General features: G+C 69.6%; 49 protein-coding genes, 1 tRNA gene and 3 pseudogenes (1 of these 53 running past the window's edge). 32 read left to right on the top strand and 21 right to left on the bottom strand.

Translation table 11 applies throughout. The features are described 5' to 3' along the window. The 3 genes from ABT288_RS26860 to ABT288_RS26870 all read left to right on the top strand — a co-directional run. On the top strand, positions 1–294 hold a 294-nt coding region (locus tag ABT288_RS26860; RefSeq protein ID WP_351612637.1), incomplete at its 5' end, for a hypothetical protein. A gap of 134 nt (positions 295–428) precedes the next feature. Next, positions 429–860, top strand: a complete 432-nt coding sequence (locus ABT288_RS26865; protein WP_351612639.1) for a hypothetical protein — start codon at positions 429–431, stop codon at positions 858–860. A gap of 14 nt (positions 861–874) precedes the next feature. Beyond that, the gene (locus ABT288_RS26870) at positions 875–1,387 is read left to right on the top strand and encodes a hypothetical protein (protein ID WP_351612641.1); all 513 of its coding nucleotides are present in this window, start codon (positions 875–877) and stop codon (positions 1,385–1,387) included. Between the two features lies 1 nt (position 1,388). On the opposite strand, the gene ABT288_RS26875 is transcribed toward ABT288_RS26870, so the two are convergent. Further along, positions 1,389–3,764 carry an ATP-binding SpoIIE family protein phosphatase gene (locus tag ABT288_RS26875; RefSeq protein WP_351612643.1) on the bottom strand — a complete coding sequence of 792 codons (2,376 nt, stop codon included), beginning with the start codon at positions 3,762–3,764 and terminating at the stop codon, positions 1,389–1,391. 303 nt (positions 3,765–4,067) lie between these two features. Next, positions 4,068–4,910 carry a lysozyme gene (locus ABT288_RS26880; protein WP_351612646.1) on the bottom strand — a complete coding sequence of 281 codons (843 nt, stop codon included), beginning with the start codon at positions 4,908–4,910 and terminating at the stop codon, positions 4,068–4,070. Between the two features lie 237 nt (positions 4,911–5,147). Here ABT288_RS26880 and ABT288_RS26885 point away from each other — a divergent pair, with 237 nt between their 5' ends. Beyond that, positions 5,148–5,639, top strand: a complete 492-nt coding sequence (locus ABT288_RS26885; protein WP_450860174.1) for a MarR family winged helix-turn-helix transcriptional regulator — start codon at positions 5,148–5,150, stop codon at positions 5,637–5,639. 95 nt (positions 5,640–5,734) lie between these two features. Here ABT288_RS26885 and ABT288_RS26890 read toward each other — a convergent pair whose 3' ends face one another. Further along, the gene (locus ABT288_RS26890) at positions 5,735–6,523 is read right to left on the bottom strand and encodes a protein phosphatase 2C domain-containing protein (protein WP_351612648.1); all 789 of its coding nucleotides are present in this window, start codon (positions 6,521–6,523) and stop codon (positions 5,735–5,737) included. A gap of 371 nt (positions 6,524–6,894) precedes the next feature. On the opposite strand from ABT288_RS26890, the gene ABT288_RS26895 reads away from it, so the two are divergent. Genes ABT288_RS26895 through ABT288_RS26915 form a run of 5 tightly spaced genes read left to right on the top strand, consistent with a single transcriptional unit; the run spans position 6,895 to position 13,207 of the window. Next, positions 6,895–10,362: a sensor histidine kinase gene (locus tag ABT288_RS26895; protein ID WP_502972828.1), complete on the top strand. Its 3,468-nt coding sequence runs from the start codon at positions 6,895–6,897 to the stop codon at positions 10,360–10,362. Continuing rightward, positions 10,359–10,871 carry a roadblock/LC7 domain-containing protein gene (locus tag ABT288_RS26900; RefSeq protein WP_351612651.1) on the top strand — a complete coding sequence of 171 codons (513 nt, stop codon included), beginning with the start codon at positions 10,359–10,361 and terminating at the stop codon, positions 10,869–10,871. Before ABT288_RS26895 ends, ABT288_RS26900 begins: the two co-directional genes overlap by 4 nt. After that, positions 10,868–11,278, top strand: a complete 411-nt coding sequence (locus tag ABT288_RS26905; protein WP_351612653.1) for a DUF742 domain-containing protein — start codon at positions 10,868–10,870, stop codon at positions 11,276–11,278. Before ABT288_RS26900 ends, ABT288_RS26905 begins: the two co-directional genes overlap by 4 nt. Further along, positions 11,259–11,918, top strand: coding sequence for a GTP-binding protein (locus ABT288_RS26910; RefSeq protein WP_351612655.1), 660 nt, complete (start codon positions 11,259–11,261; stop codon positions 11,916–11,918). The genes ABT288_RS26905 and ABT288_RS26910 overlap by 20 nt, the downstream gene beginning before the upstream one ends. Before the next feature lie 35 nt (positions 11,919–11,953). Continuing rightward, positions 11,954–13,207 carry a styrene monooxygenase/indole monooxygenase family protein gene (locus ABT288_RS26915; protein WP_351612658.1) on the top strand — a complete coding sequence of 418 codons (1,254 nt, stop codon included), beginning with the start codon at positions 11,954–11,956 and terminating at the stop codon, positions 13,205–13,207. Here ABT288_RS26915 and ABT288_RS26920 read toward each other — a convergent pair. The 4 genes from ABT288_RS26920 to ABT288_RS26935 all read right to left on the bottom strand — a co-directional run bounded on the left by ABT288_RS26920 (position 13,180) and on the right by ABT288_RS26935 (position 16,406). After that, a complete protein-coding gene (locus tag ABT288_RS26920; RefSeq protein ID WP_351612661.1) occupies positions 13,180–14,253 on the bottom strand; it encodes a C40 family peptidase in 1,074 nt (357 codons plus the stop codon). The two genes, ABT288_RS26915 and ABT288_RS26920, sit on opposite strands and share 28 nt — an antisense overlap. 123 nt (positions 14,254–14,376) lie before the next feature. Then, positions 14,377–14,679 carry a DUF8847 domain-containing protein gene (locus tag ABT288_RS26925; protein WP_351612663.1) on the bottom strand — a complete coding sequence of 101 codons (303 nt, stop codon included), beginning with the start codon at positions 14,677–14,679 and terminating at the stop codon, positions 14,377–14,379. Between the two features lie 4 nt (positions 14,680–14,683). Then, positions 14,684–15,340: a TetR/AcrR family transcriptional regulator gene (locus ABT288_RS26930; protein ID WP_351612666.1), complete on the bottom strand. Its 657-nt coding sequence runs from the start codon at positions 15,338–15,340 to the stop codon at positions 14,684–14,686. A gap of 127 nt (positions 15,341–15,467) precedes the next feature. Then, positions 15,468–16,406 (bottom strand): AurF N-oxygenase family protein, encoded by a 939-nt coding sequence (locus ABT288_RS26935; protein WP_351612669.1) that lies wholly within the window; start codon positions 16,404–16,406, stop codon positions 15,468–15,470. Positions 16,407–16,529: 123 nt separating this feature from the next. Here ABT288_RS26935 and ABT288_RS26940 point away from each other — a divergent pair, with 123 nt between their 5' ends. After that, positions 16,530–17,639, top strand: coding sequence for a ferritin-like domain-containing protein (locus ABT288_RS26940; RefSeq protein ID WP_351612672.1), 1,110 nt, complete (start codon positions 16,530–16,532; stop codon positions 17,637–17,639). 558 nt (positions 17,640–18,197) lie between these two features. Further along, the gene (locus tag ABT288_RS26945; protein ID WP_351612757.1) at positions 18,198–19,070 is read left to right on the top strand and encodes a hypothetical protein; all 873 of its coding nucleotides are present in this window, start codon (positions 18,198–18,200) and stop codon (positions 19,068–19,070) included. Positions 19,071–19,107: 37 nt separating this feature from the next. Here ABT288_RS26945 and ABT288_RS26950 read toward each other — a convergent pair whose 3' ends face one another. The 5 genes from ABT288_RS26950 to ABT288_RS26970 form a co-directional block, all read right to left on the bottom strand. Then, the gene (locus tag ABT288_RS26950; protein ID WP_351612761.1) at positions 19,108–20,565 is read right to left on the bottom strand and encodes a penicillin-binding transpeptidase domain-containing protein; all 1,458 of its coding nucleotides are present in this window, start codon (positions 20,563–20,565) and stop codon (positions 19,108–19,110) included. A gap of 81 nt (positions 20,566–20,646) precedes the next feature. Then, positions 20,647–22,026: an FtsW/RodA/SpoVE family cell cycle protein gene (locus ABT288_RS26955; RefSeq protein WP_351612675.1), complete on the bottom strand. Its 1,380-nt coding sequence runs from the start codon at positions 22,024–22,026 to the stop codon at positions 20,647–20,649. A 108-nt stretch (positions 22,027–22,134) separates the two neighbouring features. After that, a complete protein-coding gene (locus tag ABT288_RS26960) occupies positions 22,135–23,385 on the bottom strand; it encodes an ATP-binding protein (RefSeq protein WP_351612678.1) in 1,251 nt (416 codons plus the stop codon). Continuing rightward, positions 23,382–24,146 (bottom strand): hypothetical protein, encoded by a 765-nt coding sequence (locus ABT288_RS26965; RefSeq protein WP_351612680.1) that lies wholly within the window; start codon positions 24,144–24,146, stop codon positions 23,382–23,384. The genes ABT288_RS26960 and ABT288_RS26965 overlap by 4 nt, the downstream gene beginning before the upstream one ends. Positions 24,147–24,337: 191 nt before the next feature. Then, complete coding sequence (locus ABT288_RS26970; RefSeq protein WP_351612682.1) at positions 24,338–24,847, bottom strand: protein-tyrosine phosphatase family protein; 510 nt, start codon at positions 24,845–24,847, stop codon at positions 24,338–24,340. A gap of 100 nt (positions 24,848–24,947) precedes the next feature. Here ABT288_RS26970 and ABT288_RS26975 point away from each other — a divergent pair, with 100 nt between their 5' ends. Further along, positions 24,948–25,751: a nuclease-related domain-containing protein gene (locus tag ABT288_RS26975; RefSeq protein WP_351612685.1), complete on the top strand. Its 804-nt coding sequence runs from the start codon at positions 24,948–24,950 to the stop codon at positions 25,749–25,751. 111 nt (positions 25,752–25,862) lie between these two features. Here the strand turns inward: ABT288_RS26975 and ligD are convergent, their stop codons facing one another. After that, a complete protein-coding gene (ligD, locus tag ABT288_RS26980) occupies positions 25,863–26,750 on the bottom strand; it encodes a non-homologous end-joining DNA ligase (protein ID WP_351612688.1) in 888 nt (295 codons plus the stop codon). Positions 26,751–26,848: 98 nt separating this feature from the next. Here ligD and ku point away from each other — a divergent pair, with 98 nt between their 5' ends. Continuing rightward, positions 26,849–27,889: a non-homologous end joining protein Ku gene (gene ku / locus ABT288_RS26985; protein WP_351612690.1), complete on the top strand. Its 1,041-nt coding sequence runs from the start codon at positions 26,849–26,851 to the stop codon at positions 27,887–27,889. Positions 27,890–27,940: 51 nt separating this feature from the next. Here the strand turns inward: ku and ABT288_RS26990 are convergent, their stop codons facing one another. The 4 genes from ABT288_RS26990 to ABT288_RS27005 all read right to left on the bottom strand — a co-directional run bounded on the left by ABT288_RS26990 (position 27,941) and on the right by ABT288_RS27005 (position 31,858). Beyond that, positions 27,941–28,699: a phytanoyl-CoA dioxygenase family protein gene (locus tag ABT288_RS26990; protein WP_351612693.1), complete on the bottom strand. Its 759-nt coding sequence runs from the start codon at positions 28,697–28,699 to the stop codon at positions 27,941–27,943. A 246-nt stretch (positions 28,700–28,945) separates the two neighbouring features. Beyond that, positions 28,946–29,476, bottom strand: coding sequence for a hypothetical protein (locus tag ABT288_RS26995; protein WP_351612696.1), 531 nt, complete (start codon positions 29,474–29,476; stop codon positions 28,946–28,948). Between the two features lie 84 nt (positions 29,477–29,560). After that, a complete protein-coding gene (locus ABT288_RS27000; RefSeq protein ID WP_351612698.1) occupies positions 29,561–31,408 on the bottom strand; it encodes an alpha/beta hydrolase in 1,848 nt (615 codons plus the stop codon). 9 nt (positions 31,409–31,417) lie between these two features. Beyond that, positions 31,418–31,858 (bottom strand): hypothetical protein, encoded by a 441-nt coding sequence (locus ABT288_RS27005; protein ID WP_351612701.1) that lies wholly within the window; start codon positions 31,856–31,858, stop codon positions 31,418–31,420. A gap of 275 nt (positions 31,859–32,133) precedes the next feature. Here ABT288_RS27005 and ABT288_RS27010 point away from each other — a divergent pair. After that, positions 32,134–32,257: pseudogene (locus tag ABT288_RS27010) on the top strand (IS5/IS1182 family transposase); the annotation flags it as partial. A gap of 486 nt (positions 32,258–32,743) precedes the next feature. Next, a pseudogene (locus tag ABT288_RS27015) lies at positions 32,744–33,153 on the top strand (site-specific integrase); the annotation flags it as partial. A gap of 138 nt (positions 33,154–33,291) precedes the next feature. Here the strand turns inward: ABT288_RS27015 and ABT288_RS27020 are convergent. Beyond that, positions 33,292–34,476: a S53 family peptidase gene (locus ABT288_RS27020; protein ID WP_351612704.1), complete on the bottom strand. Its 1,185-nt coding sequence runs from the start codon at positions 34,474–34,476 to the stop codon at positions 33,292–33,294. A 1,080-nt stretch (positions 34,477–35,556) separates the two neighbouring features. Between ABT288_RS27020 and ABT288_RS27025 the strand changes: the two genes are divergently transcribed. Both ABT288_RS27025 and ABT288_RS27030 read left to right on the top strand, forming a co-directional pair. Beyond that, positions 35,557–36,489 carry an exonuclease domain-containing protein gene (locus ABT288_RS27025; RefSeq protein ID WP_351612707.1) on the top strand — a complete coding sequence of 311 codons (933 nt, stop codon included), beginning with the start codon at positions 35,557–35,559 and terminating at the stop codon, positions 36,487–36,489. A gap of 213 nt (positions 36,490–36,702) precedes the next feature. Beyond that, positions 36,703–38,319, top strand: coding sequence for a serine/threonine-protein kinase (locus ABT288_RS27030; RefSeq protein ID WP_351612710.1), 1,617 nt, complete (start codon positions 36,703–36,705; stop codon positions 38,317–38,319). A gap of 338 nt (positions 38,320–38,657) precedes the next feature. Here the strand turns inward: ABT288_RS27030 and ABT288_RS27035 are convergent, their stop codons facing one another. Then, complete coding sequence (locus ABT288_RS27035; RefSeq protein ID WP_351612713.1) at positions 38,658–39,149, bottom strand: HNH endonuclease; 492 nt, start codon at positions 39,147–39,149, stop codon at positions 38,658–38,660. A 12-nt stretch (positions 39,150–39,161) separates the two neighbouring features. Next, a complete protein-coding gene (locus tag ABT288_RS27040; protein WP_502972830.1) occupies positions 39,162–39,533 on the bottom strand; it encodes a GIY-YIG nuclease family protein in 372 nt (123 codons plus the stop codon). 611 nt (positions 39,534–40,144) lie between these two features. Here ABT288_RS27040 and ABT288_RS27045 point away from each other — a divergent pair. From ABT288_RS27045 to ABT288_RS27065, 5 genes are all read left to right on the top strand, one after another. Further along, positions 40,145–40,642 (top strand): DUF4236 domain-containing protein, encoded by a 498-nt coding sequence (locus tag ABT288_RS27045; protein ID WP_351612718.1) that lies wholly within the window; start codon positions 40,145–40,147, stop codon positions 40,640–40,642. A 412-nt stretch (positions 40,643–41,054) separates the two neighbouring features. Beyond that, positions 41,055–42,137 carry a GmrSD restriction endonuclease domain-containing protein gene (locus ABT288_RS27050; RefSeq protein ID WP_351612721.1) on the top strand — a complete coding sequence of 361 codons (1,083 nt, stop codon included), beginning with the start codon at positions 41,055–41,057 and terminating at the stop codon, positions 42,135–42,137. Continuing rightward, the gene (locus ABT288_RS27055) at positions 42,134–43,066 is read left to right on the top strand and encodes a HEPN domain-containing protein (RefSeq protein WP_351612724.1); all 933 of its coding nucleotides are present in this window, start codon (positions 42,134–42,136) and stop codon (positions 43,064–43,066) included. The genes ABT288_RS27050 and ABT288_RS27055 overlap by 4 nt, the downstream gene beginning before the upstream one ends. Positions 43,067–43,597: 531 nt before the next feature. Then, a complete protein-coding gene (locus tag ABT288_RS27060; protein ID WP_351612727.1) occupies positions 43,598–44,899 on the top strand; it encodes a tyrosine-type recombinase/integrase in 1,302 nt (433 codons plus the stop codon). Between the two features lie 122 nt (positions 44,900–45,021). Then, positions 45,022–45,357 (top strand): hypothetical protein, encoded by a 336-nt coding sequence (locus tag ABT288_RS27065; protein WP_351612730.1) that lies wholly within the window; start codon positions 45,022–45,024, stop codon positions 45,355–45,357. Between the two features lie 273 nt (positions 45,358–45,630). On the opposite strand, the gene ABT288_RS27070 is transcribed toward ABT288_RS27065, so the two are convergent. Then, positions 45,631–45,702: transfer RNA gene (locus ABT288_RS27070), tRNA-Arg, on the bottom strand. Positions 45,703–45,878: 176 nt separating this feature from the next. Here ABT288_RS27070 and ABT288_RS27075 point away from each other — a divergent pair. From ABT288_RS27075 to ABT288_RS27120, 10 genes and pseudogenes are all read left to right on the top strand, one after another. Further along, positions 45,879–46,463 (top strand): response regulator, encoded by a 585-nt coding sequence (locus tag ABT288_RS27075; RefSeq protein WP_351612733.1) that lies wholly within the window; start codon positions 45,879–45,881, stop codon positions 46,461–46,463. 120 nt (positions 46,464–46,583) lie between these two features. Then, positions 46,584–47,645, top strand: coding sequence for an ArgS-related anticodon-binding protein NrtL (gene nrtL / locus ABT288_RS27080; protein WP_351612736.1), 1,062 nt, complete (start codon positions 46,584–46,586; stop codon positions 47,643–47,645). Positions 47,646–47,698: 53 nt separating this feature from the next. Next, positions 47,699–49,090 carry a diaminopimelate decarboxylase gene (gene lysA / locus ABT288_RS27085; protein WP_351612738.1) on the top strand — a complete coding sequence of 464 codons (1,392 nt, stop codon included), beginning with the start codon at positions 47,699–47,701 and terminating at the stop codon, positions 49,088–49,090. Between the two features lie 143 nt (positions 49,091–49,233). Next, the gene (locus ABT288_RS27090) at positions 49,234–50,526 is read left to right on the top strand and encodes a homoserine dehydrogenase (RefSeq protein ID WP_351612741.1); all 1,293 of its coding nucleotides are present in this window, start codon (positions 49,234–49,236) and stop codon (positions 50,524–50,526) included. A 6-nt stretch (positions 50,527–50,532) separates the two neighbouring features. Then, positions 50,533–51,591: a threonine synthase gene (thrC, locus tag ABT288_RS27095; RefSeq protein ID WP_351612744.1), complete on the top strand. Its 1,059-nt coding sequence runs from the start codon at positions 50,533–50,535 to the stop codon at positions 51,589–51,591. A gap of 239 nt (positions 51,592–51,830) precedes the next feature. Beyond that, positions 51,831–52,748 (top strand): homoserine kinase, encoded by a 918-nt coding sequence (thrB, locus tag ABT288_RS27100; RefSeq protein WP_351612746.1) that lies wholly within the window; start codon positions 51,831–51,833, stop codon positions 52,746–52,748. Between the two features lie 530 nt (positions 52,749–53,278). After that, the gene (locus ABT288_RS27105) at positions 53,279–53,671 is read left to right on the top strand and encodes a Rho termination factor N-terminal domain-containing protein (RefSeq protein WP_502972831.1); all 393 of its coding nucleotides are present in this window, start codon (positions 53,279–53,281) and stop codon (positions 53,669–53,671) included. Beyond that, a pseudogene (locus ABT288_RS27110) lies at positions 53,587–54,588 on the top strand (serine/threonine kinase C-terminal domain-containing protein); the annotation flags it as partial. The gene ABT288_RS27105 and the pseudogene ABT288_RS27110, both read left to right, overlap by 85 nt. A gap of 149 nt (positions 54,589–54,737) precedes the next feature. Further along, positions 54,738–56,519: a serine/threonine-protein kinase gene (locus ABT288_RS27115; RefSeq protein WP_351612748.1), complete on the top strand. Its 1,782-nt coding sequence runs from the start codon at positions 54,738–54,740 to the stop codon at positions 56,517–56,519. 124 nt (positions 56,520–56,643) lie between these two features. Further along, the coding region annotated (locus ABT288_RS27120) for a serine/threonine-protein kinase (protein ID WP_351612750.1) crosses the window boundary (this coding region is incomplete at its 3' end): on the top strand, positions 56,644–57,671 show 1,028 of its 1,116 nt. 88 nt of the annotated region lie beyond the right edge of the window.

Raw genomic sequence — 57,671 nt, forward strand, 5'->3', positions numbered from 1 at the left:
GTCCTGGCCGGCGGTGGCGGCGGTGGCGGCGGTGGCGGTGGCGAAGGCGTCATCGGCGGTAAGGGCGGCGACGGCGGCAACGGCGGCTTCGGCATCCTCTCCGGCGGTGGCGGCGGCAGCGGCGGTGGCGGGGGCGACGGCACCCTTGTCGGCGGCCAGGGCGGCAACGGCGGCAAGGGCGGCAACAGCATCTTCAACGGCGGCAACGGCGGGAAGGGCGGCAAGGGCGGCTTCGGCGGTCTCCTCGGCGGCGCCGGTGGGTCCGGCGGGGCCGGTGGCGCCAGCTTCTTCTGACCGTCTCCCCTGACCGTCGACGGGGTGGAGGCCGTCAAGGCCTCCACCCCCTCTCCGAAACCCTCACACCACTTTCTTCGAACTGAATTTCTTTGAGCTGAATCGAACCGAATCGAACCGGAACGGAGATCCCGATGTTCATCAACCCCTCCCGGCGTCCCATCCTCCTCGCGGCGGCCTCCGTGGCGCTCGTCACCGTCACCGCGTGCGGCGCCCAGGCAGCCACCCACACGGCCCCGGCCCCCACCGGCTACACGGCCCTGGCCCACCGGTCCGGGCACTGCGGCGAGGGGGGTGAAGGCGGCAAGGGCGGCGCGCCCGGCCAGCCGGGTCAGCCGGGCGAACCCGGCAAGCCAGGCTGCTTCTCGCTCCACGACCTGCCTGACAAGCCGAAGTCGGAACTCTCCCTGGCGGACCGCGCACGGATCGCGCTGACCGTGCTGACCGGCCGGGCGACCAAGGCCGAAGTGGCCAAGAAGTACAAGATCTCGGAGAAGGAGGTCGACACATGGGAGCGTCAGGTTCTGAACGGCGACTGGCTCGGACTTCTGAACGGCGTCACGTGAGAAAGGGAAATCTCATGCGCAGGAATTCCTGGAAATTCGGTATCGGCCTCGCGGTCTCGACCGTGGTGATCGCCGGGGGTGCGACGGCCCCGGCCGCGATGGCCGACACCGGCCCCGTCGGCAGCGGATCGGGCAGCGGCCCGCCCAGCCTGAGCAGCGTCCATGTGGGCAACGGCAGCGTCCGCATCGGCGACTCGATCTGCGCGGGCAACTGCAACGGCACCGTCAACGGCGCCAAGGGCGCGGACGGCGGCATCTGCGCCGGGCTCTGCAACGGTAGCGCCAACGGCGGCGACGGCACCGCCGGCGCACCGGGCCGGGCCGGCGGCAGGGGCGGCAACGGCGGGATCTGCGTCGGCGTCTGCTCGGGCAGTGTCAACGGCGGCAACGGCGGGAACGGCGGCGACGCGGTGGGCACGGGCGACGGCGGGAACGGCGGGCGGGGCGGCAACGGCGGGATCTGCCTCGGCGTCGGCTGCGAGACCAGCGGCAACGGCGGCCGCGGGGGCAACGGTGGCAACGGCTGACTCAGCCGGCGGCCTGGGCCAGCGACTGCTCCGCCCACACCGTCTTGCCGACCCGGTCGTGCCGGGTGCCCCAGCGTTCGGCGAGCTGGGCGACGAGCAGCAGGCCCCGGCCGCCCTCGTCGAAGATGCGGGCGCGCCGCATGTGCGGGGTGGTGCCGCTGGAGTCGTACACCTCGCAGATCAGCGTCGAGTCCTGGTGGATCAGCCGGAGCTGGATGGGCGGGCGGCCGTAGCGCATGGCGTTGGTGACCAGCTCGCTGACCATCAGCTCGGTGGTGAACGCGGCCTCGTCCAGCCCCCACGCGGACAGCTGGTCGCAGGTCAGCCGGCGGGCCCGGGAGACGTCCGTCCAGTCGCTCCGCAGCTCCCAGGCGGCGACCCGGTCCTCGTGCAGGACCCGGGTGCGGGCGACGAGCAGGGCGATGTCGTCGTCGGGGCGGTGGGTCAGCAGCTCGGTGAGCACATGGTCGCAGACCGCGTCCAGCGAGGGCGCCGGCCGGACCAGCGCGGCGAACATCTTGTCCAGCGCCTCGTCGATGTCGTGGTCGCGGGCCTCGAACAGCCCGTCGGTGTACAGGGCGAGCATGCTGCCCTCGGGCAGTTCGGCCTCGATGGCCTCGAACGGCAGCCCGCCGAGCCCCAGCGGCGGCCCCGCGGGTACGTCGAGGAAGCGCACGGCACCGTCCGGAGTGACCACGGCGGGCGGCGGGTGGCCGGCCCGGGCCAGGGTGCACCGGCGGGAGACCGGGTCGTAGACCGCGTACAGACAGGTGGTGCCGATGCCGCCGGCGGTCTCGGCGGCCGGGTCCGTGCTGCCCTCGTCGGCGGCGAGCCGCAGCACCAGGTCGTCGAGGTGGGTGAGGAGTTCGTCGGCCGGCAGATCGACGTCGGCCAGGGTGCGCACGGCGGTGCGCAGCCGGCCCATCGTGGCCGAGGCGCGGATGCCGTGGCCCACCACGTCGCCCACCACGAGCGCCACCCTGGCCCCGGACAGCGGGATCACGTCGAACCAGTCGCCGCCCACCCCGGCCCGGGTCGCGGCGGGCAGATAGCGTGTGGCGATCTCCAGGGCCGCCTGGTCGGGCAGCGTGTGCGGCAGCAGGCTCTGCTGCAGGGCCATGGTGGTGGTGCGGGCCCGTGTGTAGGTGCGGGCCTGCCGGATGCCGGCGGCCGCCTTGGACGTGAACTCCTGGGCCAGCCGCAGGTCCTCCGGGCCGAACGGCTCCCGGCCGGGGCGCCGGCCGAACAGCGCCACCCCGAGCGTGCTGCCCTGGGCGAGCAGCGGCACCGCCAGCAGTGAGCGCGCGCCGGACGCGCGCAGCCATGCCGCGCCCGGGTCCACCGCCGCCCACTCGGCGACGAGCGGGTCCGCCGTGTCGTACAGCAGTGGCCGGCCCGCCGTCAGACACCGGACCGGAGGCGAGTCCGGCGGGCAGACGACCGCCTCGCCGACACCGCTGCCGTAGGCCGGTCCGACGCCGTCGGGCATGGCGCGCAGCGCGGCGCGGCGCAGGACGACCGGGCCGGGCTGCGGGGCGGGTTCCTCGCCCGCGTCGCAGGGGGCGTCGAGCAGGTCGACCGCCATGACGTCGGCGAGCCGGGGGACGGTGACCTCGCCGAGCTCCTGCGCGGCGCGGGCCTGCTCGGAGGCCGTGCCGACGCGCGAGCCGCTCTCGCCCGAGGGGCGCTGCCGGGCGGCGGTGTCCTGCGCGGGCGGCTGCGTGGACAGACAGACGGCACGCACCCGGCCGTCGGCGTCCTTCAGCGGGGTGAGCGCGGCGGCGCGGCCCAGTTCCGCGCCGAGCCGGGCCCGGGCCTCCTGCGGCCGGCCGGTCTCCAGCGCGAGCCGCATCGACCGGTCGGCCTCCTCGCTCGCGCCGCCGGGCATGATGTGCGGCAGCCGCAGTCCGCGCATCGCGGCCTCCGGCAGGGCGAGGGCGTGCTCCATCCGCCGGTTGGCGCGCACGAGCCGCAGCTCGGCGTCGAAGATGGCCAGCGGGAAGGGGGACTGGAGGAAGGTCCACTCCTCCAGGGGCTCGCCCCGGGGCGGCTGCGCGCGTGCCGTCACGGCGCTCACCACGAGCCAGTCCGTGACTCCGGTGTCCGAGGTCCGGCGGTGCGCGAGCACGCCCAGCTCCAGCAGCCGGCCGTCGCGGTGCCGCAGCGGGACGGTGCCGTTCCAGCGGTCCCGGCCGGCGACGATCCGCCGGGCCGCGGAGCCGTCGGTGGCGAGGAGCGCCGTGGCGGGCCGTCCGACGACGGCCGGTGAGTCGTAGCCGAGCAGCCGCTCGGCGCCTTCGCTCCAACCGGTGAGAATGCCCTGTTCATCGATGGTGGCCGTGGCCGTGTACGTCGACTGTCGCTCCGGTCGCTCCATCGCCGCTCATCTCGCCCTTGTCGCCCTTGCTCGGCAGGCTCTCCTGACCAGCATGATCCCGGGCGGCGCGGAGCACCAACGCAGGGCCGCGGGAAGAAAACCGCGGTCGTCCGCAACCGGCCGGGGGCTTCCCGGCATGAAGGAGACAAATGCCCATATTGCGGCATTACCCATCCTGCTGGGGGGTGACAACAGGGAGGACTCGATGACCGGCGTCACGGCCCGGCCGCATCCGCGCCGAGCTCGGCCACACCGGTACGGCCGAGCTGACGCGGATCGCGATCTCCCTGGGTCTGTGCGGGCTCAGCCGTTGGCCAGGGCCTGCACCCGGTCCAGGGCCCCGTTGAACTTGTCGTGGTCGCCGACGGCCGGGCCGGAGGAGGTGTACTGCCACATCGTGTAGTACGACCAGCCGGCCGGCAGCGTCCCCGGGTCCGAGGCGTAGCGGGCGATCCACAGCGGGTTGTTCGCCGCGAAGCCGCCGTAGTTGCCGGTGCAGTCGCTCCACCAGCTGGTCGCCGTGTAGATCACGGCGTCCCGGCCGGTGAGGGACTTGTAGGTGTTCAGGAAGTCGGCGATCCAGCCGACCATCTGGCTCGCCGACTTGCCGTAGCACTCGGCGCCGTACGGGTTCCACTCGATGTCGAGCGCGCCGGGAAGGGTCTTGCCGTCCCTGGACCAGCCGCCCCCGTGGCCGACGAAGTAGCTCGCCTGGGCGGCGCCGCCGGCGGTGTCCGGGGTCGCGAAGTGGTAGGCGCCGCGGATCATGCCGATGTTGTACGAGCCGTTGTACTGCTGGGCGAAGTACGGGTTCGTGTAGTACGTGCCTTCCGTCGCCTTCGTGTACGCCCAGCGCACCCCGCTGTTCCAGAGGGTCGACCAGGCGACGTTGCCCTGGTAGCCGGCGACGTCCACGCCCTCGGTCTGGGTGACGGCACCGAGGGCGGGGGTGCCGTGCCGGCCGTCGTGCGCGGGCACGCCCATGCCCATGTGGGCGGAGCCGCGGGCGGGCGCGGTCGCGGCGCGGGCGGAGGTGAGGGGGAGGGTGAGGGGGAGCGCCGCGAGCAGGGCCGTGACCAGGACGGCGAGGGGACGCGGGCGGAGGGAGCGGGCGGAGCGGTCGGAGCCGGGTCTGCGCACGGGCATGACGTGCCTCCGGGGAGTGGGGTGGGGAGAACGTGGCTGTGACCGTGTACCGGATGCCGCACTGGCGTGGGCATGCCATTGATGTGCCTGGTAGGGAAGCTACGCACGTAGATACGACGGGGGAAGGGGGTCCGGGCTCCGCCGTTGGTCTAGCCCTGCGAAATACTTACAGAGCTGCGGCAATGACGACTTTTGGCAGAAACTTTCAGGATCGCGAAACCGAGCAGGGGTGCTGACGTGCACGAGGACGGAAACGGCGACGCACATCGCGCCGCCCAGAAGATGACGCCCAGTGGTGCAGACCAGGAATTCCTGGCACTGGAACGGGAGTTGACCGTGCTGCTCCGCCGGGCCCGGGCCAACCAGGGCGAGATGGCCCGCGAGGTCCATCCCGACCTGGAGTCCTCCGCGTACGGCCTGCTCATCCGCCTGGACGAGTGCGGCGGCCAGCGGGCCACGGACCTCGCCGCCTACATCGGCGTCGGCAAGGCCACCATGTCCCGCCAGCTGCGCGCCCTGGAGGAGCTCGGCCTGATCGCCCGCGAACCCGACCCCGCCGACGGCCGCGCCTGGCTCGTCACCCTGACCGAGGAGGGACGCGGCCGGGTCGGCAAGGTCCGCGAGGCGCGCCGCGCCCGCTACGTCCGGCAGCTCGCCCACTGGGACCGCCGTGAGGTCGCCGAACTCGCCCGCCTCCTGAACCAGTTGAACGGCGTCATGGAGAAGTAGGGCACCCGGAAGGGCCCGAGCGCTCACGGCCGGAAACGGCGAGGGGCTCTCGGCCGGAATCGGCATGAGGCGCACGGCCGGAATCGGCGAGAGGCTCACAACTGCGCGTAGACCACCGTCGCGTCGTCGTGCGTCTTGCTCCGGCCCAGGAACGCCCGCTCCTCGCGGTCCGCCGCCTCCAGCTCCCGCACCCGCTCCACCAGGGACCGGGCGCCCTCCTTCGCGACCGTCTCGAACAGGGCCTGCCAGTTGCCCTCGTGGAACTTCTCCGTCCAGCGGGTCGCGCCGTCCGTCAGCGCGGCCAGGGAGCGGACCTCGCCCCGGGGCAGGGTGCCGGTGACCGCGCGGGCGGCCACCGAGGGATCGGCGGCGGCCGTGAAGAAACCGCCCTCCTTGTTGCGCAGGGTGGCGTCCACCAGGGCGTCGGTGGCGAGCGCGGAACGCGGGAGGCGGGCCAGCCGGTCGTCGAGGACCGGGGTGACCGTGCCGTCGGGGCCCTGCAGCAGCAGCGCGGAGTCGGACAGCACCAGGTACTCGACGGTGCCGGCGGACCAGCGGGCCAGGGCGACAGTCGCCTGGGGGGTTCGCGGGTGAGAAAGTTCACAGGTCTGCGCGTGGGCCTCGGCGGTGCGGCCGATCGCCCGCGAGAGAATCCCCGGGAGCGTCAGATCTCCGCGCGAAACGGTCAGTTCGGTCAGCGCGCCGCCGAGCCGGGCGGTGAACCAGGGGACGGAATGCAGACACCCCGTCTCACCCCGCGGCGGAGTCACCCCGTCCAGGACGATTACACAACCTCCCTGTCCGGAGGCGGGTAGTCCGACAGCGGCGAAGTCCTCGTTGGGTCGGTTCGCGTCGCCGGGTTCCGAAACGAGATCAGTTCGCATTCGGCCAGTCTGCACGAGGCCTTCACAGGATGCGCCAAAGGCTGGCAACCGCCGCCGAATTGGCACGACTCCGCAGGTCAGGCGCCTGATTTGGCATGGAATGATCCACTCCGGCAAGGCGTGGTGGCGAATACTGCCAAAGCCTGCCCCGCGCGTCCAACCGGCATGCCGCACGGCAGCGCCCCACGCGCCACGGGAACTTGCCCGCCAACTCCCCTCCGATGTTCACTCCTTCGGGTGGCGGGTCAGGTGATGCGCGACCACTGCTCACCGGCGCTGGGAGGGTCGGGAACCGTACGAACCGGGTGTACGCACCACTTGGCACCGATATGACGGGGCGCCACCCGGACCCTGGGTAGACGAGTTCAGGAATGCGAGCACCGGTGCAGATGAAGCGGCCTCGGCGCACAGGCAGGCAGACGGACCCCACGGGGACCGCCCAGCAGACCCCCGTGGGCACCGGCCGCCCCACCCATGTGCGCACCCGGCTGATCGTCGCCGTCGCCGTGGTGGCCGCCGCGGTCGCGGGAGCCGGCGCGCCCTCCGTGCTCACCGGATCCCAGGACGTCAGCGACTCCCAGGACCTGGTGACGCTGGCCGCCCGCACCCAGGACGCCCTCGCCCTCGCGAACTCCCTCGCCGACGAGCGCGACGAGGTCACCTCCTACATCGCCGCGGGCCGCCCCAGGTCCAAGGCCCCCTCCGAGGACCGCAGCGCCCGCGTCGACCGGCAGGTCGAGGACCTGCGCGCCGAGGAGGACACCCCGGCGAGCCTGCGCGGCGACCTCGACGGCATCGCCGCCGTCCGCCGGGCCGCCCTCACCGGCCAGAGCACGGCCCTCCAGGCCCACCAGGCGTACTCGGCGGCCATCACCGAGCTGCACCGGATCGCCGAGCAGCTCGCCGACCAGACGCCTCCGCGGGCCGGCTCCGGCGCCCACGCGCTCGCCGAGCTGGACACCGCCGTCCAGCAGTCCGCCGCCGCCCGCGGCCTGCTGCTCGCGGCGCTGAACGTGCCGTCCTCCACCCGGACGGTGATCAGCCCCGTCACCGGCCTGCCCACCACGACCTCCACCACCTCCGAGGCCGACAGGAAGCAGCGCGACGCTCTGTCCGCCGCCGCCCAGCAGGCCCGGCTGCGCGCCGACGCCGCCCTCGCCGACTTCCGCGCCACCGCCCCCAAGGCGGCCGTCGACTCCTACGACTCCACGGTCACCGGCACCGACGTCAACTCGGCGGAGAAGTACCTCGCCACGCTCACCGGCCGGCCGACGCTGGCCGACAGCGAGCTGACCACCAGCACCAAGAAGCTGGACGCGGCCCTGTCCGCGCGCGTCGACCTGATGCGCGGCGCGGAATCGGCCCTCTACGAGCACCGCACCAAGGACCTGGCGAAACTCCGCGACGACGACGTCACGGCGCTGGAGATCCGCATCGCCGTGCTCGGCGCGCTGATGCTGGTCGCGGTGGGCCTCGCCACGGCCATGGCCCGCACCCTGACCCGCCCCCTGTCGGTGCTCCGCCGCGGCTCGGCCCGCCTGGCGGAGTCCGGGGACCCCGCCGGCCAGGAGCCGATCGCCTTCACCGGCCGCAACGACGAGTTCGCCCAGGTCGTCCGCTCGGTCAACGCCCTGCACGCGCACGCGGTCGCCCTGCGCGAGCAGACCATCGCCGCGGGCGAGCGGGTCGCCACCCTGGAGACGGACCGCAAGCACCTGGTCGGCCAGCGGCAGAAGATGGCCGACGCCCGCGAGGCCCTCCAGGCCGAGCTGATGCAGTCGGCCGACATGCTGGAGCGGATGCGCACCAGCATCGGCGGTACGTTCGTCAACCTGGCCCTGCGCACCCTCGGCCTGGTCGAACGCCAGCTCGCGGTCATCGAGGGCCTGGAGGAACGCGAGCAGGACCCCGAGCGGCTCGCCACGCTCTTCAAGCTGGACCACTTCGCCACGGTCATGCGCCGCCACAGCGAGAACCTCCTGGTCCTGGCCGGCGCCGAGCACGTCCAGCAGCACCACGGCCCGGTGCCGCTGGTCGACGTGGTCCGGGCGGGCGTCAGCGAGATCGAGCGCTACGAGCGGGTCCGTATCGCGGCCCTGCCCCCGCACGCGCACGTGGCGGGCTTCGCAGCGGACGACCTCTCCCATCTCCTGGCCGAACTGATGGAGAACGCCACCTCGTTCTCCCCGCCGGAGATGCCCGTCGAGGTCTCCGGCTGGCTGCTGGAGAGCGGCGAGGTCATGCTCTCCGTCCAGGACGAGGGCATCGGCATGGCGGCCGACCGCATGGACCGCCTCAACGTCCGCCTGGCCGACTTCGACCCCGAGTCCGCCTACGACCACGAGGGCGACGCCGGTCTCGGCCTCGGCCTGTACGTCGTCGCCCGCCTCGCCCACCGCCACGGTGTCCGTGTGCAGCTGCGCGAGCAGAAGCAGGGCGGCGTCGCGGCGGTCGTCGTCCTGCCGGCCACCCTCCTCGCCGATGCCCTGCCCCCGCAGACCTCGTCCGGAAGCACCACCGGCACCTTCTCCCTCCCCGGCGCCGACGCCGAGGCCAACTCCAACGTCCTCCACGCCCGCACCAAGGACACCGACCCACTGGTGGCCCTCGCAGAACAGGCACTCCGGGACACCACGACCTCGGACGGTACGGCCGTGGCCTCGGACGGTGCGGCCATGACTTCGGGTGGTTCGGCCACTGATTCCGGCGGTCGGGCCGGCGATTCCGGCGGTGCGGCCACTGTCCCGGGCAGTGCGGCCATGCTCTCGGGTGGTTCGGTCACCGACCCGGGCGGTTCGGCCACCGATTCCGGGGGGCGGGCCGACGACTACGGCAGTCCGGTCACGGCCTCCGGCGGTGCGCCCACGGTGTCGGGCGGTGCGCCCATGGTCTCGGGTGGTTCGGCCGCCGACTCGGGCGGTCGGGCCGGCGACTCCGGCGGTCAGGCCACCCATTCCCGCGGTTCGGCCGCGGTCTCCGGCGATCGGGCCACGACCTCGGGCGGTCCGGCCATCGATTCCGGCGGTCGGCCCACCGACTCCCGCGGTCCGGTCACGGCCTCTGGCGGCTGGCCCACCGACTCGACCGGTGCGGCCACCGACTCCCGCGGTTCGGGCGCCGCCCCCGGCGGTCCGGCCGATGAGATCGACAGCCCGGCGCAGCCGACGGTCGTGACGCCTGCGGGGGAGACCGCGACCGCCTTCGGCACGTTCGCCGAGGAGACCGCCTCCGCCGAACGGGCCGGGGAGACGGAGGGTGCCTTCACCGGACGGGCCGGGGAGACGGCGGGCGCCTCCGCCGCACCGGCCGGTGAGACGCACAGCGGCTTCGGCGGGCCGGGTGCTCAGGCGGAGGGCGCGGTGTGGGATGCGTTCGGCGGCCGGGCCGGAAAGCCGGTGGAGCAGGCGGTGCATGAGCAGGCCGGCCCGGCCGCCCAGGACGCGGAGACCCGCCCGAAGGCCCCGGCGGAGACGTTCGCCGAGACGACGATGGAGCTGCTGCTCCCGGACCTGACGCAGCCCCCCATGGTCCCGGCGGCCGCCGCCGGCGAGGACGCCCCACAGGGGCCACCCGCACCCGGCCACGAAATCCCCGCCGAAGGCGAGGCCGAGGCGGAGGAGCAGGTCACCAGCAAGGGCCTCCCCAAGCGCACACCCAAGATCACCGTACCGACCCAGGCCCCACGCCAGCGGACCCGCTCTGTGGACGCCGAAGCCCTCCGCAGGAGGCTGGGCGGCTTCCGCCAGGGCGCCCAGGCCGGCTACCGCGACGTAGAGGCAGAGATCACAGCACGTACCGAAAACGCCACGGGGGGCACAGCCGAGGAGGCAAGCAGTTGACCGCGCCCAGTACCTCCAGTACCTACGGACTGAGCAGTGAAGCCCGCAACCTGCACTGGCTGCTGACCAACCTGGTCGAGGAAGTCCCCGGCATCCAGTCCGTCGCCGTGGTCTCCTCGGACGGTCTCCTGCTCCTCTCGTCCGACCCGGGTCACACCGAGCAGTCCCGCAAGGCCCGCCCGGCGAAGGGCCCCCGCGGCTCCTCCGCAGACCTCGCCACCATCGTCTCCGGCATCGGCAGCCTCACCGTCGGCGCCGCGAAGCTGATGGACTTCGGCGGCGTCAAGCACACGATGATCGCGATGGAGGAGGGCAGCCTGTTCGTGATGTCGATCAGCGACGGCTCGCTGCTCGGCGTGCACGGTTCCGCCGAGTGCGACATGAGCGTGGTGGCGTACCACATGGCGCTGTTCGTCGGCCGCGCAGGCCACGTCCTGACCCCGGAACTCCGCAGCGAGTTGCGCAAGTCCCTGCAGGCCGAGGCGGAGTCGGCGGGGAGCGCCCGATGAGCGGACCCGGAAGGAAACTCCCCGTGCGCGGCGGCGACCGCAAACCCGCCCGGGTCCGCCCCTACTCGCTCACCGGCGGCCGTACCCGCTTCGGTCACGTCCTGCTCGTGGAGACGTTCGTGGCGGCGCTGGAGGCCCCCGAGGAGCGCAAGGAACTGACGAACGGTTCCCTCAGCACCCGGGTGATGCCCGAGATGCAGGCCATTGTCGAACTGTGCCGCCGTATGCGTACGGTGGCCGAGATCGCCGCGCTGCTGAAGATGCCGCTCGGCGTGGTCCGCGTGCTCCTGAGCGACCTGGCGGACCAGGGAAAGATCCGTGTGTACGGCACCGGCACCGGTCACGGCACCGGCCGCCCGGACCGTGCGCTGCTGGAAAGGGTGCTGAGTGGACTCCGTCGTCTCTGACGCCGCCGCCTCCGCCGTCGGAGGCGCCCCTCTCGTCGCCGGATTCACCGAGCCCGACGAGGACCTGAGGTCCTGGCAGACGGACCGCACCCGCGCCCCCATCGCCACGAAGATAGTCGTGGCGGGAGGCTTCGGTGTCGGCAAGACAACCCTCGTCACCTCCGTCTCGGAGATCACGCCCCTGCAGACCGAGGCGCTGATGACCGAGGCGAGCGAGGAGACGGACGACCTCACCGCCACGCCGGGCAAGCTCACCACCACCGTGGCCATGGACTTCGGCCGCATCACGCTCGACGACGACCTGGTGCTCTACCTGTTCGGCACGCCGGGCCAGCAGCGGTTCTGGTTCATGTGGGACGACCTGGTGCGCGGTGCGATCGGCGCGGTCGTCATGGCCGACACCCGCCGGCTGAAGGACTGTTTCCCGGCACTGGACTACTTCGAGAGCTGCGGACTGCCGTACGTCGTCGCCGTCAACCACTTCGACGACAGTGAGCTGTTCGAGCCGGAGGACGTACGGGAGGCACTGACGATCCCCGCGCACGTCCCTGTCATGATCATGGATGCGCGGCGTCGGATCTCGGTCATCGAGACACTGCTGGCCCTGGTCGGCCACGCGCTGGACGAAACCCCCGAGTAGTCCCCGAGCAGTACCCGTTAGGAGTCCCCACCCGCATGCGGAAGATACTCGTCGTCGGAGCCGGCCAGTCCGGTCTCCAGCTCGCCCTCGGCCTGCAGTCGCACGGCTACGAGGTCACCCTGATGTCGAACCGGACCGCGGACGAGATCCGCACCGGCCGGGTCATGTCGACGCAGTGCATGTTCCACACGGCACTGCAGCACGAGCGCGATCTGAAGCTGAACTTCTGGGAGTCCCAGGCCCCGAAGATCGAAGGACTCGGCGTCTCGGTCGCGGCCCCCGGCTCGCACGACCCGGGCCCCACCCAGCGGGCCATCGACTGGGTGGGCAGGCTGGACGGGTACGCGCAGTCGGTCGACCAGCGGGTGAAGATGGCCGGCTGGATGGAGACCTTCGCACAGCGCGGCGGCCAGCTGGTCATCCACGGCGCGGCCGTCGGCGACCTCGACTACTTCTCCCGCACCTACGACCTCGTCCTGGTCTCCGCCGGCAAGGGTGAGCTGGTCCAGATGTTCGGCCGCGACGCCTCGCGCTCCCCGTACAGCGAGCCGCAGCGCGCGCTGGCGGTGTCGTACGTCCACGGGCTCGGCCCCCGCCCGGAGCACCCGGACTTCGCGGCCGTCCGCTGCAACCTGGTCCCCGGTGTCGGCGAGCTGTTCGTCATGCCGACGCTCACCACCTCCGGACCGGCCGACATCCTGTTCTGGGAGGGCATACCCGGCGGCCCGCTCGACGTCTTCAACGGCGTCAAGGACCCGGCGGAGCACCTCTCCCTGACCCTGGAACTCATGGAGAAGTTCACGCCCTGGGAGTACGCGCGGGCGACCGAGGTCGAACTGACCGACGCGGGCGGCACGCTGGCCGGCCGCTACGCCCCCACGGTGCGCAACCCCATCGGCCGGCTGCCCGGCGGCGGCCTGGTCCTGGGCGTCGCGGACGTCGTCGTCGCCAACGACCCGATCACCGGCCAGGGCTCCAACTCGGCGTCCAAGTGCGCGGCCGCGTACCTCGCGTCGATCCTGGAGCAGGGTGACAAGCCGTTCGACGAGGAGTGGATGCAGGCCACGTTCGACCGGTACTGGAACACCGCGCAGCACGTCACCAAGTGGACGAACGCGATGCTCATGCCGCCGCCGGAGCACATCCTGAACCTCATCGGCGCGGCCGGCGGGCTCCAGCCCGTGGCCGACCGCTTCGCCAACGCCTTCGACGACCCGGCCGACTTCGAGAACTTCTTCTACGACCCGGAGAAGACGGCCGCCTATCTGGCGTCGGTCGCGGGAGCCTGATCGTCCGGTCGTACGGCACCGAGCACCGGGTTGGACGCCAGCGGTGACAGCTGGACGTTCGCTCCGGGTCTCGGTGCCTGTACGACCTTGCCGTCGCCCACGTACATCGCCACGTGGGTCGCGTCCGGGAAGTACACCACCAGGTCACCGGGGCGGAGGTCGCCGAGCGGGATGTGCTTCAGGCGCCGCCACTGCTCCTGGCTGGTGCGGGGGATGGATCTGCCCGCGTACTGCCAGGCCCCGGAGGTGAGGCCCGAGCAGTCGTAGCCGTCGGGGCCCTCCGCACCCCACATGTACGGCTTGCCGAGCTGGTACAGGGCGTAGCGCACCGCGCGGGCGCCCTCGGCGGAGGCGGCGCGGTTCGCGGGGAGGGAGCCCGCGGTGACGAGCTTGTGCTGGGCCTCGGTGACGCCCCGCTGCTCCAGCGCGGCGACCGCGGCCAGCTGGCCCGGGGTCAGGGTGGCCAGCAGCCGCTCCACGTCGCCCAGCTTGCCCCGCACCTCGTCGCGCTGCTTCTTCTGCTGGTCGGCGAGGGTGAGCTGGGCGTCCAGGGCTTTGCGGGCGGCCCGGGCCAGGGTGTCCCGCTGCTTCTCCGCGGCGGTCAGCCGGTGCACCGTGCGGGCCTGCACACGGGCCAGTTCGCCGATGACATGGCTCTCGTCCAGCGCGTCCTGCGGATCGGGCGCGAGGAGCAGGCGGACGTACGGGCCGAGACCGCCGGTGCTCTGGTACTGCCGGCGGGCCAGCCGGCCGGCGTCGGCCCGGCTGTCCTGCAGGGCGAGCCGGGTGCGGGCCAGTTCGCCGTCGAGGCGGGCCACCTCGGCGCGCTGACGCTTCAGCTTCTCGGCCGTGGCGTTGTACGTCTCGGTGGCCTGTTCGGCCTGGCGGTACAGCTGCTGAAGGTCCGTCAGCAGCTGGGACACGGACCTCTGCGGACCCGCACCGGGCCGCTGCGGGTCCGGTGCGGCCGCGGCGGGTGCGGGCACGAGCACGGCCTGGGCCGCCAGCGCGGTCGTACAGGCCAGGCGCACGAGCATTCCTGACACGTGATCACCTCGGGTGCGGGGAGGGATTCCCGGCGGGCGGGCTGGTCGCCTCCTATCGCACCGCGATAATCAGATGTATCCGTGCGGGGCGCGCTCCCGGCGTGCGCGGTTCGGCGCAAGCTGTCACTCGTTCGTGGTGTCCGGCTCACCGCGCGGCGTGGCGGTGGGCTTCGACCAGGGCCACCTGAGCCGTCCGCCGGAGGTGTCGTCCGGGTCGTACTGGTACTTCCATCCCTGGATCAGCCCCAGCCGCTTGCTGTGCCCGCGCGGCACCCTGCGGTAGACGAGCACGGTGGGCGGGCCGCCCTCGGGGTCCGGGACGGGGATGCGGTACGTCTTCGGCGGGTGTCCGGTGGGGCCGACCATGACCGGCAGCACGCGCCCGTCCATGGGGCCGCCCTCGAAGGGGGTTTCCTGACTCTTCACCGCTTCAGTCTCGGCCATCCTCGCCGAGCGCGCCGACGACGGCGGCCGTCTGCTCGTCCCGGGCCGCGGTGACGGTGAGTACGGCCACGAACTGCTCCACCAGCCAGGCGCGCAGCTCCTCCACCGGGGGCTGCTTGTCCTCGTCCAGCCAGATCAGGGAGGCTGCCTCGACGGCCGTGATCCAGGTCCGGACGGTCATCCGCAGCCGCGGGCCGGGCTCGGCGACGCCGAGGTGGCTGTAGATGTGCTCGGCGGCGGCCCGCCGGACCCCGTCGACGATGGCCGTGGTCCGCGAGGTCTCCACCACGCTGCCGCCCTGGAGCAGCGCGCTGAACCCGGTGTCGTGCTCGTCGACGAAGCTCAGATACCGGTCCAGGGCGCGGGACAGGCGGGGCAGCAGGGGCCCCTCGCGGGCCTCGTCGAAGCACAGCTGCAGCTCTTCGGCGGCCGAGCGCAGCGCGGCCTCGTACAGCTGCTGCTTGCCGCCCGGGAAGTACCGGTACACCAGGGGGCGCGACACTCCGGCGGCCTCCGCCACGTCGTCCAGCGACACGTCCTCGGGGGCGCGGTGGGCGAAGAGGCCCAGGGCGGCGGCGAGGAGCTGGCTTCGCCGCTCCTCGACGCTCAGGCGGCGGTAGGCGGGGGTGGCGGCGGGGGTCATGGACCGCAGCCTAATCGCTCCGCTCGGGGGGCGGTCTTTCGTCTGCCGGTCCGTTGTGGCTGGTCGCGCCCGCGCGGCGGAGCCGCACGTCGATGCGGCCCCGCGCCCCTCACGTCGGCACACTCGCCTACGCCAGCAGGCCGGACGACCTCCACAGCCGCCGTCCCACTCCCCGCAGCACACCGATGTCGTCCAGGAAGTCCGTCAGCCGCTTCGCGCCCGTCTGCATGACCTCGCGGCGGTGCCCGCTGGCCTTCACCTGGGCCATGGCCTCCCGCTTGTCCAGGCCCACGTTCGTGTAGACGTCGGGGTTCACGAACGCGATCGAGAACACCCGCGCGAACTCACCGGACGTGATCCTCGTGAACTCCTGGGACCACTTCGGCGCCGTCACCATCTGGCGCCGCAGTTCCTCGCGGGCGTACCGGACGTGCCGGGCCTCCTCGACGACGTGGATGCGGGTGACGCCACGGATGAGGGGCTGGATCCGCTCGTCCGGGAAGGTCAGCCGCTGCATCCAGTCCAGCACCTCCTCGCCGAGCAGCGTGGCGGTGAAGGAACCGGGGGTCGTGGAGATGGTCTTGAAGAGGCGGCCGAGGTTCTGGTGGACCTTGCCGACCGGGTACCAGGGCGTGCCGCCGTGCGAGATCAGGCGCGCGAACATCTTGGAGTGCCGGCACTCGTCCTCGATCTCGGTGAGGGCGTAGCGGACGTGCGCGCTCGTCGCCGCCTTGTCGTAGATGTGCCGCACCAGCAGCTGCATCAGGATGATCTCGAACCAGATGCCGAGGGAGGCCAGTGCCGCCGCCTCGTGCTGGGAGAGCAGGATCCGCTGCTCCTCGCTCATCCGCTTCCACATCGGCGTGTCGTAGAGCGAGACCAGTTCCGGCGGCCAGAACCACTTGCCTTCCTCGAAGGGCGCGTCCCAGTCCAGTTCCCTGTCCGGGTCGAAGGAGTGCTTGGCGGAGGACGCGAGCAGCCGTTCGGCCACCTGCTCCCGGTCCTTGAGCAGGCCGAGCGCATCGCGCAGACCGTCCAGCGCGTCCGCTTCCGTCAGGGTCGTCATGGCTCCCTCACCTCGTTACCCGGGGGTAGTCGTCCTGTCTCTTATGAGACTGCCTGTCAGCAAGACCGTCAATCCCTTGCGCATGACTTGTTGACTTCGCGTCTACGTGTGAGCCTGCGGGGTATGCCGACCCATGACCTGTACGCCAACGACCCCGGAGACTCCCCCTGGCAGGTGCCCGCGAGCGGCGCCGCCCGGTTCAGCTGGGAGTACGACGACGGCCGCGAACGCCTGCTCGCCCTGTACCAGAAGGGCAAGGACAAGCAGTGGGACGGGCAGCAGCGCATCGACTGGGACCTGGAGGTCGACCCGTACGACGCGCTCGGCACGCCCGAGGAGGCCATGACCCTGTACGGCACCAGGTACTGGGACAGGATGACGGAGAAGGACAAGGGCGAGCTGCGGCGGCACTACGCCTCCTGGCAGTTCAGCCAGTTCCTGCACGGCGAGCAGGGCGCGATGATCTGCGCGGCCCGGATCGTGGAGTCGGTGCCCGATCTGGACGCCAAGTTCTACTCCGCGACCCAGACCATGGACGAGGCCCGGCACGCCGAGATCTACGGCCGGTTCCTGCACGAGAAGATCGGGCTCGTCTATCCGATCAACGACAACCTCCAGTCCCTGCTCGGCGACACCCTGCGCGACAGCCGCTGGGACATGCCCTACCTCGGCATGCAGGTCCTCATCGAGGGTCTCGCGCTGGCCGCCTTCGGAATGATCCGGGACACCACCGACAAGCCGCTGCCGAAGCAGATCCTGACCTACGTCATGCAGGACGAGGCCCGGCACGTGGCCTTCGGCCGGCTGGCGCTGCGGGACTACTACAAGCAGCTCACCGACGCCGAACTGCGCGAGCGCGAGGAGTTCGTCATCGAGGGCTGCTATCTGATGCGCGACCGGCTCCGGGGCGTGGAGGTCCTGGAGAACTTCGGCATCCCCAAGGCCGAGGCGGAGGCCCTCAGCGAGCGCTCGGAGTTCCTGCAGCTGTTCCGCAAGCTGCTGTTCAGCCGGATCGTGCCCTGCGTCAAGGACATCGGGCTGTGGGGCAAGCGGCTCCAGCAGGCCTATGCGGACATGGGCGTCTTCGAGATGGGCGACGCCAACCTGGATCTGCTGATGGCCCAGGACGAGGAACTGGCCGAGCAGTTGGACGCCCAGCGCTTCGCCACCGAGGAACGCGAGCGGATCGCGGAGGTCCGGGAGGCGATCGAGTCGGGGGCAGCGGAGGCCTGACGGGGTGGCGGCCGAGATGGCGGACGGCTGAGGCGATGGAGGGCCGGGGCCCACCCGCCGTTCGCCCGACGCCTGGCCGCCCCACGCCTTTCGGTTGGGCCCCGGGCGCCCCGCTCCCTTCCGCCGGCTCCCGAGCCCCGCACGCTTCGCCCCGTCGGCCGGGGGGAGGGCTGGGGCAGCGGAGGCCTGACGCGGGTGGCGGCCGAGATGCCGGACGGCTGAGGCGGCGGTAGGCCGGGGCCCACCCCGTTCGCCCGACGCCCGGCAACCCCACGCCTTTCGGTTGGACCGTAGCCGCCCCACGCCGTCCGCCCGACGCCCAGCAGCCCCACGCCTCTCGGTTTTGCTGCAGCCGCCCCACGCCGTTCGCCCGACGCCCGGCCGCCCCACGCCTTTCGGCCGGGCCCCAGCCACCCCCCTCCCTTCCGCCGGCCCCCAGCCCCGCACGCCCCCCGGCTCGCCGGGCGGATGGCTGAGGTGGGTGAACTGGTGGGGCGGTGGAGGGATGAGGTGGCTGCCGGGGCGTTCACCCCTGTGCAGTAGCGTGCTGGCGTGTCCATGCCTCCGCCCCCGCAGCAGCCGTACCCGAACGGCCCGTCGTACCCCGCCGGCCCCCAGCAGCCGCCGAACCCGTACGGCCCGCCCCCGCAGGCCGCCGCCCCCGGTCCGTACGGCCCGCAGCCCCCGCAGGCCGCCCCCGGCCCGTACGGCTCCCCGTACCCGCCGCAGCAGCCGTACCCGCCCCAGCAGCCCTACGCCCAGCAGCCGTACCCGGGCTGGGGCGCGCCGCCCATGGCCCCGCTGCCGAGGAAGCGGCGGGTCGGGCTGATCCTCGGCATCGTGGGCGGCGTCGTCGTGGCGGTCGTCGTGGTGCTCGTCCTGATCGGGATGGCGGTCGAGAGCGGCTTCCCCGAGGCGAAGAACAAGCTCACGCTGCCCCAGACGCTGCTCGACGGGAAGTACCGGCTGGCCCAGGACCTCTCCGGCTCCGAGGGCAAGAAGATCGAGGACGAGGCCCACGGGGCCTGGGACGCCAAGGACCTGCACGGTGTGGTCGGCACGTACAACGTGGACGGCGACGCGACCAAGGGCACTCTGGTGGTCTCGGGCATGTACGGCCGGTTCAAGAACACCGACGCGGCCCGCAGGAACATGATGACGGGCGCCGCCGAGGGCGCCAACGGCAAGGTCGCCGTGCCCGCGAAGGACTTCGACCTGAGCGGCGTGACGATCAGCTGCGAGGTCGTGACGCAGGAGCAGGTGGGCACGAAGTTCACCGTTCCCATGTGCGCCTGGGCCGACGGCAACACGGGCGCCACGGTCGCCACCGTGACGCCGCTCGCGTCGCAGAGCCCGTCGGACATCGACCTGGAGGCGGCCGCGAAGGACACCCTCAAGGTCCGTTCCGAGGCGGTCAAGCCGATCGGCTGACCTCCGCACTCCGTTCAGGACGCGACGCGGGCGGTGCTCACCGGCCGAGCACCGCCCGCATCACGTCCCGCGCGATCGGTGCCGCGTTCCCGCCGCCGCTGATCTCGCCCCGGTTCGCCGAGGCGTCCTCCACCACCACCGCGACCGCCACCTGCGGGTCCAGGGAGTTGTCGGCCTGCGCCCAGGAGACGAACCAGGCGTACGGCACACCCGCGTTGCCGACCCCGTGCTGCGCGGTGCCGGTCTTGCCGCCGACCAGGGCGCCGGGGATGGCCGCCCGGGTTCCGGTGCCCTCCCGGACCACGTCGGCCATCAGCTCCTTCAGCCGTTCGGCCGTCGAGGGGTTGATCACCTGCCGCACCGGATGCGCCCCGTTCCCCGCCACCGTCTCGCCGTTGCGCCGGGTCGTCCGCTCCACCAGGTACGGCGACCACAGCTGCCCGCGGTCCGCGACGGCCGCCGCGACCATCGCCATCTGCAGCGGAGTGGCCCGCGTGTTGTACTGCCCGATCGAGGCCAGCGCCAGCTGAGCCCGGTCCACGTGCGGGTCGAAGGTGCTGGGCGCGACGGAGAAGGGGATCCGCAGCCCGGTGTCGTTGAACCCGAACGCCCCCGCCGTGGCCGCCATGCCCTTCACCCCGACGTCCACACCGAGCTTGGCGAACACCGTGTTGCAGGACCACTCGAAGGCCGACCGCAGCGAGGCGTCCCGGCAGCCGTCGGCCTCGTTGGTCAGCCGCGTCCTGGTGCCGGGCAGCCAGTAGGGGTCGGGGGAGTGGGTGTGCGCGTCCACGTCGGTGACCGCCCCCGCGTCCAGCGCCGCCGCCGCGGTGACGACCTTGAACGTCGACCCCGGCGGATAGGTCTGCCGCACCGCCCGGTTGAGCATCGGCTTCTCCGGGTCGTGGTTGAGCCGCGCCCACGCCGAGGTCACCGCCTCGCCGTTGCCCGACAGCACCCCGGGGTCGTACGACGGACTCGACACCAGCGCCAGGACGCGGCCCGTGGTCGGCTCGATCGCGGCCACCGCGCCCTTGCGCCCGGCCAGCCCCCGGTACGCCGCCTCCTGCGCGCGCCGGTTCAGCGTGGTCACGACGTTCCCGGCCGGACCGGGCCGGCGCGTCATGTCGTTCCACAGCGGCAGCGGCCACAGCAGCGGGTCCGTGCCGGAGAGCACCCCGTCCCCGGCGTGCTCCAGGAACGTGGTGCCGTACGACTGCGAGGCGAAGCCGGTCACCGGCGCGTACAACGGGCCGTTCTTGTAGGTGCGTTCGTAGCGCAGCTGCTCGCCGGTGTCCACGGAGCCGGTGACCGGCTCGTCGCCGACCACGATGTCGCCGCGCGGATGGCCGTAACGGGCGATCTCGGCGCGCCGGTTGGCGGGGTTGTCGTCGTAGACCCGGGACTGCACCACCTGCACGCGGGCCGCGTTGACCAGCAGCGCCGCCAGCAGCAGCGCGCAGAACGCGCAGGCGTGCCGGATGTAGCGCGCCATCGGCCGCCCACCGCCGTAGTCGCTCACGGTGCCTCCTCTACGGCGTACTCGCTCACGGTGCCTCCTCTACGGCGTACTCGCTCACGGTGCCTCCCGCCCGTCGTACTGGCTGCGCGCCGAGTCGCTCACCCGGATCAGCAGCGCCACGATCGTCCAGTTGGTGACCACCGAGGAGCCGCCCTGGGCGAGGAACGGCATCGCCATGCCGGTCAGCGGGATCAGCCCGGTGACCCCGCCCGCGATCACGAACACCTGCAGCGCCAGGATCGACGCCAGCCCGACCGCGAGCAGCCGGCCGAAGGGCTCGCGCAGGGCGAGGCCCGCCCGGTAGCCGCGCTCCACCAGCAGCGCGTACAGCAGGAAGATCGCCGCGAGCCCCGCGAGCCCCAGTTCCTCGCCCGCCGTGGCCAGGATGAAGTCCGACTTGACGGCGAAGCCGATGAGGACCGAGTGCCCGAGCCCGAGCCCGGTGCCGAGCATCCCGCCGGCGGCGAAGGCGAACAGCGACTGGGAGAGCTGGTTCGGTCCCCGCCCGGCCTCGATGGTGGCGAAGGGATGCAGCCAGTCCTCGATCCGCTGGTTCACATGCGGCTCCATCCGCCCGACGGCCACCGCACCGAGGACGGCGAGCAGCAGGCCGACCGCGATCCAGCCGGTCCGCCCCGTGGCGACGTACAGCAGCACCACGAACAGTCCGAAGAACAGCAGCGAGGTGCCCAGATCCCGTTCCAGGACCAGCACCCCGACGCTCAGCAGCCAGATCGTCACGATCGGCCCGAGCACCCGCCCGGTCGGGAACTGCAGCCGCCACAGCCGGCGGCCCGAGTACGCGAGCGCGTTGCGGTTGTCGGCCAGGTAGGCGGCGAAGAACACCGCGAGCAGCACCTTCGCGAACTCGCCCGGCTGGATGGAGAATCCGGCGATCCGGATCCAGATCCGGGCGCCGTTGACCGCCGGGAACAGGATCGGCAGCGCGAGCAGCCCGAGCGCGGCGGCCACGCACACATACGCGTACCGCTGGAGCGCCCGGTGGTCGCGCAGCACCAGCACCACCCCGATGAACAGCCCGATGCCGAGCGTGGACCACACGAGCTGGGCCGGGGCCGCCTGGTCGTGCGGGGTCTCCCGGTCCAGCCGGTAGATCAGGACCAGCCCGAGCCCGTTGAGCAGCACACCGATCGGCAGGAACAGCGGGTCGGCGTACGGCGCCCGGATGCGCACCGCGATGTGCGCCGACAGCGCGAGCACACCGAGCCCGGCGCCGTAACCGACGGCCCCCGGCGGAACCGTACCGGTCCGCGCCAGCCCCACCGCGCAGTAGCCGTACACCGACAGCAGGACGGCCAGCACGATCAGGGCGAGTTCGATGCCGCGGCGCCGGGGGAGACGTACGACGGCCGCGGAAGTCCGCGCCGCCGCCACGGTGGTTCCGGTGGTTCCGGTGGTTCCGGCCTTGGTCATGCCCGGAACCTACCCAAACCGGGCAGTGCGCCCCAAAGGCGCGCGGGGAACCACGGGAGAAACCACGAACGACCCGCACCCGGCGGACCACCGGTGGCCCCGGGCTCTCTACCGCCTCGCCACCGCGGGCAGGACCAGCGTGGCGACGGCCCCGCCGTCCACCGCGTTGGCGAAGAACAGCCGCGCCCCCAGCACCTCCGCCTGCCCCATGGCGATGGTCAGCCCCAGCCCGTGCCCGGTCGCCCCGCCCTCCGTACGGAACCGCTGCGGCCCATGAGCCACCAGGTACTCGGGATACCCCTCCCCGTGATCCCGTACGGTCACCACCGCGCCGTTCACGGTGAGCACCACCGGCGCCCGCCCGTGCTTGTGCGCGTTCGCCACGAGATTCCCCAGCACCCGCTCCAGCCGCCGCCGGTCGGTCTCCACCCGGGCGTCGGCCAGGACGCGTACCTCCGTGTCGGTGCCCGAGGCCCGTACCACCCGCTGGGCCAGCGCCGCCAGGTCCTCGGTGTCCACCGCCGGCTTCTCCCGCCCGGTGTCCAGCCGGGAGATCTCCAGCAGGTCCTCGGTGAGGGTGCGCAGCGCCGCCACCCGGTCCCGCACCAGCTCCGTCGGCCGCCCCGGGGGCAGCAGCTCCGCCGCCGCGTGCAGCCCGGTCAGCGGGGTGCGCAGCTCGTGCGCCACGTCCGCGGTGAACCGCTGCTCGCTCAGCAGCTTGCTCTGCAGGCTCGACGCCATGGAGTCCAGCGCCGCCGCCACCGCGGCCACCTCGTCCTGCGGACGGGACGGATCCTTCGTACGGGGGTCCTCGACGCGCGCGTCCAGGTCGCCCGCGCTGATCCGCCGGGCCACCCGGGCCGTGCCGTGCAGCCGCCGGGTCACCCGGGTCACCCCGAACACGCCGACCAGCACCGTCGCCCCGATCGCGAGCACCGACGACCACAGGATCGAGTTGTCCAGCCCGCTGATGGTGCGGGACTGCTGCGAATAGTCGACCGCCACGGCGAGCGCCCGGTGCCCGGCCACCGGGCCCGCCGCCCACATGGTCGGGCGTCCGTCGTGCTGGGAGACCATGGTGCCGCGCGCGCCGGCCGCCGCCAGGGCGCGCAGCGGCGCGGGCAGCCCCGGGGGGTCCACCCCGGCGTTCGGCATCAGCGTGTCCCCGGCCTCGTACGCCGCGGTGGCGTCCGCGAGGCGGGACAGGGCCCTGCCGCGGGCCTGGCCGACGGTCTGGTTGGTCACCGAGACGTGCACCAGGACGCCGAGCAGCGCGGCCAGGGCACAGCACATGACCGTGATGAACACGGCCGCCTTCACGGCGAGCGGCCCGGCCCAGCGGGGCAGCGCGAGCCTCACCGCGCGCCCGCCGAGGAGGAGGTGGACGGAGAGGGAGAGAGCGTGGGCCTGGGCGAGGGCGTGGGCGAAGGCTTCTGGGCGTGCCGGCCGTTTCCGGTGTGCAGGTACTCGTCGCGGGAGAACACCATCGCGCGCTGCCCCGGGTCCCACACCCAGGTCGTGCGGTACTCGTAGCCGGAGATGTCGGCCGGCGAACGCTCGATCAGTGACCGGCCGGCCAGCTCCACGCCGAGGATCGCGTCGTTGTCGGCCAGCACCTGCACCAGCTTGTGCTTCTCGACGGTGTAGACCCGCACGCCCGTCTGGTTGGTCGGGTAGAGCCGGAAACCCAGCGTCATGTCGTCCCGGCCGTCGCCGGTGAGATCCCGGTAGTACGGCTTCAGCAGCGGGCAGCGGGCCCGGTCGCCGCCGGCCCGGCAGTCCTTCAGCCGGTCCACGGTCGCGTGGTACGCCCCCTTCGAACCGTAGTCGTCCGGATGCGCCTTCACCTCGGCCTCGACCACGTCCACCGGGTCCACCTTGCGGATGTCGTCGCCGGGGACCGTGATGCCCTTGACGACCTCCCTGGTCGCCACGTCGTAGGGGTACGCCGGGCTGGACGCCGGGCGCAGGTCCGGCCAGAGCTTGGCGGGGCTGACGGCGGCCGGAGTGGCGCCCGCGCTCCGCAGCCCGCCGGCGTCCCCACAGGCCACCGCCGTCACCGACAGCAGGGCGACGGCGGCCGCGGTGAGGGCGGTGCGCGCGGGACGGCGGGCTGGCACGGTGCTCCTGGGGTGTCGGGGTCACTGGGGTCGCTCGGGCCCCGTACACCCTATGCGTAGACGAGTAAATTCCCATGTAAGTACTTTTTGCAGCCATGGGAGTGACGCTGGAGGAGAGGCTACTCGGGGCCTCTCGGCCTGCCCAGAGAGGCTCCTCCCCGGTCCTCCGCGGTCCTCCACGGGCGTCAGGGCTACTCGGCCAGCTCCTCCAGCAGCCGCACCGTCGCCAGGCCCGCGCGCAGGTACTCCACGAACAGCTCGTTGTGCAGCGCCCACGCCGAGCGCCGGGCCCGGATCAGCCGGATCACCTCGTCGGGCGGGGCATGCCCGCGCTGGGCCAGCGCGTGCGCGACGACCAGACCCGAGCGGTTGTACCCGTGGTAACAGCGCACGAGGACCCGGCGCCCGGCGTCGAGCGCCTCGTTCGCCGCCCGGGCCAGCCGGATCACCCCGGCGAGCTGCGTGCCGTCCAGCGGGCCGTCCGGTATCGGCCACACATGGTGCTCGACCGCCGGATCGGGGCCGTACCCCGGCAGCCGCAGCAGCGTCTGCACCACATCGAACTCATCATGTACGACGGCGAGCTCCGGCCGTCCCGAGCGGCCCCGGAACTCGTGCCCGCCCATCCACAGGCCGGGCACGATCTCGTTCCACGGGCTCTCCGGAACCGGTACGTCGGGCTGCTTTCCGCGGTTCCGCAACGGCGCCTCCCCAACTCCCCCTCGCGGGGCCGCCCTCCACCGTAACCGGTCTTGCCCCGGGAGCACCCCTCCTGTTCCCATGGTCGAGGGGTGATGGCGCATGAGCGCACTGCGCGTGGTGCCGGCCTATCGGCACGGCCGGGAACGGCTGTACGTCTGCCGCCCGGACGGAAGCAATGTCGCCTGGTACGACCGTGAGACGGGCCGGGTCAACCTGCTCGGCCAGGACGCCAGGGACGACGTACTGGACGCCCTGAAACCGTTCCTGACCGGCCCGGTCACCGTGGGCCCGCCGCCGGTCCCGACCCCTGCGGAACTCGCCCGGCTGACCCTGCACCCCGACGACGACCTGGCCCCCAACCGCCCCGGCGAGGCCCTGCTCGTCGCCCTCGACCGCGACCCCGGCCCCGCCCGCCGCCTGCGCCCCGACCCGCGCCGGCGCGCCCTGACGGCCGAGGAGACCGTCGGAGCGGCCCTGGACAGCCTGGAGGGCGCCGGCTGGCACACCCTGCACTCCATATCCCTGCCCGGCGGCGACCGCATCCACCATCTGCTCCTCGGCCCCGGCGGCGTGTTCGCCGTACACGCCCTGTACGCCCGTAAGGCCCGGGTCCAGGTCGCCGACCCGATGGTCACCGTCGGCCGCCGCGAGGCCGAGCCGCTGCTGCGCCGGCTGCGCTCCGTCGCCGACCGGGCCTCCTACGCCCTGACCGCCGAGGTCCGCCCGGTACTGGCCCTGGCGGGTCCGGCCGAGGTGACGGTGACCGCCCCGCCGCGCTCGGTACGCATCCTGCAGGACACCGAGCTGACGGGTCTGGCCCGGCTGGGCGGGGTACTGAAACCGGCGGACGTGGAGGCGCTGCACGGGATGGCGCGGGACCGGAACACGTGGGGGAGGGTGTAGGCGAAGGCGTTGATCAGGGGAGGGGTGCGGATCAGGGGATCAGGGGAGGGGCGCGGATGAGGGGAGGGGTGCGGATCAGGGGAGCGGCGTGGAGCAGGGAAGGGGCGCGAATCAGGGGAGCGGCGGGGCTGTTTCCGGATCCAGCAGTCCGGCCATGAGATCCCCGAGGTCCTGCAGCCGCGCCGCGATGTCGCCGGCCAGGAACTCCAGCTGACCAGGGCTCCGGCAGCCGGCGACCTCCTCCCAGGTCACCGGTGCGGAGACGAGCGGGGCCGGGCGGGCGCGCAGGGTGTACGGCGTGGCCGTGGTCTTGCGGGCCGCGTTCTGGCTCCAGTCGACGAACACCTTCCCCGGCCTGAGGCTCTTCGTCATCCGGTGCACCACCAGCCGCGGCATCGCCCGCTCGGCCTCCACGGCCAGCGCCTTCGCGTACTCGCTCGTCCGCTCGGAGGACGAGCCCCGGACGGAGGCCAGCAGGTGCAGCCCCTTCGAGCCGGCCGTCTTCGGGTACGCCTCGATGCCGTCCGCCGCGAGCCGCTCGCGCAGCCACAGGGCCACCTGGCAGCAGTGGACGATCGTCGCGGGTGCGCCCGGGTCGAGGTCGAAGACCAGCCGGTCGGCCTCGTCCGGGGTCTGCACCAGCCACTGATGGGTGTGGAACTCGGTGACCAGGTTCGCCGCCCAGACCAGGCTCGCCAGATCCTGCAGGACCACCATCCGGGCCGGGCTGTCCGCCGAGGACCGCGGCACCTCGGCGGTGGTGACCCACTCGGGCGTACCCGGAGGCACGTTCTTCGTGAAGAACACCTGCCCCTCCGGTCCGTCCGGATAGCGCAGGAAGGACACGGCCCGGTCGCGCAGGTGCGGCAGCAGCACGTCGGCGCTGGTCGCGTAGTAGTGGACCAGCTCCGCCTTGGTGAAGCCGGTCCCCGGATACAGCACCTTCTCCAGGTTGCTGAGCGCGACCCGCCGCCCCTCCACCTCTGTGATAGGCGTCATACGATGACAATCCCAGAAATACCGGTGAAACTCGTGAAGCCCAGGGAACCAGGCGGAACCGGTCAACCTGCGCAATCGGCAGAGGAAGGGTGCGGCACGTGCGATCCATATGGAACGGCGCCATCTCCTTCGGGCTCGTCAGCATCCCGATCAAGCTGGTGAACGCCACGGAGAGCCACTCGATCTCCTTCCGCCAGATCCACACCGAGGACAACGGCCGCATCCGCTACCGCAAGGTGTGCGAGCTGGAGGACCGCGAGGTCAGCCAGGCCGAGATCGGCAAGGCGTACGAGGACGCGGACGGCACGATCGTCCCGATCACCGACGACGACCTCTCCCACCTGCCGATCCCGACCGCCCGCACGATCGAGATCGTGGCCTTCGTGCCGACCGACCGGATCGACCCGCTCCAGATGGGCGCGGCGTACTACCTGGCGGCCGGCGGGGCCCCCGCGGCCAAGCCGTACACCCTGCTCCGCGAGGCCCTGAAACGCAGCAACAAGGTGGCCATCGCGAAGTACGCCCTGCGCGGCCGCGAACGCCTGGGCATGCTCCGGGTCGTCGGCGACGCCATCGCCATGCACGGCCTGCTCTGGCCGGACGAGGTCCGCGCCCCCGAGGGTGTCGCCCCCGACGCCCACGTCACCATCCGCGACAAGGAGCTCGACCTCGCCGACGCGCTGATGGACACCCTCGGCGAGGTCGACCTGGAAGACCTGCACGACGAGTACCGGGAGGCCCTGGAGGAGGTCATCGCCGCGAAGGCCTCCGGCGAGGCCCCACCCCAGGCCCCGGAGCCGGCCGCCGGCGGCAAGGTGCTGGACCTGATGGCCGCACTGGAGAACAGCGTGCGAGCGGCCCGCGAGTCGCGCGGCGAACAGCCCACCGGGACCGAGGCCGAGGTCAGACCCCTGCCACGCCGGGCCGCCCCCAAGGCCGCGGGCGGCAAGAAGTCCACGTCCACGGCGAAGAAGACGCCCACCGCGAAGAAGCCGGAACCGGCGCGCAAGTCGACGTCCAAGACGGCGTCCAAGGCGGCGTCCAAGACGGTTCAGGGGGCGAAGAAGACGACGGCGAAGAAGACGACGGCGAAGAAGACGACGGCGAAGAAGACGGCATCCCGCAAGCGGACGGCATGAGGACCGGGCTGGAACTGGTCAGTCGGTCCAGATCACCCATCTCTCCGGTGGTCAGCCAGATGCAGGTGGCGTGGACGATGTCGATGACTGTGACCTGAGCGGCCCGTAGTCGAGCCACGGGTCCTGGAGGAACTCGTTCCGATGGGAGGCATGGTCCAGAGCGCTGATCCGGAAGTACAGCGCACGTCGCGTCTGCTCGGATGCGTAGTTGCCGCCGATGTTGTGCCCGAGGAGGTAGTGCGCGAGCAGCAGGTCCCCCGCCCGTCCCTTGATCTGCTCGGGCTCGGGCAGGTCGATCGGCGGGTAGGCACAGAACATCTGAGGGCCGTGATCACGGAAGTATGCGGCGTGGGTGAGATGCGTGCCCGGCCAGACCCAGAGGTTGCCGGAGTTCTCCGTGAGCTGGTCGGACATCAGGACACCGGCCAGGAGCGTGAACGTGCCGCGGACCGGCTCGCCGGTCGGCTCCGGGTTGCCGGCATCGATGTGAGGAAGGCCGGGACGGTGCGAGTACGGCGGGATGTTCAGCGCGACCTGGACCTGCCAGGGGACCTCCAGTGTCCCGGTCCCGGCCAGTTCCTCGGCGAGACCGAAGGCGGGGCTGCCGGTCAAAGGCGCCATCAGCACCGGCTCGTCCTCGGTCCGGAGAAAGTAGAAGTGGCTGCCCTGCTTGCCGGCGGCGGGTGGATCGGCGGCGATGACCTCATCGATCCGCCGGGCCGCCCGGTCCAGAAGATCGTCCTGCACCACCTGCGGAACCACGACGAAGCCCCGCTCGGCGAACTCGTTCATCTGACTGTCGCTCAGCACTCGAGCACCCTAGAGCGACGGCGGCCGTGGCGGCGAAGGGATTATTGTGAGTCGGCGCCCCCGATGTGCTGCCGACGGCATCAGCCATGAAGTGCCGCATGTCGCCTCCCGGAGGGAGCCCTTCAGTCACCGGCTGACGTTTCGGGTCTGCGGTGGATCCCCCAGGAACGGCCGTAGTCTCAGCTTGACTCGCCGTCACTCTACGTAGGTCAGAGATGTCCGTTGAGGCACTCGTACCAGCCGCCCTCAGAAGTACTCGACCTTCTGACCGTCCGGGACCTTGTAGCAGCCGGACACGACGGTGATGCTCAGCATCGGCGGGTTGTCCTTCAACATCTGAACGACGTTTACGCCCGCCTTCTTCTCGTCATTGTCGGCAGTCAGATTGATGTTCTTGTTCTTACTGGTGTCCGGACCGTACTCGACGATCTTCCAGCCATGCTTCGGGAGTTCCGCCCTAAGATTCTTCATTGCCTTTTCGACGTCACTCGCCGAGGCTGGGTGCAAACTCCACGGGTGGAAGATCTGGAAATATTTTTTCGGGTCCTTTCCTGGGCATTCCTGGACCCCTGTGGAGCCGTCCGATGCTTTTCCCTTGACGCCGATCAATTCATATATACTGCTGGATACTTTCAGTAGCGCATCAGAGGCATCCTTTGTGGTGCTTGTGCCGGAAAACTTGGTTTTATCGGAGTTCTGGTCAGACATGCTGCATCCCGTGAGAGTAATGACTGCAAGGGGTACGGCGAGCACAAGAGTGCTCAGCTTGTCCTTCATGACAGGAGCCTTATTCCGTCGGGCTGGGCTGTGGAGCGGTCATCGTTTCATCGCATGCGTACCAGCACGTCTATGTGGGCGTTCCTATTTTTCCCACACCGTGTGCGGTGTATACGGCCTGGTCGGCTCCGGTGCCGCCTTCACGTCGTCGTATTTACCGACGACTACCAGGGCCTGGTTTTTCAAGCTCTCGGAGCCCGCGTTCCAGTAACCGCCGTGCCCATCGGTGTCGGTGGCCATCTGGTTGGCGCCGAAGCTTGAATCGGCGGGAATTTCGCGCCCAAAACCTCCGCCATGGATCATGCGGCCGAGCTCTGGAACCGGGTCCCCGTCGGCGTACTCGTTCCACACGTGCCCCTTCGGGACGTCCAGTTGATCGGCGTTTGAAACCTCCACGCCGGGGCTGCCTGCGAAGACGATGTCGTTGGCGTGCAGATCCCCGGTCTGGGCCGCGGCGCCCACGAGGCTCGATCCGTACGAGTGGCCGATCACGGTACGGTGCGGTGCCGAATCGCCGGAATGTGATGCGTCGAGTCCGTCGAGGAATTTATCGAAGGCCGGTGCGCCATCGTATGCGTAGTGGGTAAAAGTCGCGTCTTTTACGACGTCGTTAGGTGCGTCGTAGCCGAGCCAGGTGATGGTGGAGACGGATTTTCCATCAGATACAGTGTGGGCTGTCTGCCAGAGATTGGTCATCCGGTTGATGTTCCCCCCGATGCTGTCCAAATCTGAAGTCGTACCCGGCACATAGACTGCCTGGTGATCCGCGGTGTCCGGGTTACCGTTGGCGATGATCGCGCGACCGTCTCCCGCCTCGCTGAAGCCCAGCAGGTATGCCTGGGGTAGATTGTTGGCACCCGTCGCGTCGGAAGCACCCGTCATGTCGAAACGCTTCTGTATCGCGTCCATGCCGTCAATCCCCTTGTGCATCTTCTCCCGTTCGGCTTCCCATTCCTCCCACGCCGGGAGTTCCTCCTTCCCCTGCTTCACCCCGGTGTGCATGTTGATATGGTCCTGGTACCGCGGAGGCTCAGGGTGATCCTGCAACCAGGCGTCGTATCTGACCTGTGCGACACCGTGCGCCTCGGAGAGCACTGTCCGGTTGGCCTCATCCCGAACCGTGGCAGGGAGTCCGTCGAGCGCGCCGACCGAGTCGGGACGCATGGAGATCCACGCGGCCTGCTGCTCCGGACTGAGCCCCTTCCACCACTTCGCGTTGTCCGCCGGTCTGCCGTTCTTGGGCGGTTGCGGCAGCGAGTCGAGGTACTCCTTGCCCGCGTCGCGCACCCCACTCGTGTCCGAGGACGCGTCGGCAAGGTCCTTGTCGGAGACGGTGAGATCGTCGTCCGCCTTCAGCGCCCGCAGCTTCGGCGCCCACTTCTCGTCGGACTCCGTCGCCTCCTTGAGGGCGCAGGCGATCTCATCCGCGTAGTCCAGGGCGAGGCGGTGGTTCGGATTGGGGTCTAGGTTGGCGGACTGACGACTCACTGCCGCGACCATGCCCTCGAACAGGCCGCCCGCCGTGCCGCTGACCGTGCCGCCGCCGGGGACCTTTCCGTCCGTATCCTTCTCCCCGCCCGCGGGATAGGTGATCGAGCCGTCGGCGTTCACGGTGAGCTTCGCCGCCTGCGCGCCGTCGATGGCCGCTTGAAGCTTCTTCTTGGCCGCTTCGATCTCGTACGAAAACGCCTCGAGAGCCGTACTGACCAGTCCGCATTCGATCTGGATGTAGTGGAAGTTCTTGCCCAGCTCCGACAGTTGGCCGATCGCCGCGGTCGCGGCCTCGCTGCTGAGGGAGTTCCTCATGGCCACGGAGATCTCGTTCTCGATGCGGTCCTTGGCCGCGCCGGCCATGTCACTGGTGCTGCGGTATCCGTCGGCCGCGTCCAGAAACTCTTTGGGGTCGAGCGCCTTCAGGGTTGCAAGGTCCATGACTTCTGGTCACCGCCCCTTGTCCTGGCCGCCGACCGCCGGCGTATCCGCGTAGTCCACCTTGAGGTTGCCGATCTCGGCCTTGACGGACTCATCGGTCTTCAACTGGTCATTGCCGACTTTGTCCAGCAGGTCCGAAAGCCTGCCGCAGCGCCCGCTCACAGCCTTGACGTAGCGATCCCACGAGTCGTGGACTTCCTTCTGAGCCCCGGACGTCTGGCAGCAGCTCTCCGCGACAAAGCCCTTCTGCCCGTCCGTCAGCTTTCCGAGCGCCGTGGTGATGGAGCCGCTGAGCGAGCCGACGGCCTGGCCTGCCTTGGACCAGGCCGGCTTGTTCGACACCAGAGTGCCGGATCCTCCCGGGTCCGACGGCACATGGTTCAACTGCATGTGCGCACCGTCCCCGTTGGCCGCGGCTGCTTTGAGCTGCTCCCACTCGTCCCACGCCATGCGTGTTTCCTCCCCCGTGTCCGCAGTGCCACAGTGCGGTGATCGACTCACACCGTAGCCGGAAGGTCGCCGTACCGCATCGGCGTCAGTCCCCACGGCGGCTGAGTATCCGTACTCATGTGTGTGGCGAGCGTGGCCGCGTTGCCTGTCGGGCCCTCAGTGAACCTCTTCGGCCTGTCCACCGATCGGGTGACGGCTTTTGGACCGTAACGAGCAGGGCCCCCGGCTGTTGGGCGAGATGTCTGACGTCTCAACCACCCGGCAAGGGAGCCCTGTTGGCCACTCATCCTTGCGCACTGGACCTCACGCATTGCCCTCGTTGAGTGGGTAACGATGCTGATTGTCACCCGCGAGGGTGACCGGCGATGCAAGCTCCGCCCCTCCCAGCGGGCCCTGGTGGTCTCCTGACGATATAGCTCGCAAAACGGTCGGCATTACGCCCCGGCACCCGGACTACCCAGGAAAGCCGACCAACGGCAACGCCCTCGATGTCGAAGTCATGAATGCCTTCCTCTCTCGACCAACTGAGATGGCGGAGGTGGCTCGGCAGATACGGCATGGCCTCACCACGGGTGAGTTTCAGGAAATGCTGCCGGAGGCCGACGAGGAAAGAAGACGACTACAGCGACGCCGAGGGCAGGTTGCTGATCCGCCGCCGCAGAACTCGCGAACAGGACAAAAGTTTGCGTAACGGAAAGATCGATTCCGTGTTGCGTCAAGGGCGCTGGCTCTTCTGTGAGGCCTGCGGCTGCGACTTCGAGGCGACGTACGGCCGGCGGGGCGTCGGATACATCGAGTGTCATCACTGGTGGGGGTGGCGGCGTGGAGCGGGAACTACTCGAACGGCTGCTGGTAGGCGACCACGAGGCGGCCGCGGCCGCTCTGGGTGCGAAGAATCGGCCGACTGAGGACGTTCGGCGTGTGCCCATTCCGCCTCAGCTTGTCACGGTGCTTCACGATCACCTCGCCACGTTCGGCACGGCGGAAGACGGGCGGCTCTTCTTCAGTGAGAAGGGCTCGGTGGTCCCGTCCTCGACCTACTACCGCGTGTGGCAGAGGCTCGGCTCCTGGCGCTCCCGCCGGCCGTCGCGGCCTCGCCGCTCGCGAGCAGGCCGTACGACCTTCGGCACTCGGCGCTGTCGACGTGGCTCAATGCCGGGGTCGACCCGACTGAGGTCGCCGAACGCGCCGGCAACAGCGTTGAGGTCCTGCTGACCCGGTACGCGAAGTGCCTCGACGGTCGGCAGGACGTGGCCAACCGGCGTATCGAGGACCTGCTTCGCGAGTACGAGTGAATCCGCTTGAACAAGTTCGAGGCCCCTGGAATCCGCCTTGCGTCCAGGGGCCTCGCCGTTGGTACTGCGCGTCAACGTGGCCCGGCGCCCTGGGCGCCGTGGTACGCCGGGCGCCCGCGCCTCGGGGACAGGATGCGGTCAGCCCGCCTTGGCGAGGGCCGGGACGAAGCGGGCCGCGTCGATCGTTCCGACGCCGGTCGCCATGTCGTAGCCCTTCACCGCGGTGTAGCCGGTGACTCCCGCGTAGCTGTTGTTCGTGCCGTCCTTCACGTCCACGATCCCGGTGGACGGGTTCGACGAGGACTTCGCGTACAGCGAGTACAGCGCCTTGTGGATGTCTCCCAGTCGGTGCCCGGCAACCTGGTCGGCCAGGGCCACGATTCCTGCGAAGAGTGGGCTGGCCTCGCTGGTGCCGACGTAGACCTCCCAGCCGACCCGCTTGGGGTCGTAGCTGGAGTACACCCATCCGCCGCCCTTCAGCGCGGCGGACATGGAGACGTCCGGGGTGCTGCGGTGATTGCCGGCCACGCCGTTCTGGTACGAGGGACGTGCGAAGACGTGGGACTCGCCGCCGCCGCTGGCGCCGTGGTCGTTGTAGACGCTGTCCGGCGCGGTGCGGTTGCCGTTGGCGTCCAGGTGCAGCTGGGTGCCGCCGACCGAGACCACCAGGGGGTCGTCGGTCGGCCAGGCGTTGACCCTGTACGGATAGGTTGTCTGGCCGTTCGAGGTGGTGTCGGTGGGTCCGCTGTCGCCGGAAGCGTCGGTGACGGTCACACGGTGCTTGGCCGCGTCCTTGTAGGCGTACCGCAGGTTCTGGATGCTGGAGAAGTCACCCTTGCCGAAGCCGGGGAAGTTGTTCTCCGCCACGCCCCAGCTCTGGCTGATCACATCGCCCACGCCGCGGTCGATGAGCGACTTCTCGGCGTCCATGACCTCTCGCAGGCCGGTGGTGCCGTCCCCGATCCGGCCGACCCCGGTCTCCGCCAGGACGATGTGCGCGTCCGGGGCGACGGCATGTGCCATCTCCACGTCGAGGGTGGTCTCCCCGGCCCAGCCGAGCTGGTCGGAGTCGCTGGGGTCGAAGCGCGGGACGTTGCCCCACTTGACCACGTCGACATGGGTGCTCTTCATGCCGAACCGGGCGCTGTAGACATCCAGGTCCTTCTGGATGGTCGGCGAGCCGAACGGATCCACGATCACGATCGTGCGCCCCTTGCCGGTCACTCCTGCCTTGTACAGCGGGTTCAGGTTGTACGCCTGGCGGTACTGGAGCGCGTTGTAGCAGTCGAACCCCCACTTCTCCCGGCACTGCGCAGTGGTCATCAGGCTGCCGGGCGCGCTCTTCGATTGCTGTCCGGCCGCCGGCACGGGCTTGACTTCTTGCGCCGGTTGCCCGGGTGCAGCGACGGCGACGGAACCAGACAAAAGCCCTGTTATCGCTGCGAGACTGGTGAGGCTGGTGATCCAGGCTGCGGCGGCCGCGGTGCGCCGCCGCGCGTGAATCCTGCGCATAGATGCTCCTCGTAGTGGACTAGACCATGCTCGGCCGTGGTCTGCGATCCCACCGCGAGGCCGTCCGTGAGGCAAGGGATTGACCCTGTGTGGCTTGTCACTGCTTCGTCCGCTTCGATCACCTATGTCCATGCCGAGCGCGTCCCGCACGGCCTGGGCAACCCATCGAGGGCGCGCATGCCGGCCTGGCTGTCGCACGGCTTCAGTCCAGGTGGCAGCGGGACTTTCGCGTGTTGGGTTGTCTCCTGCGCAGTCGCGACTGGTTCGATGCCCGCTGTGTCGGTTTTATGAGATAGCTCGGCTCTGACCGCTTCATGAGATACGTCACGGTCTGACCTCCGAAGAGGAGGCGACGCTTGAGCGGGATCGGGTGCCGCCGGAGCCGGGCCTGGCGCCACGCGCCCACTTGGTGCCGAGCGGAGCGGTTGGTGGCGTCCGAGCCCTCGGAGGGACGGCGGCCGGATGCAGCTGACGGTCCGTCGAATATGACGGCTGACCTCGGTGGACGCTGCAAGATCCCGTCCACGCCTCGTCCACAGACCCCGACATGCGGCCGCTTCGGGCCGCATACGCCTGCACATACGCGAAGACCCCGGCCTCAGCGTTTCCGCTGGTGACGGGGTCTTTGGGCACCTCATGCTGGGTGCCCCCGGCAGGATTCGAACCTGCGCACACGGCTCCCGAGGCCCTTTCGCCTCACAGACAACATGCTGGTCAGAGGCGTGAGCGAAGCGAACCGGCTGGCGCCTGTCCACGGATGGTCCGCAGGGGTAGCGCTGCTCCGATGGGTCCATGGGAAGGCCTGATACGCGTTTTTATGGTCCCGTTGCTCAAAGCAACCGTTCGCACGCTACTCTCACGGAACCCACACATGTCAGGGGAGGGCATGCCGTGAGCGACACCTGGGTTGCCATCGACTTCGAGACCGCCAATGCGCACCGCGGAAGCCCGTGCGCAGTCGGCCTAGCAGCCGTCGACCAGGACCGCATCACTGACCGGATGTATACCCTCATCCGGCCCCCTGCTGAGTACAGGCACTTCGATCCGTACAACACTCGCATCCACGGCATCGCGGCTTCCGACGTCGAGACCGCACCCAGCTGGGCTGAAGCCCTCCAGCAAATATTGGGGTTCACTGCCGGCAGGACCCTCGTCGCCCACAACGCGGCCTTCGACTTGGGAGTGCTCCGTGATGCCTGTACAGCAGAAGGAAGTCCCTGGCCGACGTTGCGCTACGCCTGCTCCCTCGTTGTTGCCCGGAGGACCTGGCGGCTGATCTCCTACGCGCTGCCCGAGGTCGCCCGACACATTGAGGTGCCGCTAAAGGAGCATCACCAGGCAGGTGCCGATGCAGACGCCGCCGCGCACATCATGCTCGCAGCCATGCGGCATCACGGAGCCATGAGCCTGGATCAACTTCTCGCAGAGTTGGGCGTGGTTCACGGCAACGTAGCGCCCAACGCATGGTCTGGCTCCCGGAGCAAGGGGGCATACAAGGGAAAGCCTTCCGCCCCGATTCCTGGTGCGAATCCGGATGCCGACCCTCACGGCGCCTTCTACGGCAAGTCCGTCTGCATCACAGGAACCCTCAGCAGGATGAAACGGGCTGAGGCTCAGGCTGCCCTTGCCGATGTGGGCGCCACCCCAGTGAAGGATGTCAGCGGTAATACGGACGTCCTCGTGGTGGCCACACCTGACCCGCGGCGATTCGCTATCGGCTCGGACAAGAGCGGAAAGCAGAGAAAGGCTGAAAGTCTGTTGGAAGCCGGACATGACATCGAGATTATCGGTGAGGCAGATTTGTTTGAACGGCTGAACAGCTGAGCTTGTGGGAAGGCCCTGCGGTCCGGGCGGTGGGCACCTACGGCCCCTGTGACGCCGTCCGCTATTGCAGAGGTTGGAGTGCTTGTTGCAGAGCGACACGGACCTCTTGCTGTCGACAATCCTGAGACCGGCCGCTCTACCGGCCCCCTCCCGGTTACGCCATCACTTCCGCGAGGGGGCTCAGGGGGCGGCCGGCACTTCCTGGAGGTGGAAATGCATGAGTTGGGGGAGAATGATCCGCGCGAGTGCGGGGGCTACCAGTTGCTCGGGCGGCTGGGAGCCGGGGGCATGGGGGTCGTGTACCTGGGTCGGCATGCCAATGGGCAGAAGGCAGCGGTCAAGATCATGCGACCTGAGCTGGCAGACGATGCCGCTTTCGTGGAGCGCTTCCGCCGTGAGGGGCGTGCGCTGGCTGCATTGCGCAGCCCTTATGTCGTCACGGTTCTCAAGCACTCCGGCGAGAACGAGCGCTCTTATCTGGTAACGGAGTACGTGCCGGGTTCGTCATTGGCCGAACGGCTCGGCGCGGGGCCCATTGCGCCGGGTGAACTACTGTCCCTTGCAGAGGCATTGGCACAGGCATTGGAGGCGATTCACGCAGCGGGGATCGTACATCGCGATCTGAAGCCGTCGAACGTGCTGTTAGGGCCGGATGGGCCCAAGGTGATCGACTTCGGTATTGCGCAGCTTTTCGATGCCACAGCTGTGACACGCACCGGCTGGCGCCTCGGCACACCTGGGTACCTTGCTCCGGAGCAGCTCACGGCAGGGGTCGCTGGAATGGCCGCTGATGTTTTCGCCTGGGGGCTCGTCGTCGCCTCCGCGGCACTGGGGCGCCATCCCTTCGGTGTAGGGCCCGCCGAGGGGCTCGCCTACCGCATTCAGCGCCACGAGCCTGACCTGCGAGGGTTGCCTTCGGAGCTCGTACCAGCAGTACGCAGTGCCTTGCAGAAGGACCCTAAACAGCGACCGGATGGCGCACAGCTGATTCAGCTCCTGCGGGAGCCTCCACCTCTCACGGCGCCTTACACGCTTGCCGTTCCTCCCAGTGGCCCGGCGACACGGCCGCAGTGGACCTTCCTACGGAAGGCCCTTCTCACCGCGTTGCTGTCGGCTGTGGTCTCCGTCGGGTTGGTCGTGTGGCTACTGACGCAGGGTAAGGCCACAGGATCCGTCATCGCGTCGTCCGATGGCCGATCGGGTCACGTACGCATGACCGCTTCAACGAGTGCCGCTCCCTCGGCAGTCGGCGCTCGTTCAGCTACGACAAGTCCGCCGTCGATGACGGCAAAGGCGGATGAGACGCCGAAGGCTGCACCCTCGACGCCCGCCGCGACACAAGTGCTCACGTTCACGCCTTGGACATTCGGCGAGCCAGCCGACGACATCGACGTTGTCTCCACTGTGCGCGGCAGCTGTTTCGGCCAGTCATTGGCCATCGTCCGTTCCGACGCGTACCGGTGTGTCGTTGGGCATGAGATCAAGGACCCGTGCTTCAGCCCGCCGAACGATCTAGCTCCGGCCGTGCTCTGTCCGGAAGCCGGGCCGATCGGAAAGGTGATCCGCGTCGACCTCACAGAGAAACTCCCTGACGATGTCGGCCTGGAGGATCAGCCGTTTCCCTTCAAGATCACGCTTGCCGACGGGCAAGTCTGCGACTCCTATGAGGGATCGGGTATCGCCATCGCAGGTAAGACGATGACTTTCGCCTGCCCGGACGGCGACCTCTTCGGAGGACCGGACCCCGCAGGAAGCACGTGGACTATCAACTATCGGCCGAAAGGCGCGGGCAGCTTCCAGCCCGTCGATGTCGCCGCCGTATACGAATAGCAGTCAACAGGCGGATGTGGCACTGATGCCCGGTGATCATGGTGAGCCTCTCCGGCAGATCCCGACTGACGCACATGCCGAACTGACGTGTCCGGGGACGCCTGAAACAGGGAAGGGCCGACCCGGAGGGAACCTCTCCTGAGCCGGCCCTTCTCTCTTGTGACCCGGACAGAGCCCGAACCTGGTGACACCGCTTTAAGAGAGGCTGGGGCGCAGGACGGGTGACCTGCGGCTCTGCTGGCCGAGCCGGCGGGCACTAGTACGCCCTCAGCCGCCCTGGTTGACCCTCGCATCTGGCACGGCTGTGGCACGCGCCTCCTTCGTAGAGGCGTGCGCGGTCAGCGTCCTTCGCGTTCGTAGCGTTCCACCCGACGCGCCAACTTGGCGCGATACCTCTCAGGTGAATGGAAATTCTGAGAGCGGCGGACCATGTCTTCGGCCCTAAGGCTTTTTGCGTAGGCCTGGAGCGCAGGTATCCGGAGGAGGACAGCGCGATGCGCTTCGGCTTCCTCGATAGTCTCCAGCGGGGTGCTGGCGTTGCGTTCATGGTTGCAGCCCCAATGGGTGAGGCGCACATTGTCGCGCGTGTCAGCGCCGCCGGCCGCGATAGTACGGACGTGGTCGATGCTCGGCGACCGAGGATCTGGATGTTGATAGGCCTGGTCCACTGGATCTCGGCATAGACCGCAGATCCAGCCGTCCCGTTCTCCGATCTCTACCGCTTTGTAGCGTTCGACGCTCCCATTGCTCCGCATGCGCTCACGGCGGCGCCGGTCCTGGGCGCGCTTGGCTTCGCTGCGCCGAGGGGTGGGCAGGTCTGCGTTGCTCACCTGTGCTTCCTTCTACACGCTAATGGGCAAGGCTCTTGCCCGCTGCCGAGCTTTGGCGCGCACTTCTTTGAGGCGGTCGTGAAAGCCATTGTGGCGGTTCTGGTCGAGGTTCAGGGGAAGGTCATGCTGAGCGATGAGCTCCGACTCCAACGTCCACGGTTCGTCATGTTCCAGCCAGCACACTTGCGCGTGGTCGGCCATCCATTGGCTGAGGCTGGTTTCCCCGCTCTCACCGAACGTCAGGCGGTTCCCGCTACCTACGCGGCGTAGTTCGAGCCCGAGCAGGCAGCCAAGGGTGAGCCGCAGCGTTGATCCAGCCGCGTTGCCCCGGTAGTGGTACCGGACGCGCTTCCTCAGGTTCTGCGTGCTGGTCCGGTTGGACATGTGGCGCGGAGCTATGCCGACGTAGAGCAGTCGTCCGGGGGCCAAATCGGGGTGGGGTGTCTCCTTGAAGTGCCACCCGTAGACTCCGGCCGCTGCTGGTACAGGGCATTGCCGCACCAAGACCTCTCGCGCCGACCACAGTCGTGCAGGACTGGTGAGGGCGGTCGCGTCCACGGAGCCTCCAACGCTGGAAAGTGCATTGGGCGCAGGCTACTTGGCGACAACGACACGAGACGTCCGCGGCATGCGGACCACCCGGCTCCGACAACAGGAGACACTCAGCTTGGGAAGCTGCGGTTACTGGAACGCGGCTCGGGCGCTGAACTGGACAAACGGCGGTGTGAGTGGGCTCGCGGGGTTGGCCGCCTTCACCGTGATTCCCCGCTGACCCCCGCCCGATCTGGTGCGTTTGTGGTGCGTGGACGTGCGGAAGGCTCGGGAGGTCTGTCTCAGCTGCTCTCGCTCGGCTTCGTCGACCCGTCGTTGCACGGACTCGCTGGGCTGGTCCCCGGGTCACGGCTCGGCAATGCAACCACGGACCCATCACATGAGTGCCATGCTTTGTTCACTCGTCTACGAGTTGAGGGGGCGACATGGCCAGGCGGAGAAGCATGAGCAAGTCGATCAACCTGGGTGGTGGTGTGAGGGTTCGGCTCGGCACCAAGTCGTCGAGCATCAGCATGGGCGGCAAGAACGGCCGAGTGACTTTGAACAGCAAAGGCCGGAGAACGGCGACGCTTCGGGCTGGCGGGATGTCCGTATCGTCATCGAGCACGCCCGCCAAGCAGAAGCCAAAGCAGCCCGCAGTATCGCGTCGCTCCGCCATGGAACCAACGGCGAGCCTCGGCCCCCTTGTGGCGCCGAGGCGGTCCTTCGCGAACGGCTGGGTGGCCTGCGATGGGAGAGCTGTCGTCGTACACCGGGCGGGCCGGGACGACGTTCGTATCCCCGTTACTCAGATCACGCAGGCCTGGCTAGAGGGGAAGAACCTTGCTCTCATGGCGCAGGGCCATGACCCGCTGTACCTGCGATTGACGACACTCCTCACCTCATGGGACATGCGCTTTGTCACTGCCGTGGCCAAGGCAGCTGGCTTGGACCCGAGTTAGATACCGAGCCGGCTTCAGAGAGCTTCGAACCTGCAAAGCTGCCCTGCGAGAGAGGCTGGGGCTCGAGCAAGTTGCCTGTCTGACCGCTGCTATCCCCCCGCGCCTGGCAAGGCAACCTCTTTGGTTCGTAGCAACTGGGTGGGTGCTCGAGCTTGGCCTGTTTCGCTCTTGACCCACGGCGACAGTGCGCAGGCGTCCGGTGTTGTGCGTCGGCGTTGTCTCGCAGTTTGACGCGCACCCGTGGACCGTTTCACTTCTCCCCGGCGTCGGTCTGCGTGTTCGTGCTCCCACCGTGACTCTCGAGAGAATCGTTCCAACCGCTCCTCTCGACAAAGGAGTTGATCCTATAGTGGTCGCTGCGGGCCTGTGAGCTTCCGCTCGTACCTATGAATTCTGCGACAGAAGGGCGAAGATGCAAGGCGACGACAAGGTGTTGGACAGGTTCAGGCGTGCGCAGGAAAGCCTCGTTCTGCAATCGTCGGATCTTCCTTTGCAGACAATCTCGGGAATGGTTCTGGCTGAGGCGATTGACATCGATCCCGCATACCAGCGCAGGGAGCGCTGGAGTGTTGAAAAACAGTCAGCACTCATCGAGTCTTTCCTCATTAACATTCCTATTCCGCCTGTCTATCTCTCTGAAGAGGACTACGGACGATACAGTGTGATCGACGGTAAGCAGCGCATCACCGCAATCCATAAATTCCTCACCGGCCGACTTGTACTAAAGGGCATTGTAGAGCTTCCCGAGTTGAACGGGCGCACATTCGACCAGATCCCGACGGCGCTTAAGCAGACGCTAACCGTTCGACCCTACTTGCGCGTAGTCACTCTGCTCAAACAGAGTGACCCTGAACTGAAATATGAGGTGTTCACGCGACTGAATTCCGGAGGGGAAAGACTTGAGGCTCAAGAAGTCAGAAACGTAGCCTTCCGGGGGCCCTTGAACGACTTGATCTATGAGCTCGCAGAGGCGCCCTTTTTGCGCCAGCAGCTGAAGATCACATCTTCCAAGTCAGCGGCCTATGCAGACATGACTGACGCCGAGTACGTGCTGCGATTTTTCGCACTCAAGAACAATTGGGAGAGTTTTTCGGGTAGCCTTTCGCGCTCCATGGATGAGTTCATGCTTCAAAACCACAGGCGTGACGAGACATTCAGGGAGGACATGCGCAATACTTTCCTCGAGGCACTTGATCTCTGCCGGCGGATCTGGGGGAAAAACGCTTATAGGCGACCCTCCGCCCCTGGTGTCTGGCGAGATCAAACCCTCGCGGGCATGTACGACGCTCAAATGGTGGGCGTATCAATGCTGTCGGATGAGCAGCGCATTAGCGCGGTCAGGAGATCCGTCGAGATTGCGGAACTAACTCAGCATGAATTCCTCTCGGATCCTCAATTCGAAAAATCCGTGCGCGTGGCAACAAACACACCTAGTAGCGTCGCATACAGGATTGGCAAGGTGCACGAGATCCTTCTTCGTGGGAGCAGTGCGTGAGTGTATCGAGAGCACGCGAATGCTTCGTGGCGCGAATGCATGCGCTTATTGACGCCTCTCAAGAAGGCGCGCTGATTCCCCAAGGCCCGATCTCAGGGGACCGCGACCCATCCCGGTTGATGCGGAATGGCCTTGCGGTCGTGGCTTATTCCTCATTCGAGGACTTTTTCGCCTCGCGCACCGGCGAGGTTCTGGACGCTTTCGACGCAACTAGGGTTTCCTTTGATCAGCTACCGGAAAAGTTGAAGGAAGCGGCGACTGTCGGGGCGGTGAGAGCACTCGGCTTTCGTATGAATTTTGAGCCAGACGCTTCGACGAAGCGAGCGTATGTCCAGCGCCATACCGCACTCATCACGACTACAGGGACATCCGGATACAAGTTCTCCCCGCTATCCTTCATGCCTTCTTCGTCCAATTTGAGCGACGAAGATATTGAGCGCTGTCTGAAAGCGCTGCTGGTAGAGGGTCCATGGGTGGAATTGGAGAAAATAACATCTCGGATCGGATACGGTGTTGTTGGCTTGAGGCAGCGACTCAAGCAATTGGCGGCGCAGCGCCATGAGGCAGCTCACGCGGCACACGCAGATATTAGTGTGGCCGATCTGCGTCAATTTCCGCACGACCTCTTGGCGATAGCGGCTGCATTTGATGCCGTTTTTTCGCGTGCGGTTGATGAGATTCTTAGCAGAGGGCCATTGTCAAACTCCCAGGCGAAGATATCGGCAATCGCCGACAGTCTAGACCTATCGTTTATTGATTATGACGGAAAAATCTACAGTGAGAGATCTGAGGGTAAGGATCGAGCCCGTAAAAGATATGATTCGCTAGAGGGCGCTTGGAGAGGTGCCATAGGTCGGTCTGCGTCGGGGAAATCGCTTCTCGTGTATCGAGACGGACAACAGCGTCCCTTGGACTGGAGGATGGGCTGAGTTGCGGCCGGTAGATTATCGAGAAAGTGGCGTTACCCCATCTATCGGGTACCGGGTCATCTCCTATGGGCGCTTCCCTCTGCCGTGCGCCTGAGAAGAATTACGCAGCTGGCGAGAAGAGAATGTCCGAGCGGGGACGTAACTCGTCCGCCGGCTAGGCACCAGGTCGGTGTAGCGGCTTTGGGGTGGCGCTGCTTTGGCGCGAGTGATCATGGCCCCGTAAGCTTCCGGCGCGTCGGGCAGTCTGTGGACCTGCCCGGTAAAGCACGACGTTGGGGCCATGATCTGCGAGGCTCGCGCCAAAGTGGCTCCGTAAAGCCGTGGAGCCGACCGCCCCAGCCACGACGTACCCCTTCTCTGACGCAAGGCGGCTGATTGCTCTGAGCGCGGCACGGGCGCCGGTCGGGTTGGAGCGGGGCGGAGACAGGAGCGCAGGCCCGGCCGGGGGCCGGGCCGCGCGCGGAGGTCGTTGTCTGGAAGCTCAGTGTCAACCGCTCGGCGAAGAAGCCTACCCATCTCGTCCGATGGTCTGTGGACGGTCAGCCATTCCACGAGTCCTATAAGACCAAGGCGCTGGCCGACCGTTGCCGATCTCAGCTTCTCAGGGCGGCGGACAAGGGCGAGCCGTTCGACACTGTGACCGGCCTGCCCGATTCGCTGCGCGGTGGCAAAGCTGCCGTGTCATTCCTGGATCTGGCGGTGAAGTACGTGGATGCCCGGTGGGCAGAGGCGTCGGCCAAGCAACGGGACAGCGTGACGGACGCACTGGCGACGGTCGTTCCCGTCCTGGTCAAACCGGGACGGGGGCGGCCTGGTCCTGATGTTCTGCGGCGGGCGCTGCGCTCGTATGTCCTGCCGGTCCCTCGCCGAGAGCGGGAGCGGCCGGAGGAGATCGCGGCGGCGGTGAAGTGGATCGAGAAGGCGTCGCTGCCGGTGGCGGAGCTGCAAGAGATCACCCGGGTGCATGACCTGATCGACGCGCTGGGCCGGAGGCTGGACGGCAAGCCTGCGGCGACGCAGACGTACCGGCGGCGGCGTGCCGTGGTCTTCAACGTTCTCGAATATGCCGTGGAGCTGGAGCACCTGCCCTCCAACCCGCTGAGCCGGGTCCGGCGCAAGCGGGGCAAGCGGGCGCTGCAGGAGGTCGACCGCCGGGTGGTGGTCAATCCTCGGCAGGCTCGGGAGCTGCTGACCGCACTCACGTATGTGGGTGGCTATGAGCGGGCGAGTGGCCGGAGGCTGCGGGCGTTCTTCGGGTGCCTGTACTACGCGGCCATGCGGCCGGGGGAGGCCCTTGGCCTTCGACGCTCCGACTGCACGCTTCCGCCGTCGGGTTGGGGCCGTATCGAGCTGGCGGAGACCCGGCCCACTGCTGGGAAGGCGTGGACGGACTCTGGTGAAGCACACGACCGGCGGGGCCTGAAGCAGCGGGCCCATGGTGAGGTGCGCATTGTGCCGATTCCGCCTCCGCTGGTGCGGCTGCTACGCGAGCACCTGGCGGAGTTCGGCGCGGCGAAGGACGGCCGGCTGTTCGCCAGTGAGCGGGGCAACGTGATCGCTGCGTCGTCGTACTCGCGGGCGTGGAAGCAAGCTCGGGAGCTCGCCTTCGTCCCCGATCAGGTGTCCTCCGTCCTGGCCTTCCGGCCGTACGACCTTCGGCATGCGGGAGTCTCCCAGTGGCTCAACTCAGGCGTTCCGGCGCCGGAGGTCGCCGCTCGGGCAGGCCACTCGGTGGACGTCCTTCTGAAGATCTACGCGAAATGCATCGATGGCCAGGAGCAGGAGATGAACAACCGGATCATGCAGGGGCTTGGGGAGGACTCAGCAGACTGACCAGAACGACCTGATCAAATACGGGAGCCCCGGACTGCGAGTGGTCTGGGGCTCCGGTCTGTCGCCCTCCTGGGCTGTACGGCCGGAGAATGATCTAGCCAGGTCCGATTGAGGAGACAAACATGGCCCCCGAGCCCATGACCACGCCTGCAGAGACCCGCGTTCGATTGGAGGACGGGAGCTCTGCCGTTCTTACGCTCGCGGACGTCGCTGTCGCTGCCCTGCATACGCCTGAAGACGAGAAGTACGACGTGCTCGCGGTGGTTGGGGGCAAGAACGTCCCCGCGCTGGTGCTCGCGCGGAATGCGCTGAAGGGTCGGAATCCGGCGAACACAAACGTTGCCGAGATGGCTCTGCGTGATCTTGGGTTCAGCATCCTGGTGCGGCGCCGGTTCGACAACGCTACCGGTGAGCCGGTGCGGCTGACCCGTGAGCAGATCAACAACTCTTCGGTCTGACCTCGAACGACGTCTCCGCCGTAATCGACATGTCGGAGCCCTGGGCCCCGAGTGGTCCGGGGCTCCGCCCCGTGCACAGGTGGTCCACACGGCTACGCTCAGAGAATCGCGAAACACCCTCTGACCTGCCGAGAAGCCTGTCAAGATCATTACGTCGCCATTACGTGATCACTGGCAAACGGTTGCTTCCGGTGGCATCCGCCTGCGCATACGACAAGACCCCGCACTCAGCGAACACGCTGATGGCGGGGTCTTTAGGCACTTCCTGCGAAGTGCCCCCGGCAGGATTCGAACCTGCGCACACGGCTCCGGAGGCCGTTGCTCTATCCCCTGAGCTACGGGGGCGTGTCGGTTGCGGAGCTCTTCGCTCGCGGCGACGGGTAGAACACTATCAGGTCGGGCGGGGTGATCAGGAACCCGTTTCCGGGGGTCGGGCAGGGTGGGCCGGGGCGGGTCCCCTGTACGGGGTGGAAGTGGGGAAAACCCGGACGCGGTGGCCGGTCCGGACCTACTCTCGAGTTGTGCCAGGCGCCTCGGGTCGGGTGCTTGTTGTGGACGACAACAAGGTCATCCGGCAGCTGATCAGGGTCAACCTCGAGCTGGAAGGTCTCGAGGTCGTGACCGCGGCCGATGGTGCCGAGTGTCTGGATGTGGTGCACCAGGTGCGGCCCGATGTCGTGACCCTCGACGTCGTCATGCCCCGGCTGGACGGCCTGCGCACCGCCGCCCGGCTCCGCGCCGATCCCCGTACGCATCATCTGCCCGTCGCCATCATCAGCGCCTGCACGCAGTACGAGGTCGACACCGGCCTCGACGTCGGCGTGGACGCCTTCCTCGCCAAGCCCTTCGAGCCTGCCGAGCTCGTACGACTCGTCAAGCACCTCATCGAGCGCGGGGGCGGGGGCGGCGGGGGAGATGAGCGCGGGGGAGGACAGGGAGGGCACCGCGGCGGGGGCGGTGGCGGGGGTGGTGGCAGTGACGGAGATGGTGAGGGGGGCGGGGGAGGGGACGGTGTCGATGGAGACGCGGGGGACGGCAGGGTTCCCGGGGGCTTCGGCGACGGGATCTCCGATGGCGTACCGGGTGGGATTTCGTCCGGTGGGTAATTCGTCCGGTGGGTGAGTGGCCGGGTACCGGATCCGTCGGGAGTCCTTGCCCATCGGAACGCCGTCCCATAGTAAGAACCACCTCGCCTCCCCAGCCCCTTCCTCCCCTACGCTTGTCCCGTGACCCCCGTCGAGTTGTCCCGCACCGTGCTGCACGCGGTGCGCTGTGCTGTCGACGACGGGGAGCTGAGTGTGGCCGTGCCCGATCGGGTCGTGGTGACCGAGCCGGGGCCCGGGGGGTGCGGGGACTTCGCCACCAACGTCGCCCTGCAGCTCGCCCGGCCGGCCGGGCAGCCCCCGCGGCGGGTCGCCGAGATTCTGCGGCCCCGGCTCATCGGTGCCGATGGCATCCGGGACGTCGTCGTGACCGGGCCGGGGTTTCTCAACATCCGGCTCGACGAGCGGGCCGACCTCGTCGCCGGGCTCGTCCGGGAGATCCGGGACCGTGGTGCCGCCTACGGGCACGGGGACGCCCTCGCCGGGCAGGTCGTCGCGCTGCGGGTGCCGTACGAGCTGCGGGCCGAGGTCGTCGCGGACGCCGTCGTGCGGATCGTCGCCACGCAGGGCGGGCGTGCCACCGTCGAGCACGGTGAGCCCGTGAATCTGCGGCCCGTGCCCGCGCCGGAGGATCCCGCGCCGCTGGGCCACGACGCCTCCCAGTGGGCCCTGCTGCATCCCGCCCCGCACGACCGGCCCCGGATCACCGCCGATCATCTGATCCAGCGGGAGAGCAATCCGCTGTTCCGGGTGCGGTACGCCCATGCCCGTATCCGGTCCCTCAGCCGCAACGCCGACCGCCTGGGCTTCGCCGCCGAGCCCGGCCCGCTCGACACCAGCCCCTTCGGCGACGCCCCCCTGCCCAACGCCCGCCAGGACCACACCCCCTCGGCCACCCCCGCCGAGGCCGACGGCAACCGCACCCCGCGCGACCTCCTCACCCCCCTGGCCGACCACCCCCGCATCCTCACCGCGGCCGCCACCCACCGTGCCCCGGACCGGCTTGCCCGGCATCTCGTCACCGTCGCCGATGCCGTGCTGCCCTTCCTGCCCTCCGTGTTGCCCTGCGGCGAGGAGAAACCCTCGGCCGCCCACCGCGCCCGGCTCGCCCTCGCCGAAGCCGCCGGGACGGTGCTGGCCGGTGGCCTGTCCCTGCTCGGCATCGACGCACCCGAACACCTCTGAGGCCTCTCGCGAGAGATGCCCGGAGAGAGACAGAGAGTCTGAGAGTCACCGTCATGAGCCGTTCCGCCCATCCCGCCGGGCCCCGCCACGCCGACGTGCTGCCCGAGGGGCACTACTCCGCGCCGCCCGCCGACCTCAACGTCCTCGACCACAAGGTGTGGGCCCAGACCGTCGGGCGCAACGCCGACGGGGTCGTCACCGTCGGCGGCATGGATGTGAAGACCCTCGCCGAAGAGCACGGCACCCCCGCCTACATCCTCGACGAGGCCGACTTCCGGGCACGCGCGCGTGCGTGGCGTACCGCCTTCGGGGCCGACGCCGACGTGTTCTACGCCGGAAAGGCGTTCCTGTCCCGGGCCGTCGTGCGGTGGCTCCATGAGGAAGGGCTCAACCTCGACGTGTGCTCCGGGGGTGAGCTGGCCACCGCCCTGTCCGCCGGTATGCCGGCCGAGCGCATCGCCTTCCACGGCAACAACAAGTCCGTGGAAGAGATCGAACGGGCCATCCGCGCCGGTGTCGGGCGGATCGTGCTCGACTCCTTCCAGGAGATCGTGCGCGTCGCCCACATCGCGCAGTCCCTGGGCAAGCGGCAGAAGGTCCAGATTCGGATCACCGTCGGGGTCGAGGCCCATACGCACGAGTTCATCGCCACCGCCCATGAGGACCAGAAGTTCGGGATCCCGCTGGCCGGGGGGCAGGCCGCGGAGGCCGTGCGGCGGGCGCTGCAGCTCGACGGGCTCGAGCTGATCGGGATCCACTCGCACATCGGGTCGCAGATCTTCGACATGTCCGGCTTCGAGGTCGCCGCCCATCGTGTCGTCGGGCTGCTGAAGGACATCCGCGACGAGCATGGCGTCGAGCTGCCCGAGATCGACCTGGGAGGCGGGCTCGGCATCGCCTACACCAGCGACGACGACCCCCGCGAGCCCCACGAGATCGCCAAGGCGCTCACCGAGATCGTCACGCGCGAGTGCGAGGCCGCCCGGCTGCGCACCCCGCGCATCTCCGTCGAGCCCGGGCGCGCCATCGTCGGGCCGACGGCCTTCACGCTCTACGAGGTCGGCACCGTCAAGCCGCTGGACGGGCTGCGGACGTACGTGTCCGTCGACGGCGGTATGTCCGACAACATCCGCACCGCCCTGTACGACGCCGAGTACAGCGTCGCCCTCGTGTCCCGGACCTCCAGTGCTGAGCCCATGCTCGCCCGCGTCGTCGGCAAGCACTGCGAGAGCGGGGACATCGTGGTCAGGGACGCGTTCCTGCCGGCCGACCTGGCGCCGGGGGATCTCATCGCCGTACCGGCCACCGGTGCGTACTGCCGGTCCATGGCCAGCAACTACAACCATGTGCTGCGGCCGCCGGTCGTCGCGGTGAAGGACGGCGAGGCGCGGGTGATCGTGCGGCGCGAGACGGAGGAGGACCTCCTGCGTCTCGACGTCGGCTAGCCCACCGACGGGGCTGGAAGATCTCCGGTCTTCCGGCCCCGTGCCCATGAAATACATGTCTCACGATCCGGACGAAGGGTAGAAACTCCCGTCCGGTGAGTGAGACTGGTCCAACCGTAGACGGTATGAGGAAACGAGGTCGGATGATGCGTACGCGTCCGCTGAAGGTGGCGCTGCTGGGCTGTGGGGTTGTCGGCTCAGAGGTGGCGCGCATCATGACGACGCACGCCGACGACCTCGCCGCCAGGATCGGCGCTCCCGTGGAGCTGGCGGGGGTCGCCGTACGGCGGCCGTCCAAGGTCCGCGAGGGCATCGACCCCGGCCTCGTCACCACCGACGCCACCGCCCTCGTCAAACGCGGGGACATCGATGTGGTGGTGGAGGTCATCGGGGGTATCGAGCCCGCCCGGACGCTCATCACCACCGCCTTCGAGCACGGGGCCTCCGTCGTCTCCGCCAACAAGGCCCTGCTCGCCCAGGACGGGGCCGCCCTGCACGCCGCCGCCGAGGAGCACGGCCGGGACCTCTACTACGAGGCCGCCGTGGCCGGCGCCATCCCGCTGATCCGCCCGCTGCGCGAGTCCCTGGCCGGCGACAAGATCAACCGGGTGATGGGGATCGTCAACGGCACGACCAACTTCATCCTCGACAAGATGGACTCCACGGGCGCCGGGTACCAGGAGGCGCTCGACGAGGCCACCGCGCTCGGGTACGCGGAGGCCGACCCGACCGCCGACGTCGAGGGCTTCGACGCCGCCGCCAAGGCCGCCATCCTCGCCGGGATCGCCTTCCACACGCGCGTGCGCCTCGACGACGTCTACCGCGAGGGCATGACCGAGGTCACCGCCGCCGACTTCCGCTCGGCGAAGGAGATGGGCTGCACCATCAAGCTGCTGGCCATCTGCGAGCGCTCGAAGGACGGGGCGTCCGTCACCGCGCGCGTGCATCCCGCCATGATTCCGCTGACCCACCCGCTCGCCTCCGTGCGCGGCGCGTACAACGCCGTCTTCGTGGAGAGCGATGCCGCCGGGCAGCTGATGTTCTACGGCCCCGGCGCCGGCGGTTCCCCGACCGCCTCCGCCGTGCTCGGCGACCTCGTCGCCGTGTGCCGCAACCGGCGGGGCGGCGCGACGGGCCCCGGTGAGTCGGCGTACGCCGCCCTGCCCGTCTCGCCCATGGGCGAGGTCGTCACGCGCTACCACATCAGCCTCGACGTCGCGGACAAACCTGGTGTTCTCGCCCAGGTCGCGACCGTGTTCGCCGAGCACGGGGTGTCGATCGATACGGTGCGCCAGCAGGGCAAGGACGGCGAGGCCTCCCTCGTCGTCGTCACTCACCGTGCGTCCGACGCCTCCCTCACCGGGACCGTCGAGGCGCTGCGCAAGCTCGACACCGTGCGGGGTGTCGCCAGCATCATGCGGGTTGAAGGAGAGTAACCAGCAATGACCCACCAGTGGCGCGGAATCATCGAGGAGTACCGGGACCGGCTGCCGGTATCCGACAGCACGCCGGTCGTGACGCTCCGCGAGGGCGGCACGCCCCTCGTGCCCGCGCAGGTGCTCTCCGAGCGCACGGGCTGCGAGGTCCACCTGAAGGTGGAGGGCGCCAACCCCACCGGGTCCTTCAAGGACCGCGGCATGACCATGGCCATCTCCAAGGCGAAGGAGGAGGGGGCCAAGGCCGTCATCTGCGCCTCCACCGGCAACACCTCGGCCTCCGCCGCCGCTTACGCCGTGCGGGCCGGCATGGTTTCGGCCGTTCTCGTCCCGCAGGGCAAGATCGCCCTCGGCAAGATGGGCCAGGCCCTCGTGCACGGCGCGAAGATCCTCCAGGTCGACGGCAACTTCGACGACTGCCTCACCCTCGCGCGCTCGCTGAGCGAGAACTACCCGGTGGCGCTGGTCAATTCGGTCAACCCGGTGCGTATCGAGGGCCAGAAGACGGCCTCCTTCGAGATCGTGGACATGCTCGGGGACGCCCCCGACATCCACGTCCTGCCGGTGGGCAACGCGGGCAACATCACCGCCTACTGGAAGGGCTACAAGGAGTACGCCGCCGACGGGATCGCCACGAAGACCCCGCGCATGTGGGGCTTCCAGGCCTCCGGCAGCGCGCCGATCGTGCGCGGCGAGGTGGTCAAGGACCCGTCGACCATCGCCACCGCCATCCGCATCGGCAACCCCGCCTCCTGGCAATACGCCCTCGCCGCGCGCGACGAGTCGGGCGGCGCCATCGACGAGGTGACGGACCGTGAAATCCTGCGCGCCTACCGCCTGTTGGCCGCGCAGGAGGGCGTCTTCGTGGAGCCCGCCTCCGCGGCCTCCGTGGCCGGTCTGCTCAAGGCCGCCGAGCAGGGCAAGGTCGACCCGGGGCAGCGCATCGTGTGCACCGTCACGGGCAACGGCCTGAAGGACCCCGACTGGGCGGTCGCCGGAGCCCCGCAGCCGGTCACCGTCCCGGTCGACGCGACGGCCGCCGCCGAGCGCCTCGGCCTGGCCTGAACCCCGGAAAACCCTGACAGGGTGCACAGGGGGCTTACGACACGCATCGTGCGCCTCCTGTGCGCCCTATGTCGCCACAGAACCTTCCTTCGATAGGCTGTACTGAACCCGCCCGCTGCATATGCCTGGCATATGGCTGCGCATATGGGCGACGCCGCGCCGTCTGCGCGGCCGGAGGGTCTCCACGTACGTATCGAATGTCTTCGACAGTCACGCAGCTCAAGGAGAGTCAACGAGCGATGGCCGGTCCAGCGTTCCGCGCCGCCGCCGTCCGGGTGCGCGTTCCCGCCACCAGCGCCAACCTCGGCCCGGGCTTCGACGCCCTCGGCCTCGCGCTGGGGCTCTACGACGACGTGGTCGTCCGGGTGGCCGACTCCGGGCTGCACATCGACATCGCGGGGGAGGGCAGCGAGACCCTTCCGCGTGACGAGTCTCACCTTCTCGTCCGCTCCCTGCGCACCGCCTTCGACCTGCTGGGCGGTCAGCCCCGCGGCCTGGAGATCGTCTGCGCCAACCGCATCCCGCACGGCCGCGGCCTCGGCTCCTCCTCCGCCGCCATCTGCGCCGGCATCGTCGCCGCCCGCGCGGTGACCATAGGCGGCGAGGCCCGCCTCGACGACGCGGCGCTGCTGGAGCTGGCCACCGAGATCGAGGGCCACCCGGACAACGTGGCCGCGTGTCTGCTCGGCGGCTTCACCCTGTCCTGGATGGAGGCCGGCGCCGCCCGGGCGATCAGGATGGAGCCCGTCGATTCCATCGTTCCGGTGGTTTTCGTGCCCGGAAAGCCGGTCCTGACCGAGACCGCGCGCGGCCTGCTCCCGCGCACCGTGCCGCACGTCGACGCCGCCGTCAACGCGGGCCGTGCCGCCCTGCTCGTCGAGGCCCTCACCCGGCGCCCCGAGCTGCTGCTGCCCGCCACCGAGGACCGCCTCCACCAGGAGTACCGCGCCCCGGCCATGCCGGAGAGCGCCGCGCTGGTGGAGCGGCTGCGCGCCGACGGCATCCCGGCCGTCATCTCGGGCGCCGGGCCCACCGTCATGGCGCTGGCCGACGCCGAGAGCGCCGACAAGGTGGCCCACCTCGCGGGTGCGGGCTGGGCCGCGAACCGGCTGGACCTCGATGTCCAGGGAGCGAGCGTGCTGCCGCTTGCGACCTGACACACGGTTGCCGGATTTGGAGAGGGGGAATGTTTGTTGGATCCGGTAGTGTTAACCTCAAGTCTGCACCCGACCCCACCATGGCGAGGTGCCTCGTGTCCCAGTCCGGGACAGACATTCTTCCGGGAGCCCCCCACGCCACTCCGTGTTCCGTACGCCGTACCTGGGCAGTACGTCGTATGCGGGCACTGAGCGGGCCGCCGGGCACGCTCCGGAATCGGTGCTACCACGCCACGTGACACTCGGTGCCACGGCTCGCGGAAGCGCCAATCACCGCACATTTCCTCCGCCGCTTTGGCGGACCACCGCCCCGGCACGGTTCACGGAAGACAGGACCGTAGCCGGACAGCACAACCGGTCGCCGAGCCAGACAGGCCGACGTCCGCTCCAGGGAAGGACCCTTCGTGAGCGACACCACCGATCTGATGGGCGCACGTGTCGAGGAGACCGCTGCCGCGCCCGCCACGGACGCCTCCGCGCCTGCCACCGGTGCCGGCTCCCGGCGGCGCCGCGGTACCGGCCTCGAGGGCATGGTGCTGGCCGAGCTGCAGCAGGTCGCCTCGGGCCTCGGCATCAGGGGCACCGCGCGGATGCGCAAGAGCCAGCTGATCGAGGTCATCAAGGAGGCGCAGGCCGCCGGGGGTGCCGCCCCCAAGGCCGAGACCGCCGCCGAGGCCAAGCCGAAGCGCCGCGCCACCTCCAAGGCCCGTACCGGCGAGGACGCCGAGAAGAAGGCGGAGGCCAAGACCGAGGCCCCCGCCGAGAAGGCCGTGGCCCAGCAGCAGATCGAGATCCCGGGCCAGCCGGCCTCCGACGACGCCCCGACCGAGCGCCGATCGCCGAGGAGTGCGGCCCGCTCCGGCCGGTCGTGGAGTCGCTGCTGCGCCAGGACCCCACCGAGCGTCTGGACTTCGAGGAGCTGAACGGCTGGCTGCGCTCGCTGGTGCGCTCCGCGCCCGAGCCGGACGCCGGCACCCACGTCGTACCCGTGCCGCCCGCCGACCCGAGCAGGTTGCCGATCGTCCGGCGCCGCGGCGAGCTGGTGCGGCTGCGGCGACGGCGCGCCGAACCGCCGGAGGTCCATCCGCACGGCCGGCACAAGCGCGCCCGGGTCCGGGAGGAGGTTCGTTCGCCGCGCAGTCTCGGCCGCACCCTGCTTCTGCTGATCCTGCTCCTGCTGGCCGGCGCGATCGCGTACGCGATGCTGTTCATGCCCAGACAGGGCGAGAGCGGCGCCGCGGGCAGTCCGGACCGCACGGGCAGCGCCGGGGAGGCAGGTCCCGCGCCCTCGTCCACACAGCAGCCCCCCTCGCCACAGGGCGGCAGCTCCTCCGCGTCCGCGCCCGCCACCCAGACCCAGCCCCAGACCGGCGGCGATCCGTCCGTCGCCGACGGCTTCGCCCTGCGTACCGACCCCGAGGGTTTCAAGATCGCCGTGGCCACGGGCTGGGACCGCACCCCGAAGAACGGCAGCGGCCAGGTGGTGTACGCGCACGGGAACTTCGAGCTGGTCGTCGTACCCGGACGGGACAGCGCCTCGACCTACGGCAGTGACCCGATGACCTACCAGCGGGACAAGGAGAGCGAGCTCCAGCCGTACCGCGACTCCAGCTGGGCCACGGCCACCGGACTGAGAACCATCGAGGTGGGCGGGCGGACCATGGCCGAGGGGCAGTTCACCTGGACCGACGGCCAGGGCCGCGACCTGTTCGTGCGCAACATGGCGATCCTGCTGAACGGCCGCTACCACATCATCCAGGTCCGCGGCCCGGAGTCCGAGCGCGACGCGGTGACCCGGTTCTACGACCAGGCCACGGCGACGTACCGCTACACCGGTTGAGCGCCCTGTATACCGGTTGGCCGATCCCGGCCGGTTCGGGCGGCGGCAACCGTCACAGTGCTGTCACCTTGCTACCCCCCTGGTTCCCTGTTGGTTGACCGGTCCTTAGTCTGACCCTGTCAAGAGCATTGCGGGGCAACGTGAATCAGATGCAGGGCCTGCTCATAGCGGGCCGCTACCGGCTCGCCGATTCCATCGGCAGCGGAGGCATGGGCCGGGTGTGGCGCGCCCACGACGAGGTGCTGCACCGGACGGTCGCCGTCAAGGAGTTGACCGCCGCGCTCTACGTCTCCGACAGCGACCGGACCGTGCTGCTCGCCCGTACCCGGGCCGAGGCCCGCGCCGCCGCGCGGATCAACCACTCCGCCGTCGTCACCGTGCACGACGTCCTCGAACACGACGGCCGCCCGTGGATCGTCATGGAGCTGGTCGAGGGCAACTCGCTGGCCGACGAGGTCAAGGAGCGGGGGCGGGTGGAGCCCAGGGAGGCCGCCCGTATCGGGCTGTGGGTGCTGCGGGCGCTGCGCGCCGCGCACTCCGCCGGTGTGCTGCACCGGGACGTCAAGCCCGGCAACGTCCTCCTCGGCCGGGACGGCCGGGTCCTGCTCACGGACTTCGGCATCGCGCAGATAGAGGGCGACTCCACCATCACCCGCACGGGAGAGGTCGTCGGCTCGGTCGACTATCTCGCGCCCGAGCGGGTGCGGGGCCACGACCCGGGCCCGGCCTCGGACCTGTGGGCGCTCGGCGCCACGCTGTACACGGCGGTCGAGGGCCGTTCGCCGTTCCGCCGTACCTCACCGCTGAGCACCATGCAGGCGGTCGTGGAGGAGGAGGTCGACGAGCCGCGCCACGCCGGTGCGCTCGGCCCCGTCATAGCCGCCCTGCTGCGCAAGGAACCGGAGCGCCGGCCGAGCGCGGAGGAGGCGGAGCAGATGCTCGCCGAGGCGGTGGAGGGCCGCCGCCCGCACACGGCCCAGGCGTTCATCCCGACCCAGGGCTCGGGCCTGCACACCGGCGGGACGGGCAACCCGTCCCGATCGGGTTACGGCCCCACCGGGACCACCCGGGGCTATGGCCCCACCGCCCACGCCTCCGGTCACGAGCCCGGCGGGAACCTCCCCGGCTTCGACCCCTCAGGAACCGCCTCGGCCTCCGCGTCCGGCCACGGCCCCGCGGTGCCGGGCGGCCCGGGCCGTTCCATGACCGGACCGACGGCCGTGGCGCCCGCGCCGCCAGGCCCGGCCCCCGTACGGCCCCGGCCCCGCCGTCGGCTGCGCACCCTCGTCCTGGTCATCGCCGTCGCGGCGGTGCTCGGCGGTGGCGCGGCCGTGGCCTTCCAGGAGTGGGGCGGCGGCTCGGCGCGGAACACCGGGTCGAGCGGTGGCGCGGGCCCGGCCACGACCTCGCCCTCGGCGAGCGGCAGCGCCGCGCCGGGTCCCGACGGCACCGTGCCCGCCAGCTGGCAGGTCCAGCATGACCCGCTCGGTTTCAGCCTCTCCCTGCCCAAAGGCTGGAAGCGGACGGTGTACGAGCTCAGCAGCGGCCTCAAACAGATCGACTACAGCCCCGACGGCGGCTACCACTTCGTCCGCATCGCCATCAACAGCTCGCCCGACTTCGCCGACGCCCACCAGCACCAGGTGGATCTGGAACAGCAGTTGCAGCGACTGGTCGACTACAAGCGTGTGGCCCTGAAACCGAACATCTACCGCGACCGCAGCGGTTCGCTGTGGGAGTACACCTGGACCGCGCTGAAGAAGGACCCGCCGCACATCGCCGGTCCGCGCCACGCGATCGAGGAGACGTACTACGCGCGTTCCGGCACCGAGTACGCCATCTACATGTCCACGCCGGAACAGGACTGGGCGAGGACCAGCAAGCAGTTCAAGTGGGTGCTGCAGGGCTGGCAGGAGCCGGCCGCCGGCTGACGTGACCGAGGCGGCCGTACGACGCCGTACGACCACTGAACGGCCGAAAATGGCTGGTCGATCGGCCCTGCTTGGCCGATCGGCGCCCCGGAGCGGGCGGGTCCGGTGAGGCATGATGGGGCTCATGGGGACCGAGGGCGCCGACTTCCGGGTGATCGCGGGCCGTTACCGTCTGGAGGCACGCATCGGGCGCGGCGGCATGGGCGTCGTGTGGCGGGCCGTGGACCAGGTGCTGGGCCGGCGTGTCGCGGTCAAGGAACTCCTCCCGGACGACTCCCTCCCCGAGGGCGACGCGCGGCGCCGCCGGGACCGTACGTTCCGTGAGGCACGGGCGGTCGCCCAGCTGCGGCATCCGCACATCATCGTCGTGCACGACGTGGTGGAGCAGGACGAACGCCCCTACCTGGTCATGGAGTTGGTCGACGGAGGCTCGCTCGCCGACCGCATCTCCCGGCAGGGCCCGGTCGACGCCGACGAGGCCGCGCGGATCGGCGTCGCCCTGCTCGGCGCGGTCCGCACCGCGCACGAGGCCGGGGTGCTGCACCGCGACATCAAGCCCGCGAACGTGCTGATCGAGTCCGGCACCGGCCGGGTCGTGCTGACCGACTTCGGTATCGCGCAGGTCGAGGGCGCCACCACGCTCACCGAGACCGGCTCCTTCGTCGGCTCCCCCGAATACACCGCGCCGGAACGGATGTCGGGGCTGCGCACCGGCCCGGAGTCCGACCTGTGGTCGCTGGGCGCGCTGCTGTGCACGGTGCTCAGCGGGGAGTCGCCCTTCCGGCGCGACTCGATCGGCGGCATCCTGCACGCCGTGGTCGCCGCCGAGATCCGCCCACCCGCCGAGGCCGAGCCGCTGCTGCCGGTCGTACGGGGGCTGCTGGAACGCGACCCCGACCGGCGGCTCGGCGCGGCCGAGGCCGAGCAGATGCTGCGGACGTACCTGGAGACGGGCCGGACCCCGGAGGCACCGGACCCGTCCTCCGGCCCCACCGCCACCGGCCGCGCGCACCGGATCACCGGCGGCTGGACGCCGAGGCCCGGTACGGCGGGGAGTCGTACCGCGAAGTCCGGTACGGCGGGCGGCCGTACGGCGAGGTCCGGTGCGACGGGGGGACGTGCCGCGAAGCCGGGTACGCCGGAGGCCGCCGC

The sequence above is a fragment of the Streptomyces sp. NPDC001093 genome (genome assembly GCF_040298985.1).
Taxonomy (GTDB): Bacteria; Actinomycetota; Actinomycetes; order Streptomycetales; family Streptomycetaceae; genus Streptomyces.

Bases quoted from the DNA above. Each gene is read 5' to 3' on its own strand.
- ABT288_RS26895 (WP_502972828.1), top strand. From the start codon at position 6,895: ATGCGAGCACCGGTGCAGATGAAGCGGCCTCGGCGCACAGGCAGGCAG.
- ABT288_RS27115 (WP_351612748.1), top strand. From the start codon at position 54,738: ATGCAGGGCCTGCTCATAGCGGGCCGCTACCGGCTCGCCGATTCCATC.
- ABT288_RS27040 (WP_502972830.1), bottom strand. From the start codon at position 39,533: ATGTCCAACCGGACCAGCACGCAGAACCTGAGGAAGCGCGTCCGGTAC.
- ABT288_RS26930 (WP_351612666.1), bottom strand. From the start codon at position 15,340: ATGACCCCCGCCGCCACCCCCGCCTACCGCCGCCTGAGCGTCGAGGAG.
- thrC (WP_351612744.1), top strand. From the start codon at position 50,533: ATGACCCACCAGTGGCGCGGAATCATCGAGGAGTACCGGGACCGGCTG.
- ABT288_RS26955 (WP_351612675.1), bottom strand. From the start codon at position 22,026: ATGACCAAGGCCGGAACCACCGGAACCACCGGAACCACCGTGGCGGCG.
- ABT288_RS26915 (WP_351612658.1), top strand. From the start codon at position 11,954: ATGCGGAAGATACTCGTCGTCGGAGCCGGCCAGTCCGGTCTCCAGCTC.
- ABT288_RS26935 (WP_351612669.1), bottom strand. From the start codon at position 16,406: ATGACGACCCTGACGGAAGCGGACGCGCTGGACGGTCTGCGCGATGCG.
- ABT288_RS26945 (WP_351612757.1), top strand. From the start codon at position 18,198: ATGCCTCCGCCCCCGCAGCAGCCGTACCCGAACGGCCCGTCGTACCCC.
- ABT288_RS27030 (WP_351612710.1), top strand. From the start codon at position 36,703: ATGCATGAGTTGGGGGAGAATGATCCGCGCGAGTGCGGGGGCTACCAG.
- ABT288_RS26995 (WP_351612696.1), bottom strand. From the start codon at position 29,476: ATGAAGGACAAGCTGAGCACTCTTGTGCTCGCCGTACCCCTTGCAGTC.
- ABT288_RS26870 (WP_351612641.1), top strand. From the start codon at position 875: ATGCGCAGGAATTCCTGGAAATTCGGTATCGGCCTCGCGGTCTCGACC.
- ABT288_RS26940 (WP_351612672.1), top strand. From the start codon at position 16,530: ATGCCGACCCATGACCTGTACGCCAACGACCCCGGAGACTCCCCCTGG.
- ABT288_RS27005 (WP_351612701.1), bottom strand. From the start codon at position 31,858: ATGGCGTGGGACGAGTGGGAGCAGCTCAAAGCAGCCGCGGCCAACGGG.
- ABT288_RS26975 (WP_351612685.1), top strand. From the start codon at position 24,948: ATGAGCGCACTGCGCGTGGTGCCGGCCTATCGGCACGGCCGGGAACGG.
- ABT288_RS26890 (WP_351612648.1), bottom strand. From the start codon at position 6,523: ATGCGAACTGATCTCGTTTCGGAACCCGGCGACGCGAACCGACCCAAC.
- ABT288_RS26880 (WP_351612646.1), bottom strand. From the start codon at position 4,910: ATGCCCGTGCGCAGACCCGGCTCCGACCGCTCCGCCCGCTCCCTCCGC.
- ABT288_RS27000 (WP_351612698.1), bottom strand. From the start codon at position 31,408: ATGGACCTTGCAACCCTGAAGGCGCTCGACCCCAAAGAGTTTCTGGAC.
- ABT288_RS26905 (WP_351612653.1), top strand. From the start codon at position 10,868: ATGAGCGGACCCGGAAGGAAACTCCCCGTGCGCGGCGGCGACCGCAAA.
- ABT288_RS26950 (WP_351612761.1), bottom strand. From the start codon at position 20,565: ATGGCGCGCTACATCCGGCACGCCTGCGCGTTCTGCGCGCTGCTGCTG.
- ABT288_RS27090 (WP_351612741.1), top strand. From the start codon at position 49,234: ATGATGCGTACGCGTCCGCTGAAGGTGGCGCTGCTGGGCTGTGGGGTT.
- ligD (WP_351612688.1), bottom strand. From the start codon at position 26,750: ATGACGCCTATCACAGAGGTGGAGGGGCGGCGGGTCGCGCTCAGCAAC.
- ABT288_RS26865 (WP_351612639.1), top strand. From the start codon at position 429: ATGTTCATCAACCCCTCCCGGCGTCCCATCCTCCTCGCGGCGGCCTCC.
- ABT288_RS27105 (WP_502972831.1), top strand. From the start codon at position 53,279: ATGGTGCTGGCCGAGCTGCAGCAGGTCGCCTCGGGCCTCGGCATCAGG.
- ABT288_RS26875 (WP_351612643.1), bottom strand. From the start codon at position 3,764: ATGGAGCGACCGGAGCGACAGTCGACGTACACGGCCACGGCCACCATC.
- lysA (WP_351612738.1), top strand. From the start codon at position 47,699: ATGAGCCGTTCCGCCCATCCCGCCGGGCCCCGCCACGCCGACGTGCTG.
- ABT288_RS27045 (WP_351612718.1), top strand. From the start codon at position 40,145: ATGAGCAAGTCGATCAACCTGGGTGGTGGTGTGAGGGTTCGGCTCGGC.
- ABT288_RS27050 (WP_351612721.1), top strand. From the start codon at position 41,055: ATGCAAGGCGACGACAAGGTGTTGGACAGGTTCAGGCGTGCGCAGGAA.
- thrB (WP_351612746.1), top strand. From the start codon at position 51,831: ATGGCCGGTCCAGCGTTCCGCGCCGCCGCCGTCCGGGTGCGCGTTCCC.
- ABT288_RS27065 (WP_351612730.1), top strand. From the start codon at position 45,022: ATGGCCCCCGAGCCCATGACCACGCCTGCAGAGACCCGCGTTCGATTG.
- ABT288_RS27020 (WP_351612704.1), bottom strand. From the start codon at position 34,476: ATGACCACTGCGCAGTGCCGGGAGAAGTGGGGGTTCGACTGCTACAAC.